Raw genomic sequence first — 57,671 nt, 5'->3', positions numbered from 1 at the left:
ACCCCGATCAGCACGGCGAGGCCGACGGTGAGGACGACGGTGCCGGTCATGGCCGGGTGTCGCGCAGGTGGCCGACGATGGTGTCCAGGTCGCAGCTCGCGCCCCGGTTGTACGGCAGCTTGCTCAGCAGCATGCCCATCGCGCAGGTGTTGGTCACCGCCGCGAAGGTCAGCCCGGCGCCGATGAACCCGGCGACCCACTTCAGACCCGGCGCCAGCACCGAGCCCAGGACGCTGAGCAGCACGATCGAGCCGGCGACGAGCCGGACCTGACGCTCCAGGTCCCAGCGCTGCCTGCCCTGCTTGATCGGAGCGTTCGTCGCCTGCCAGGCGAGCATGCCGCCGTCGAGGACCTTCAGGTTCGGCAGGCCGAGCTCGGCGAGCGCCTGGTGGGCCTGCCCGGCGCGGGCGCCGGAGCGGCAGATCAGCACGACTTCCTCGTCGAGGTGGTCGCGCAGCTCCGCCCGGTGTTCTTTAAGCAGGTCCAGCGGGACGTTGTAGGCGCCGGGGATGTGGGCGGTCTCGAACTCGGCCGGGGTGCGTACGTCGAGCAGGCGGGGAGACCGCCCGGAGTCGATCAGCTCGCGCAGCGCGGCGGCGTCCAGGGTGGCCGGGCGGGTGGTCTCGGAAGCGCTCATCTCTCCTCGTTCTGGGGCAAATCGCCATGGGTTGGCGGCAGGGTGGGGCACCGGCCGGCGCCAGGACGCGCCGGCCGGATTCGGGTCCGGCTCAGGCGTTGCCGGCCATGGCCACGCCGGCCGTGGCGGCCCGGTCGAACCTGTCGTCGATCACGACGACCTCGCGGCCGGCGTTCGCCAGCAGCGACGCCGCGGCGGTGGCGCGGTAGCCGGAGCCGCAGTGCACCCAGACGACGCCGGCCGGTACGTCGGTGAGCCGCCGGGGCAGGTCGGGCAGCGGGATGTGCACCGCGCCGTCGACGTGGCCGGCGCGCCACCCGTTGGTCATCCGCACGTCGAGGACCACGTCCGGCGCGGGCAGGCCGGCGGGCGTGTTGCCCGCGTGGGCCGCGGCCAACGCCGAGAAGTCGGCCATCCGCAGCTCCCGGAGCTGGTCGGGCGTGGCCGCCCACTGCTCGGCCGTGCCGGTGGCCTGGGCGGCGGGCCGGTCGATGCCGATCCGGACCAACTCGCGCTGGGCGTCGGCGACCTGCTCCGGCGTCTCCGCGAGCAGCGTGATCGGTACTCCCCAGTCGATCAGCCAGCCGAGCCAGGTCGACATCGGCCCGTCCAGCCCGAGGCTGACCGTGCCTGCCAGGTGCGAGGCGGCGTACGCCTTGCGGTGCCGCAGGTCCACCACCCACTGGCCGGCGGCGATCCGCTCGCGCAACTGCGCGGGGTCGGCCCGGGTCACCGGGGTGAGGTCCACCGGGACCGGCCCGGCCAGGTTGGCCACCCCCATGTGGGCGTAGTACGCCGGGTAGGCGTCGAGCCCGGCCAGGGTCTCGGTCACGAACTGGTCCGCGGCGAGTCGCAGCACCGGGTTCGCCTGCTTCTCCCGGCCGATGGTCGAGTCGGGGGCGTCGGCCTGGGCGGCCGAGCAGAAGCTGCCGAAGCCGTGCGTGGGCCACACCTGGGCGCCGTCGGGCAGCAGGTCGGCCAGCCGCTTCGCCGAGGCGTGCTGGTGCTGGGCCAGCTCGTGGGCGTGCTCCGGGCCGAGCAGGTCGGTGCGCCCGGTCGTGCCGAACAGCAGGGAACCACCGGTGAAGACCCCCGCCGGCTGCCAACCGTCGTCGGTGGCCTCGTCGAGGACGTACGACAGGTGGTGGAAGGTGTGACCCGGGGTGGCCACCACCCGGAGGCGCAGGGCGTCCGAGATGGGCACCACGTCGCCGTCGGAGACCGGCATCCGGTCGAAGCCGACCTCGTCGGCCGCGGCCACCAGATAGCGGGCGCCGGTCAACCGGGCCAGTTCGAGCCCGCCGGAGACGTAGTCGTTGTGGATGTGCGTCTCGATCACGTGGGTGATCCGCACCCCCTTCGCCCCGGCCAGGTAAAGGACCCGGTCGATGTCCCGTTGCGGGTCGACCACGATCGCGACCCGTCCATGGGAGGCCAGGTAGCTGCGGTCGCCGAGCGAGGACGTCGCCACGACGGACACCTCGACTGCCATTTGCCGTTCTCCTTCCCCATCCTCCCATATACCCCGGGGGGTATCTGGAAGGCAGACTTCGGCCCGGGTTACGGGCGCGATTACCCGCCCACGCCGCGCTCAGGCGGCGTGGGCGTCGAATTCTTGGTCAGGCCAGGGCGAGGAAGAGCTTCTCCAGCTCCTCCTCGGTCATCTCCGGCTGCTCGCCCCGGTCGCCGGCGGTGCCGCAGTGCCGCATCCCGGAGGCGATGATCTTGAAGCCGGCCCGGTCGATCGCCTTGGACACGGCGGCGAGCTGGGTCAACGCGGCCCGGCAGTCCTCGCCGTTCTCCATCATCTCGATGACGGCGTTGAGCTGGCCCCGGGCCCGCTTGAGCCGGGTCAGCGCCTCGCTGGTCATCTCAGGCTGAAGCTTCATTGCGTTACCTCCCGTACCCCAGCATACCCCCGGGGGTACCCGTCCGCCACTGATCGGGGTCTCGGCCAGATCCGCACCGGCTCGCCCTCGGGCCGGCCCGACCGCGAGCCGCTGACACGCAGGGTCAACGAGAGATCGACACAGCGCTTATCCTGTGGCCCCGACGATCCACCGGAAGGGACCCGATGCCGTCGCGGCAGGACCAGCTCCACTCGTACCAGTTCACCGTCCAGCGGGCGGTCGCCGCGCTGGTGATGCGGGAGACCGACCCGGCGCAGTCGCCGTTCCGGCGGTTGGCCGGCGCCGGCCTGGCCAGCGTGCTGGTCGCCGTGATCGCGCTCGGCGGCGTCGCCCTGTACGGCCTCTTCGCCGGCGGCGGCAGTTCCTGGCGCGACCCGACCGCGGTGATCGTGGAGAAGGAGTCCGGCGCACGGTTCGTCTATCGCGAGGAGAAGCTCCACCCGGTGCTCAACTACGCCTCCGCGCTGCTGATCATCGGCGCGGAGCGGCCGAAGACCGTGCTGGTCACCCGCCGCACCATCGACGGGGTGCCGCGCGGCCTGCCGCTCGGCATCGCCGACGCCCCGGACTCGCTGCCCGCCCCGGGGCGGCTCGTCACCGGAGCGTGGACCGTCTGCTCGGTCAGCGCGACCCAGGCGGGGCGTACCGGGGCGCGGTCGGCGCTGCTGGTCGGGCGGGACGCCACCGGCGGCCGGCCCCTCGGCGAGCAGGGGCTGCTGCTGCGCCACCCGGACGGCACCCTGCACCTGCTCTGGCACGACCGGCGCTACCTGCTCCGCGACACCGACCGGGTGCTGGCCGCGCTGGCCGCGACCCGGGAACGGGCCGTGCCGGTGGCCCCGGCGCTGCTGCACGCCGTGCCGGCCGGCGCCGACCTGGCCCCGCCCCCGGTACCCGGCCTCGGTGCGCCCTCCGACCGGGTCGCCGGCGCCACCGTCGGCGACGTCTACCTGGTCCGCAACTCGGGCGGCGGCCGGCAGTACGCGGTGGCCGAGCGGGACGGGCTGGCCGGGGTCACCGAACTCCAGGCCGCCCTGCTGCTCGCCCGCACCGGTCAGGGCGACCCGAAGCCGATCACTCTCGGCCGCTTCGCCGCCCTGCCCAAGCTCCGCGACCGGGTGCCCGCCGGGCCCACCGCCCCGCCGGCCGTGCCGCCCCGGCTGGCCACCGTCGACGGCGGGGCGCTCTGCGCCCGGGTCGGCGACGACACCGGCGTACGCGACGTCCGGGTGGGCGCCACCCCGCCGGACCTCTCCGCCGCCCCGGGTACGCCGACCGGGCGTGGCGGCCTCGTCGACCAGCTGGTGGTCGAACCGGGGCGGGGTGCCGTGGTCGAGTCCGTCGCCGCGCCCGGTGCCACCGGCGGCGCGGTCAACGTGGTCACCGACCTCGGCCGGCGGTACGCGCTCACCGGCGCGGACGTGCTCGGCATGCTCGGCTACGCGGGCGTCCGCCCGGTCCGGCTGCCCGCCAGCCTGGTCAGCCTGGTCCCAGCCGGCAGCCCGCTCGACCCGGCCGCCGCCCGCACGGTCGCCGCCCCGGCCTGACGATCAGCCCGACCGGCCGCCGCCAAGATCCACACCGGCTCGGTGAACTTGCGGCATCAGGGCAGGCCGGAAGCCGCAAGCTCGCCGAAGTCGCGTCGCTCTCGCGAGTCGCGCATGCCGTGGCGAGGTCGGCCGCCGTGGGTCAGGCGGCCGGTTTGCGTAGGACGGCGACCGCGAAGTCGGCGTCCTCCTGCCACCGGCGCAGGTCCCAAGTGGCGAAGCGGTGCTCCAGCCGGAGCCCGGCCGCCACCGCGTCGTCGTCGAAGTCGGCGAGCGGGTAGCCGCGGTCCGTGCCGAAGCCGACCACCACGAGTCCGTCCGGGTGGACGTGCGCCGCGATCCGGCTCAGCACCGCGCGCTCGGTGCCGGGCGCGACGAACGTCATCACGTTGCCGGCACACAGGGCGGCGTCGAACGGCTCCGGCTCGCCCTGCGCGGCCAGGTCCAGCTCGGCGAGGTCGCCGACCAGCCAGCGCGGCCCAGGGTAGTCGGCCTGGGCCGCCTCGATCAGGGCCGGGTCGGCGTCCACCCCGACGACGCGGTGGCCGCGGGCGGCGAGTGCGGCGCCGACCCGGCCGGTGCCGCTGCCGGCGTCCAGGATGCGGGCGTGCGGCGGGACCAGTGCGTCCAGCAGCCGCGCCTCACCGGCCAGGTCCGCCCCTTCGGCCGCGAGCCGGCGGAACCGGTCGATGTACCACTGCGAGTGTCCGGGCTGGGTGTCGGTCACCCAGCGGGTCGGCTTGCCCATGCCGCCACGGTAACTGATCTCGTGAGCGGCCTCGGCAGGGCACAGGTTCACCGAGAGCGTGGCCACTATCGCCCGGCTGACCAGCGCTTTCCGGGAACAGGCCGAGAATCGGATGATCCGGGCGGGAAGGGTGGTGCCGCCAGGCGCGGGGGTGAAATCCGGGCGCCTGGCGGCGGGGCGGTCAGCCCTTCTCGGCGCCGCTGGTGAGCCCCTCGGTGAGCAGCCGCTCGCTGGCGAAGAAGAGCACCACGATGGGCAGGGTGAGGATCACCGACCCGGCCATCAGCACGGTCTTGGGGACCTCGACCCCGTCGGAGAGCAGCGACAGGCCGAGCGACACGGTCCACCGGTTCGGCCGGTCGATGAGGAACAGCAGCGCGAACAGGAACTCGTTCCAGGCGATCATGAAGTCGTACAGGGCGACCGCCATGACCGACGGCGCGGCCAGGGGGAGGCTGACCCGGCGGATGACGCCGAGCCGACCGGCGCCGTCGATCGCGGCGGACTCCTCCAGGCTGACCGGGATCGTCTCGAAGTAGTTCTTCAGCATGTAGACCGAGACCGGCAGCGTCTGGGACAGGTAGACCAGCACCAGCCCGACCAGCGACCCGCGCAGCCCGGCCCGGGTGAAGACCACGAACAGCGGGATCGCGATGACGATCGACGGGAACAGGTACACCGCGAGGAACAGCGCGTGGACCTGCCGCCGGCCGAAGAACCGCAGCCGGGACACCGCGTACGCGCCGGGGATGGCGACCAGCAGGGTGAGCGCCGTGGCGGCCAGCGCGACGAGTCCGCTGTTGCGGATGAAGGTGAGGAAGCCCTGCCCGCCGTCCTCGGTGGCCTTGAGCACCTCGACGTACGTGGCGACGGTCAGCTCGCCGGCCGGCACCAGCAGCGAGCCCGGGTCGAGCAGCAGCCGCTCGATGGGGCGTACCGAGAGCACCAGCATGTACCAGAACGGCAGCAGGGTGACCAGCAGAAAGCCGGCGATCACCAGCCGGCGCAGCCAGCGCAGGCTGACCGTCTCGATCCGGTCCCGGTCCATCACGCCTCCCCTCGCCGGGCGAAGAAGCGCAGGTAGATCGCGACGAAGACGATCAGCACCACGGCCAGCACGACCGCCTGCGCCGCCGCGGCGCCGATGTCGGTACGCGCGGTGAGGAACTGGTAGACCCGGACGCTGACCACCTCGGTGCCGGCCGAGCCGCCGGTGAGCAGGTAGACGTCGTCGAACTTGTTGAACGTCATGATGAACCGCAGCACCCCCAGCAGCGCGATCACCGGCATCAGCTGCGGCAGCAGGATGTGCCGGAACCGTTGGGTCGGGGTGGCCCCGTCGACCCGGGCCGCCTCCTCCAGCTCACCGGGTACGGCCTGCAGCCGGGCCAGCAGGAACAGGAAGGCGAACGGGAAGTACCGCCACGCCTCGAACGCGATGACCGTCCAGAGCGCGGTGGAGTCCTGGGAGAGGAACGGGATCGGCGTGTCCCAGCCGAGGAACCGCCGTCCCCAGTCGTTGACGATGCCGAGCTGCGGGTCGAGCATCACCTGCCAGACGAAGGTCATCGCGACCACCGGCGCCACGTACGGCAGCAGCATGGACGCCCGGACCACGGTGCGGCCCCGGAAGGGGCGGCGGACCACCAGCGCCGCGACGAGCCCGACCAGGATCGACCCGGCGGTGCCGCCGACGCTGTAGACCAGCGTGGTCCAGAGCGTCCCGGCGAAGCCGGGGGTGTGCAGCACCCGGTCGAAGTTGTCCAGCGTCAGCTCGCCGAACAGGCCGGTCTTGCGCAGGGTGGCCAGGCGTACCCGCTGGAAGGCCAGGACGATCGTCCAGACGATGGGGATGCCGATCACCGCCACCACGACGAGCAGCGTCGGGGTGACCAGCGCGAGCCCGGCCCGGGACTCGCGGTGGCGCAGGGTGAGCGGGCGTCGGCCGGGGCGGGGCCGCTCCCGGGTGGGGGAGCGGCCGGCCTGCGGTGCGGTGGCGGTCAATTGACGCCCGCCTTGATCGCCTCGACGTCCTTCTTCGCCCGCCTGGCGGCACCGACCGGGTCGGACTTCCCGGCGATCACGTCGGCGAGGGCCTTCGGCACGGGCAGCTCACCGAGGATCGCCCCGACCAGCTTGCCCTGGCCCTGGGTGAGCCCCCAGCGCTCGAAGGTGTCCGGGCTGCGGCGCAGGGTGGCCAGCACGTCCTCGCCGTACACCTGCGCCAGTGGCCGCTTGGTGTCCACCCCGGCCTGGCTGGTGTTCCAGGCGGTGAGGAACTTCTCCTTGTCGTCGCCGGTGCCCTTGCGGACGGGGAAACGGCCCTCGGGGGACATCCCGAACCAGCGCGGGTAGCCGTCGGAGAGCATGAACTCCACGAAGGACTTCGCGGGGTTGGCCGCGCCGTCGAGCACGGCCCACGAGCTGATCTCGCCGTACTGGGCCGGCTCCGTGCCGTTCGGGCCCTTGATCGCGGTGACGAAGCCGCTGTTCTTCGCCAGGAACGCCCGGTCCCGCTGGCACTGCGGGCAGGTCGGCTTGGCGTCGTTGCGCAGCCCTGCCAGCTCGTCGAGGATGAACGGCGACCAGATCAGCATGGCCGCCTTGCCGGCGAAGTAGGTGGCCCGGGTGGTGTCCACGTCCTGCGCGCCCTTGACCGAGTGGTCGCGCATCAGCTCGCCGTAGAAGCGGAACGCCTCGACGCATTCCGGGGAGTCCAACTGCACCGCGCCCGAGTCGTCGGTGAGCTGGCAGTTGTTGGCCAGGGCCAGGTGCTCGAAGGTCTGCTGGGTGAACACGTCACCGGGGGCGGTGGCCGCGGTGATGCCGGCGACGCCGCCGGTGTCCAGCTTCGCCGCCGCGGCGGCGATCTTCTCGTACGTGTCGGGGGCAGGCAGGCCGGCGGCGGCGAACAGGTCCTTGCGGTAGATCAGCAGTTGCCCCCACCCGTCGCTGGGGACGGCGAGCTGTGTGCCGTCCTCGGCGGTCAGCTCCAGTGCCCGCGGGGAGAAGGTGTCCCGACCCAGCTTGTCGACGATCGCCGTGTTGGCGTCCGGCTGCAGCAGCTCGTTGCCGGCGAGGGTCCGGACGCCGGCCAGCGGGAGCGACCCGACCACGTCGGGCAGGTCGCCGGCGGCGGCGCTGGAGGCGATGAGGGAGGGGAACTGGTCCTCGTTGACGGTGACCAGGTCCACCTTGACCCCGGTCTTCGCGGTGTAGTCGGCGATGATCGCCTTGGTCGCGTTGACCCGGTCGGCCACGTCCTCCAGGCTCCACACAGTGAGCCGGGAACTGTCGTCTTTCTGCTGGTCGTCGCTGCAGGCCAGCAGCCCGGTCCCGGCAAGTGCCAGGATCAGACTGGTGGCGAGCAGCCGCCTCGAGGGTGATGACATCGTGGCACTCCTCTCAAAAGAGCACGGCGTGCCTTCAATACCCATCGATTGATCAATCGAACCACATATGCCGATTTTTTCGGTTAGAATCGTGGTCGGCACTTCCCTCGGAGCGACGCCATGGCCAATTGGGTTGTCTCTCTGGCCGGGCCCCGACGCGTCAGCCTGGAGCCCTGCCCCCCGGACCCGCTCGGCCCCGGCCAGGTCCGCGTCCGCACCCGCTACTCCGGCATCTCCGCCGGCACCGAGCTGACCCTCTACCGGGGCAGCAACCCCCGGCTCAGCAAGGACTGGGACGACGCCACCCGCATGTTCGTGCCCCGGCAGGCCGCGCCCGCGTACCCGGTGGTCGGCTTCGGCTACGAGGAGGTCGGCGAGGTGGTCGAGGTGGCCCCGGACGTCGCCGACCGCCGGCCCGGCCAGCTCGTCTGGGGCATCTGGGGGCACCGGGCCGAGGCCGTGCTGGCCGCCGCCACGGTCACCCCGCTCGCCCCCGGCCTCGACCCGCTCGCCGCCGTCTTCGCCCGCCCGGGCGCCATCGCGCTGACCGCCGTGCTCGCCGGCGACCTGCACCTCGGCGACTGGGTCGGCGTCTTCGGGCAGGGAGTGATCGGGCTGCTCGGCACCCGGCTCGCCGTCCTGTCCGGGGCCCGGGTCGTCGCGGTCGACCGGGTGCCGGTCCGGCTGGCGCACGCCACCGCGTTCGGCGCCCGCCGGGCGGTCGACGTCGCCATCGACTCGGCCGCCGCCGTGCTGCACGCGGCCACCGACGGCCGCGGCGCGGACGTCTGCCTCGAGCTGTCCGGGTCGTACCCGGCGCTGCACGAGGCCATCCGCGCCACCACCCACGCCGGCCGTGTCGTGGCCGCCGGCTTCTACCAGGGGTACGCCCACGGGCTGGGGCTCGGCGAGGAGTTCCACCACAACCGGATCCAGCTGGTGGCGGCCCAGGTCTCCGGGCCCACCCCGGCGCCCGGCACGGCCGGCCGGTGGACCGGGCCCAGGATCGCCGACACCTTCATGGACCTGGTGGCCGAGGGCAGCGTCGACCCGCTGCCGCTGGTGAGCCACGTCGTCGACGCGGGCGCGGTGGCCGACGCGCTGGCGTTGCTCGACCGCGGTGACGATGCCGTCCTCCAAGTCGTGCTGAGGTTCTGATGGCCATTCCACTCGCCTGCCAGGAGCAGCTGCTCCCCGGCGCCAGCCTGTCCGACAAGTACGCCCTCGCCGTCTCGCTCGGCTACCAGGGCATCGAGCTGCGCGGCCGCGGCGAGCTGGCGTTCGCCCGGCGGCTGCCCGAGCTGCGCCGGGCCCGCGCCGACGGCGTGGTGCTGCCCACCGTCTGCGTCGAGATGGACCACTTCATCGGTGACTTCGACCCGGAGCGGGCCGGGGACGCGGTGCGCAACCTCCGCTCCCAGCTCTCGGTGATCGCCGAGATCGGCGGGATCGGCGCGATGACCCCCGCGGCCTGGGGGATGTTCTCCCGCCGGCTGCCGCCGTTCGAGCCGCCCCGCTCGCCCGACGGCGATCGGCAGGTGCTCGTCGACGCCCTGGGCGAGCTGGGCGAGCACGCCCGCGCCGAGGGGGTCACCCTCTTCCTGGAACCCCTCAACCGGTACGAGGACCACATGGTCAACCGCCTCGACGAGGCGGTCGCCCTGTGCCGGGCGGTCGGCCTGCCCTCGGTGCGCGTGGTCGCCGACACGTTCCACATGAACATCGAGGAGGACGACGTGCCCGCGGCGCTGCGCGCGGCCGCGCCATACCTGGGGCACGTGCAGGTCAGCGACTCCAACCGGTACCAGCCCGGCGCCGGCCACCTGGACTGGCCGGCGCTGCTGCGTACCCTCGACGACCTCGGCTACGCCGGCTGGCTGGCCGTCGAGTGCCGGCTGCGCGGCGAGCCCGTCGCCGCCCTGCGCCAGGCGGCCGCCGTGCTCGCCCAGGCCCGCCCCCGGCAGGCAGCCGCATGAGCGAGCGGAGTGAGCGAATCATCGGGCGCAGTGCGGGGGAGTCTCATGGGGCTGCCGAGCGGAGCGAGGTGGCCGCATGAGCGAGCGGAGTGAGCGAATCATCGGGCACAGTGCGGGGGAGTCTCATGGGGCTGCCGAGCGGAACGAGGTGGCCGCATGAGCGAGCGCAGTGAGCGAATCATCGGGCACAGTGCCGGGGAGCCTCATGGGGCTGCCGAGCGGAGCGAGGTGGCCGCATGAGTGCCGGCACACCTGCCGAGTTGCGTGCGGGGGATCCGTCGGCTCGGGTGGCCGGTGCGGAACGCGCCGCCGCGCTGCGCCGGCTGGCGATCACCACCCTCGACGCCAACTGGGAACACGACCACACGGTGCCGTCGCGCACCCTCTACCCGCACCAGTGGAGCTGGGACTCGGCGTTCATCGCGGTCGGGTTGGCCCACTTCCGCCCGGACCGGGCCTGGCGGGAGCTGCGCACCCTGTTCGCCGCGCAGTGGGCCGACGGGCGGGTGCCGCACATCGTGTTCAACCCCGCGCTGCGGGCCGGCTCGTACTTCCCCGGACCGGAGTTCTGGGACTCGACCCGCGTCGACGGCGCCCCCGCCGCGGCCACCTCCGGGATCGTCCAACCGCCGGTGCACGCCCCGGCCGCCTGGCTGGTGCACCGCCGTGCCCCCTCCGAGGCGTCGGTGCGGGCGCTGCGTGAGCTCTACCCGCGGCTGGTCGCCCAGCAGCGCTACCTGACCGGGCGGCGCGACGTCGGTGGCGCCGGGCTGGCCGCAGTGGTCCACCCGTGGGAGTCCGGGCTGGACAACAGTCCCGCCTGGGACGCCCCGCTGGCCGTGGTGCCCGCCGAGGCCGACATCATGCGGGCGTACCGCCGGCACGACACCGCGCACGCCGACGCGGCGCACCGCCCCACGGACCTCGACTATGCGCGCTACGTGGCGCTCGTCGACGCCTACCGGGCGGGCCGCTACCGGGACGACGGGCTGCTCGGCCGGCACCCGTTCCTGGTGGAGTGCCCGCTGGTCAACGCGGCGCTCGGGCTGGCCGAGCACGCGCTGGCCCGGATCGCCACCGTGGTCGGTGCCGACCCGGGGCCGCACCGGGAACGGGCGGCCCGGATCACCGAGGCCCTGGTCGACCGGCTGTACGACCCGGCCACCGGCACCTTCCATCCGCGCGACGTACGCGCCGACCGGCTCATCCCGGCCCGCACGGTGCTCGGGCTGATGCCACTCGTCCTGCCCGACCTGCCGGCCCGCCAGGTGCAGGCGGTGCTCGCCGAGGCGGGCTCGCCCCGGTTCGGCCTCGCCGCCCGGATGGATCGCCCGCTGCCCACCTACGACCGCACCGCGCCGGACTTCGAGCCGCTGCGCTACTGGCGTGGCCCGAGCTGGCTGAACACCAGCTGGCTGCTGTGGCGCGGGCTGCTCACCCACCACCGCCCCGACCTGGCCGCCGGGCTGCGCGAGTCGATGCTGGCGCTGGTCGCCCGCAGCGGCTGCCACGAGTACTTCCACCCGGACACCGGGGCGGGGCTGGGCTCGCCGGCGTTCAGCTGGACCGCCGCCCTGCTGCTGGACGCCCTCGCCGAGGGGTGAGCCGCCCCGCTGGTATCCGGCGGCTCATGGCGGACGGACGGGTCCGGGCCATGCGGCCCCGGGGACGCCGACCGGGTGCTGGCCGGCGTGAACGACGGCGTACCCGCCGAGCGGAACCCGCCGCCTCATCCGGCCGGCACGGCCTCCGGCGATCGTGACGCCGGCCCGGCCGGGTCCTCCGTCGCCTCGCGCGGTGGCGGCGGCGCGGCCTTCTCGTCCTGGGGCGGCTCCGCCGTCAGCAGTTCGGCCGGCACCGGCTCGACCTCCACGCGGCAGTCGTGGAAGGTCGGCGCGCCGCCCAGGTCGGCGTCGCGGACCGCGGTGACCGCGTTGACGGTGGCCCGTCCCGGGCTCAGCCGCGCCCAGTACGCCTTGTAGGTGAACGCCAGCCCGGGCCGCGTCGCGTCGTCCACGGCGACCGCCGCCAGGAACGCCCCGCGGTCGTTGTGCACCCGCACCGCGTCCCCGTCGGCGAGGCCGCGCGCCGCCGCGTCGTCGGGGTGCAGGTGCACCCGGGGCGGCCCGGTCCGCCGGGCGTGCCAGGGCAGCGAGGCGAAGGTGGAGTTCATCAGGTACCGGCCGGCCGGGGCGATGAGCACCAGCGGGAACCGGCCGGCCAGCGCCGGGTCGGCGGCCTCGATCGGCGGGGTGTAGCCGACGACCGGATCCACCCCGTGCCGGGCCAGCGCCGGGTCGTGCAGCCGGGCCCGCCCGTCCGGGGTGGGGAAGCCGCCGTCGGCGTACGGGGCGGATCCGACCGCCACCCCGCTGGTCCGGGCGTACGTCCGCGCGCGCAGCTCCTCGAAGCTGACCGGCGTGCCGTGCAGGAGCTGCCGGGCCAGGTCCTCGTCGCTGTCCCGCAGCCGGGGATGGTCGATCCCGAGCGCGGCAGCGATCCGGCGGAAGATCTCGGTGTTCGGCAGCGCCTCGCCGGGCGCCCGGGTCGCCGGCAGGTTGAGCGTCGTGTAGTGGTGCCCGTAGGAGGAGTGCAGGTCGAGGTGCTCGGGCTGCATGGTGGCCGGCAGCACCACGTCGGCGAAGTCGCAGGTGTCCGTCCAGCGTTGCTCCAGCACGACGGTGCACAGGTCGGCGCGGCGCAGGCCGGCGAGCAGCCGGTTCTGGTCGGGGGCGGTGGCGGCCGGGTTGGCGTTGAACACCACCAGGGACGTCACCGGCGGGTCGGCCTCGCCGGTGAGCACGGTGGCGAGCCGGCTCATGTTCACCGACCGGGCCCGCGGGGCGGGCATGTCCGGCGGCCGGATCACCGGTCCCTCGTCGATCGGGTGGTGTCCGCTGGTCGAGACGAGCGCGCCCCCGCCCGGATACCGGAAGTCGCCGGTGACCAGCGGCAGCGCGCAGATCGCCCGGATCGCCTGGCCCGCGCCGTGGTGCCGTTGCAGGCCCAGCCCGACCCGGACGGCGGTCGGCCGGGTGGTGGCGATCCGCTCGCCGAGGCGGCGTACCACCTCGACCGGCAGGCCGCACTCGGCGGCCGCCCGCTCCACCGGCCACTCGCCGAGCCGGGCCGCCAGCTCCGGCCAGCCGACGGTGTGCGCCGCCAGCCACTGCTGATCCGCCGCGCCGGCGTCGAGGACGTGCCGCATCAGCCCCAACGCCAGGGCCGCGTCGGTGCCGGGCAGCGGCGCGACGTGCTCGTCGCTGCGTGCCGCGGTGTCGGTGCGCAGCGGGTCGACGGTCACCAGGTGTGCGCCGCGCTCCCGGGCCTGCTGCACGAACGGCCACAGGTGCAGGTTGGTGGCGAGCGGGTTGGCGCCCCAGAGCACGATCAGCCGGGCGTCCACGATGGATTCCGGCTCGAAGCCGACCGAGCCGCCGTAGATCGAGCCTTGCGCGGCCCGCGCGGCGCCGGTGCAGATGGTGGTGTCCAGCCGCGACGCGCCCAGGTACGCGAAGAGCCGGGGACCCATCGTCCAGCCCTGCACATGTCCCATGGTGCCGGCGAAGTAGTAGGGCAGGACCGATTCCGGGCCGTCCCGGTCGATGCTGGCGCGCAGCCCGGCGGCCACCCGCTCGACCGCCTCGTCCCAGCTCGCCGGGCGGTAGGCGACCCGCCCGACGCCCTTCGGCCCGGTCCGGACGTACGGGGTGGTCAGCCGGTCGGGCCCGTTGACCGCGTCGAGGTAGCGGTTGACCTTGCCGCAGAGGGCGCCCCGGGTGAACGGGTGGTCGCGGTCGCCGCGCAGCGCGACGGCCCGGCCGTCCTCGACGGTGAGCTGCCAGACGCAGGTGTCCGGGCAGTCCAGCGGGCAGGCGCCGGGGTGGGTGGTGCGGGCCATGCGGGCAGCCTACTCAGCGGGTCCGATAACCTCGTGCGGCAGCCGAGCCGGGAGAGTGCCGTGCGTGAGATCGACAAGGTGGCCTGGATCCGGATCGAGGACGGCCGCGTGCTCTGCGCCCGGTCCCGGGGGAAGGACGTCTGGTACCTGCCGGGCGGGAAGCGGGAGCCGGGCGAGACCGACCTGGCGACCCTGGCCCGGGAGATCGCCGAGGAGTTGGGTGTCGCGATCGTGCCGGAGTCGGCCGTGCCGGCCGGCACGTTCACCGCGCAGGCGCACGGGCGCGCCGCCGGGACGCTGGTGCGGATGACCTGTTACGCCGCCGACTACCGGGGCACGCTGCGGCCGGCGAGCGAGATCGAGGAGCTGGCCTGGCTCGGCTACGCCGACCGGCACCGGGTCTCCCCGGCCAACCAGCTCGTCTTCGAGCACCTGCGGTCGACCGGCGCGCTGCGCTGACCCCTGGGCCGGGCGGTCATCGGCGCGGCCGTCCGCCGTTTGCCCCGCCGGGTCGCGGGTACCCACCGGCGGCTCCAGGTCGTCGCCGGTCGTCAGCCGGTTGAACTGGGGTCGTCGGCAACCCGGCAGCGGGCCGGCGACGACAGGAGGGCGGCGTGCGGTTTCCCCGATTCGTCGAGGCGGTGTCCAGCCGCGCCGAGCTGCCCACCGAGCAGGCGGCCACGATCTCCCGGGCGGTGCTGCAGACCCTCGCCGAGCGGGTGACCGGCAACGAGTCGGCGGAGTTGGCCGCGCAGTTGCCGGACGAGCTGGGCAGTTATCTCTCCGCGCCGGTCGGGCCCGCCGGGGGCGGGGGAGCGGTCGCCTTCGTGCAGCGGGTGGCCGAGCGGGCCGAGGTGGACCCCGCGGTCGCCGAGGTGGGCACCCGGGCGGTGCTCATCACGTTGCGCGAGGCGGTGACGGTCGGCGAGTTCCAGGATCTGCTGGCGCAGCTGCCGAGGGGTTTCGACGTCATGGTGGACCCGATCCCGCGTCCGCCGTACGATATGTGAGGACGCTCCCCAGTAGACCGGGTTGAGCTCCGGCAATTGCACCGCTTGACCGAAGATTCCACGGTTCGGAAGTACTTTCACCGGAAAATAACTTGCGAGTAGCTCTCTACGCTGAAAATCGTCTTCGCGCTAGAGGGATGATCGGACGAATTCTGCCGTCCGAGGTTCCAGCCCCCCGTCCCCCCTTCGGCTCGACCTTCATCGATCCGCTTCCCATCGAGAGATTGAGTTTTATTCTGCATCCATTGTGAAGTCCTGGGGGGGATCATGATCACAAGCGTGGAATCCTGCGCGCCTGCCATCTGTGGGGAAACGTCAACCCCCTGACATGGCAAATTCTATGATCATCAATCGCTTCGGCGACGTCGCGGCGCGGCACGGTGATCGTCCGGCCCTGCTCGGCGAGACCCACGAGGTCAGCTACGCCGAGCTGGCCGGCGCGGCCGGGGGCCACGCCGCCGCGCTCGCCGCCGCCGGCGTCCGACCCGGCGACCGGGTCGCCCTGCTCACCGCGCACGGGGCGCCGACCGTCGCCGCGCTCCTCGGCGCCCTCGCAGCCGGGTGCGCGTACGTGCCGCTGGACCCGGGGTTCCCGGTCGAGCGGCTGCGCCACATGCTCGCCGCCGCCGGGGTCGACGCGATCGCCTGCGCCGCCGAGCACCGGGAGCTGGCCAGCGGGCTCGCCGACGGCCGGACCGTGGTGCCGCTGGACGACGTGCCGCCCGCCCCGCTGCGACCGGTCCCGGTCGACCCGGACGCGCTCGCCTACGTGCTGTTCACCTCGGGCTCCACCGGGGTGCCCAAGGCGGTCGGGCAGACCCACCGCAACCTGGCGCACGTCGTCGACAACCAGATCGCCGCGCTGGCCATCGGCCCGACCGACCGGCTCAGCCTGCTCGCCTCGTTCAGCTTCGACGCCGCCATCCCGGACCTGTACCCGGCACTGCTCACCGGCGCCGCCGTGGTCCCGGTCGACCTGCGCCGGCAGGGCCTCGCGTACGCCGTCGAGCAGCTCGACCGGCACCGGGCGACCGTGCTGCACTGCACGCCCACGGTCTACCGATTCCTGCTCGACACCCTCGGCGACCAGCGGCTCGACGCGGTCCGGGTGGTCCTGCTCGGCGGCGAGCAGGCCACGTACGCCGACGCGGCCCGCGGCCGGGACCGGTTCGCGCCCGACTGCGAGCTGGTCAACGGCTACGGCGCCACCGAGATGACCTTCGTCGCCCGGTACGCGCTGCCGCTGTCCGAGGTGGACCCCGTCGCCACCGGTCCACTGCCGATCGGCGGCGCGTTCCCCGGCTACCAGGTGGATCTCGCCCCCGACACCGGCGAGATCGTGGTGCGCAGCCGGCACCTCGCCCCCGGTTACCTCAACCAGGACAGTGACCGCTTCACCGTGGACGCCGACGGGGTGCGCGGGTACCGGACCGGTGACCTCGGCCGGCGGCTACCCGGCGGCGAGCTGGTCTGCCTCGGCCGGCTCGACCGGCAGGTCAAGGTACGCGGGCACCGGGTCGAGCTGACCGAGATCGAGGCGGTGCTCGCCGCCCAGCCCGGCGTGGCCGGCGTACGGGCGATCGCCCGCGACGGCGAGCTGCTGGCGTACGCCCGTCCGGCCGACGGGACCCGGCCGGACGCGACGGCGCTGCGAGCCGCCCTCGCCGCGGCGCTGCCCCCGTACGCGCTGCCCCGCACGGTGGTGGTGCTCGACGAGTTCCCGCTGACCGTGACCGGCAAGGTGGACGAGCGGGCCCTGCCCGACCCGGCCCGCGAGGTGCCCGCCGACGCCGCCCCCACCACCGACACCGAGCAGGTCGTGCACGACATCTGGTGCGCGGTGCTCGGCCGGGACGCGGTCGCCCGGACCGACAGCTTCTTCGACGTGGGCGGGCAGTCCCTGCTCCTCGGCCAGGTGCAGCAGCGGCTGGCCGAGCACTTCGGGGTGCGGCTGCCGCTGCTGCGCCTGTTCGACCACCCCACGGTGGCCGCCCAGGCGGCGCTGCTCGACGCCCCGCCCGAGGCGGTGCGCGCGCCGGTGCTGCCCGTGCCGGCCGCGCCGGCCGCCGCGGCCCGCGAGTACACCGGCGACGAGATCGCCGTGGTCGGGCTCGCCGGCCGGTTCCCCGGCGCCCCCGACGTGGCCACCTTCTGGTGGAACCTGTGCACCGGCGTCGACTCCGTCCACGACCACACCGACGAGGAGTTGGCCGCGCTCGGCATCGGGCCGGGGCTGCGCAACGACCCGCGCCACGTGCGGGCGGTCGGCCGGCTCGACGGGGTGGCCGACTTCGACGCCGACTTCTTCTCGTTCGGCGCCGACGAGGCCGCCCGGACCGACCCGCAGCACCGCCTCTTCCTGGAGACCGCCTGGGAGGCGCTGGAGGACGCCGGGCACGATCCGGCGCGGTTCCCCGGCCTGATCGGCGTCTACTCGGCCGCCTCCGCCAACCGGTACTTCCTCTTCCACCTGCTCGACAACCCCGCGGTGGCCGGCGACGTGGACCCGGACGACTGGGAGGCCCGGCTGATCGGCCGGCAGTTCACCGACCACCTGCCCGGGCAGGTCGCGTACCGGCTCGGGCTGACCGGGCCCGCCCTCGCCGCGCAGAGCGCCTGCTCCAGCTCCCTGGTCGCGGTCTGCCTCGCCGCGCAGAGCCTCGCCGACTACCAGTGCGACATCGCCCTCGCCGGCGGCGTCACCGTCACCTGGCCCCGGCACCGGCACACCCCGGGCGGGCTGGCCTCGCCGGACGGCCGGTGCCGCGCCTTCGACGAGGGCGCCAACGGGTCCGGCTTCGGCTCCGGGGTGGGGATCGTCGCGCTGCGCCGGCTCGCCGACGCGCAGGCCGACGGCGACCGGATCTACGCCGTCCTGCCCGGCTGGGCGGTCACCAACGACGGCGCGCAGCGGGCCGGCTTCGCCGTCCCCGGCCCGGCCGGGCAGGCCGCCGCCGTCGCCAACGCGCTCGCCACCGCCGAGGTCGCCCCCGGCGAGGTCCGCTTCGTCGAGGGCCACGGCAGCGGCACGCCCCTCGGCGACGCCATCGAGGTCGCCGCGCTGCACGAGGTGTACGCCGGCGCCGCGCCCGCCGACTCCTGTGCGCTGGGCTCGGTGAAGACCAACATCGGCCACCTGGACGCCGCCGCCGGCATCGCCGGGCTGATCAAGGCGGTGCTCGCCGTGCGGCACGGCGTGATCCCGCCGAACCTGCACTTCACCCGCCCGCATCCGGAGATCGACCTGGCCGCCGGCCCGTTCTACGTGCCCACCAAGGCGCGGGACTGGCCGCAGGGCCCGCGCCGGGTGGCCGGGGTCAGCGCCTTCGGGCTCGGCGGCACCAACGCGCACGTGGTGGTGGAGCAGCCCCCGCCGGACGAGCCGCTCGACGCCCCGGGTGACGGCCCCTGGCTGCTGCCGGTGTCCGCGCGTACCCCGGCGGCGCTGCGGGCCGCGCTGACCCGGCTGCGGGCCCACCTGGCCGGCGCCGCCCCGGCGCTGCCCGAGGTCGCCGCCACCCTGGCGCTCGGCCGGCGGGCGTTCGCCCACCGGGCCGCCGTGGTCGCCGCCGACCTGCCGGGCGCGCTCGCCGCGCTGGACGTGCTGCTCGACACCGAGGCCCGGATCGCCGGCGACGGTGGCCCGCTGCGCGAGCTGGCGGCCGACTGGGTCGCCGGGCGGGACGTCGACTGGGACGCCCTGCATCCCGAGGGCACGGTCCGGCGTACCGGGCTGCCCACCTATCCGTTCCAGCGCCAGCGGTACTGGATCGACCCCGTGCAGAAAGGTCCGCGGTGAACTGGTTCGTCTCCGCCGGAAGCCGACCCCAGGCGCCGGTGCGGTTGTTCTGCCTGCCCTACGCCGGTGCCGGCGCCAGCGCGTTCCGGCGGTGGCAGGAGGGCATCGGCCCGGACGTCGAGGTGCTGCCGGTGCAACTGCCCGGCCGGGAGAACCGGATCAGCGAGGATCCGCGCTTCGACGTCGCCGACGTGGCCGCCGCCATCGCGTCCCGGGCCGACCGCCCGTACGCCATCTACGGCCACTCGATGGGCGGCCGGGTCGGCTTCGAGGTGGTCCGGGAGCTGCGCCGGTCCGGCGGGCCGCTGCCGCTGCGCCTGTACGTCGGTGGCGCCCGGGCCCCGCACGTCGACGCGCCCAGCCTCTTCGACGGGCTGTCCCGGGTGGACGACGAGGAGCTGCTGCGCCGCCTCGGCGAGGGCGGTGGCCTCCCCGCCGAACTGCTGGACCATCCCGAGCTGGTGGAGCTGCTGCTGCCGCTGCTGCGGGCCGACTTCGGCCGGGTGGACAGCTACCGGTACGTGCCCGGCGAGCCGCTGCCGGTGCCGATCGTCGCGTTCAGCGGCGCCCACGATCGGGCGGTCACCCGCGAGCACAGCACCGCCTGGGCGGAGCACACCGCCGCCGGGTTCACCCTCCGGGAGATCGACGGCGGGCACTTCTTCCTGCACGACCAGCTCCTCGACGTGCTGGCCGCGATCCGCGCCGACCTGGCCGGCGCGCTGACCGCCGAATCACCGGGCGGCGGCGCAGCCGGCGCCGCCCCGGGCGCGCACCGGGTGCCGCTGGGGGACACCGGCTGGTCGGTCTGGCGCGACGCCATCCTGCGTACCACCGGCTTCCCGGCCACCGGCCTCGACCTGTTCTCCGCCCCTCGGGCCGTCGCGGCGGCGGACGAGCTGCTCGCCACCGGGTCCGGCGAGGACCGCTACGACAAGGAGTTCGACGAGGCCGTCCGCGCCGCCGCCCACCGGCTCAGCGAACTGGCCGCCGACCCGCTGCTGCGCGAGGCGGTGACCTGGCAGAACCGGGGCGCGCTGGTGGCACTGGACGGGCTGGTCCGCGGTGGCGGCGACGCGTCCCGCAACGTGCGGCGCCGGGACCGGGAACGGGCGCTGCTCAAGTACTGGCAGCGCTACTGCGGCAAGAACGAGACGGTCGGCTTCTTCGGGCCCAGCTGCTGGGTCACCCTCGACCCGGCGCAGCCGGAGACCGTGCGGGTACGCCCCGGCGCGCAGCTCACCGGCCGCCGCTGGGTGTGGTTCGAGTCCTGGGCGCTGGCCGCGTACGCCGACCGGATCGGCGCGGACCTGTCGGTGCGCCGTTGGTGGCCCCCGATGCTGCTGCCGCACCTCGCCGTCCACGACCGGACCGTGCTGCGCCCCGGGCGCCCGCCGCTGCCGCTGTCCCCGGTGGAGGCCGCGCTGCTCGCCGCGGCCGACGGTCACCGGTCCGCCGCCGACCTGGTGGCCGACCCGGCCGTCGGGCTGCGCCGGCCCGAGGACGGGTACGCGCTGCTCGACCGCCTGGTGGAACGGGAGCTGATCACCTGGGACGCCGCCCTGCCGGTCAGCCCCGACGCGGAGCAGGTGCTCGCCGACCGGATCACGGCGATCGGCGAACCGGCCGCCCGCACGGCCGCCCAGGCCGGCTTCGACCGGCTGCGCGCGGCCCGGGACGCCGTCGCAGCCGCGGCCGGGGACCCGGACCGGCTGCGCGCCGCCCTCGACGCCCTCGACGCCACCTTCACCGAGCTGACCGGCGCCGCGGCCAACCGCCGGGCCGGGCAGATGTACGCCGGCCGGACGATCTGCTACGAGGACACCGCCCGCGACCTGGCCGTGGTGTTCGGCGCGCCGCTGCTGGCCGAGCTCGCCGCCCCGCTGGACGTGCTGCTGCGCGCCGCCCGCTGGATGGCCAACGCGCTGGCCGAGGCGTACGGGGAGGTGTTCCGGGGGCTCTACGAGGAGTTGCGCGCCGAGGCGGGCGACGGCCCGGTCGCCCTGGCCGACCTGTGGTTCCTGGCCCAGGGGATGTTCTGGGGTGGTGGGGAGCGGCCGGTGGACGACGTCGCCGCCGACTTCGCCGCCCGCTGGGCCGGGCTGTTCGGGCTGGACACGCTGCCCGCCGGCACCACCGACGTGCGGCTGCGGGTGGCCGACCTGGCCGACCGGGTCGACGAGGTCTTCCCCGGCATCCGGCCGGACTGGTCCAACGCCGTGATGCACAGCCCCGACCTGCAGATCTGCGCCACCGACGCGGAGGCGCTGCGCCGGGGCGAGTACACCGTCGTCCTCGGTGAGCTGCACGCCGCCTGGTCGTCGTTCGACTGCGCGGTCTTCACCCCGTCCCACCCGGACGTCGAGCGGCTGCGCGCGGCGCTGGCCGAGGACCTGGGCCAGCGGCGGATCCGGCTGCTCTTCCCGACCGACTGGCCACGCCGGACCAGCCGCACCTCGGAGTCGCTGACCGGCCCGACCGACCGGCACCTCGCCTTCCAGGCCGCCCCGGGCGGCGAGCCGGGCCGGGTGCTGCCCACCGTGGACCTCGCCGTCACCGACGTCGACGGGCAGCTCGTCGCCACCGCCTCCGACGGGCAGCGCTGGGCGCTCACCGAGATCTTCGCCGAGCTGCTCAGCGCGCACGCGGTGGACGGGTTCAAGCTGGTCGCCGCCGCCCCGTACACGCCCCGGATCACCCTCGACAACATGGTGGTGGCGCGGCAGACCTGGCGGACCACGGTGCAGGAGAGCGGCCTGGCCACCGCGACCGGCGAGCGGCAGCGGTTCCTCGCCGTCCGGGACTGGCGCCGCCGGCTCGGCCTGCCCGAGCAGGTGTACGTCAAGCTCGGCACCGAGACAAAGCCGTGCTTCGTGGACCTGGGCAGCCCCGCCTTCGCGAACATGTTCTGCGCCATGGTCCGGGCCGCCCGGGTCGACGGCGGCGACGGCGTGTCGCTGGTGGTCAGCGAGATGCTGCCCACGCCGGACCAGGCCTGGGTGCCCGACGCGGCCGGCCACCGCTACTTCAGCGAGCTGCGACTGCACATCGTGGACACGCCCGGGGAGGACGCGTGAGCCACCTGCTGCCGCTCGGGCAGACCGGCTGGTCGGTCTGGCGGGACGTGGTGCTGCGCACCGCCGGCTTCCCCGCGGACGGGCTCGACCGGTTCGCCGCCCCCGAGGCGGCCGCCGCCGCCGACGCGCTGCTCGCCGGCACGAGCAGCCCGGAGGTGTTCGACAAGACGCTGCGCGAGGCGTTCCACGGATCCTCCGCGGTGGCCTCCGAGCTGGCCGCCGACCCGCTGCTGCGCGAGGCGGTCACCTGGCAGAACCCGGACATGCTGGTCGCGCTCGACGGGCTGCTGCGGACCGACCCGGCGGTGCGCAACAAGCCCCGCCGCAAGCGGGAGATCGCCCTCCTGCGCTACTGGCAGCGGTACTGCGGCAAGGCGGAGACCATCGGGTTCTTCGGGCCGGTCTGCTGGGGGACCGTCGACCCCGCGGAGCCCACGGTCCGGTTGTCGCCCGGCCCGGCGCTGGTCGACCGCCGGACGGTGGTTTTCGAGGCGTGGGCGCTGATCGCGTACGCCGACCGGCTCGCCGACGATTTGGCGGTGCGCCGGTGGTGGGCCCCGGCGCTGCAACCCCACCTGAGCGTCGAGGGGCGCCAGCTGCGCTGGCCGCTGCACCCGCCGATCGCGCTGACCCCGACCGAGGCCCGGCTGCTCGCCGCCTGCGACGGCCGCACCCCCGCGGTCGAGCTGGCCGAGCGGATGCGCGCCGCCGGCGAGGTGCACGGCGCGGACGACGTCTACCTGCTGCTCGACCGGTGGGTCGACCGCGGCCGGCTCAGCTGGGGCGCGAACCTGCCGGTCAGCCCGGACGCGGAGCGGGTGCTCGCCGAGCGGATCGAGGTCATCGGCGACGACCGGGTGCGGGCCGAGGTGAGGGCGGGCTTCGACCGGCTCCGCGCGGCCCGGGACGAGGTGTCGGCCTCCGCCGGCGTCCCGGACCGGCTCGGTGCCGCCCTGACCGCGCTGAACACCGAGTTCACCGCCGTCACCGGCCGACCCGCCACCCGGCACAGCGGCCAGATGTACGCCGGCCGCACCGTCTGCTACGAGGAGACCGCCCGGGACCTGGAGTTCAGCATCGGCGCCGACGTCCTGGACACGCTGGCCGCCCCGCTCGCCGTGGTGCTCCAGACGGCCCGGTGGTTCACCGTGGAGGTCGCCGCCCGGTGCGCCGAGCTCTTCGTCGAGCTGCACGACGAGTTGGCCGCCGACGGCCCGGTGCGGCTGGCCGACCTCTGGCTGCTGGCCCAGGGCACGCTGATCGCCCCGGACGGCCCGATCGGGCGGGCCGGCGCGGCGTTCACCGAGCGGTGGACGCAGCTGTTCGGCCTGCGCGACCTGCCCGCCGACCAGGTGGAGCTGCGGCTGCGCGCCGACGACCTGGCCGAGCGGGTCCGGCAGCTGTTTCCCGCGACGCGGCCCGGCTGGCCGTCGGCCCGATTGCACAACCCGGACGTCCAGCTCAGCGCGGCCTCCCTCGAGGCGGTTGCTCGGGGCGACTTCCTGCTCGTCCTCGGCGAGCTGCACCCGGCCCACATCGCCTACGACAGCGCCGTCTTCAGCCTGTTCCACCCCGACCCGGCGGCGCTGCGGGCCGCCCTCGACGCCGACCTCGGCCCGGCCCGGCTGCGGGTGCTCTGGCCGGAGAGCTTCCCCCGGCGGACCACCCGCACCACGTACGCGCTGACCGGCCCCGGGGACCGCGAACTCGGCATCGACACGGCGCACGGCGCCGACGTCGACCGGCTGGTGCCGGCCACTGCGGTCACCGTGGAGCGCGCCGGCGACCAGTTCACCGCGGTCTTCCCCGACGGCACCCGCTGGCCGCTCATGGAGGTCTTCGCCAGCCTGCTCGACTCGTTGCTGCTGGACGCCTTCAAGCTGCTCGACCCGGCGCCGCACACGCCCCGGATCACCATCGACCGGCTGGTGGTGGCCCGGCGTACCTGGCGCACCACGGCGGGCGCCTGCGGGCTGGCCGGGCACGCCGACGAGGGCGCCCGCTACCTCGCGGTACGCCGGTGGCGGGCGGCCACCGGCCTGCCCGAGCGGGTGTTCGTCAAGGTCGGCACCGAGATCAAGCCCTGCTACGTCGACCTGACCGGCCCGCTGTACGCGCAGTCGCTGTGCGCCATGGTGGACGCCGCTTACCGGATCAGCCCGGACGTGCCCGTGGTGGTCAGCGAGCTGCTGCCCGCCCCGGCCCAGTCCTGGGTGACCGACGCGCAGGGGCGCGGCCACGTCAGCGAACTGCGCCTGCAGATCACCGATCCAGCCACGGGAGACCACCGGTGACCGACATCCTGACCGCCAGCGCCGCGTACGGCGAGGCCCTGCCCTGGCCGGACGCGACCCTCGCCGACCTGATCACCGCGCAGGCGGCCCGCACCCCCGACGCGGTGGCCGTCCGCCAGTGGGACGAGCGGCTCACCTACGCCGAACTCGTCGGCCGGGCCGCCGGGCTGGCCGCCGCGCTGCGCGAGCGGGGCGTCGGCCGGGGCGACCGGGTCGGCGTCTGCGGCACCCGCACCCCCGACCTGGTGGTCACCGTGCTCGGGGTGCTCCTGGCCGGCGGCTGCTACGTGCCCCTGGAGCCGGGCGGCCCGCGCGAGCGGCTGCGCGAGATCGCCCGCGACGCCGGCGTCCGGGTGGTGGCCGGCGACGCCGCGGCCACCGAGTTCGGCGACGAGCCGGGCGTGGAGACGGTCGGGCTGCCCGGCCCCGCCCCGCTCGCGCCCTGCCCCGCGCGCCCGGGCGACCCGGCGTACGTGCTGTTCACCTCCGGGTCGACCGGCCGGCCCAAGGGGGTGCTCACCACCCACCGCAACGTGGTCGAGTTCGTCACCGGGGTCACCGCCCTGACCGGCGCCGACGCCGGCGTACGCAGCCTCGGCATCGCCTCGCTCGGCTTCGACGCGGCCACCATGGACCTGTTCGTGCCGCTGCTGCTCGGCGGCGCGGTGCAGCTGCTCGGCGCCGACGACCGGACCGATCCGGTCCGGCTGGCCCGGTTCCTCGCCGCGCACGAGGTGACCTGGGGATTCATCACCCCGACCGTGCTCGCCCTGCTCGACCCGGCGGACGTGCCGTCCTGGCGGGTGGTGCTCTGCGGCGGCGAGGCGGTCCCCGCCGAGCTGGTCGCCCGCTGGGCTCCCGGCCGGCGGTTCCTCAACGGCTACGGCCCCACCGAGACCACCGTGCTGGCGGTCAGCGGCGACCTCACCGCCGCCGACGCCGACCCGGTGCCGATCGGCCTTCCGCTGCCCAACCACCGGGCGTACGTGGTGGACGCCGAGCTGCGCCCCGTGCCGCCGGGGGAGACCGGCGAGCTGCTGATCGGCGGGCCCGGCCTGGCCGACGGCTATCTCAACCGGCCCGGACTCACCGCCGAGCGGTTCGTCCCCGACCCGTTCGGCGACCGGCCCGGCGAGCGGCTCTACCGCACCGGCGACCTGGTCCGCCAGGCGCCCGACGGCCGGATCGTCTACCTGGGCCGGGCCGACCGGCAGGTCAAGGTCCGCGGCCAGCGCATCGAGCTGGGCGAGGTCGAGGCGGTGCTGGCCGGGCACCCCGGCGTCGACCGGGTCGCCGTGGAGGCGGTGCCCGGACCGGCCGGCACCGAGCTGGTCGCGTTCCTCACCCCCGCCGACGCCCCCGACGACGACGCGCTGCGGGCGTACGCCGGACCCCGGCTGACCACCGCGATGCTGCCGGCCCGGACGGTGCGGCTGGCCGCACTGCCGGTCAGCCCGACCACCGGCAAGCTGGACCGGCCGGCGCTGCGCGCCCTGGCCCGGTCCGCGGACACCCCGGTGGCCGAGGTCGCCGGCGGCGACCCTGTCGAGGCCACCCTCCGGCGGCTCTGGGCCCGGCTGCTCGGCGCGGCCCCGGACCCGGACAGCGACTTCCTCGCCGCCGGCGGCAACTCGATCGCCGCGATGCGGCTGGTCGCCGCGCTCCGCGCCGAACTGGGCCGGCAGGTCGACACCCGGGACCTGTTCACCGGCCGCACCTTCGCCGCGCTGGTGGACCGGGTCCGGGCCGCCGCCCCCGCCGGCAGTGACGAGCTCACCACCGGCAACCCGCCCACGCTCTCCCCACCCCAGCGGCGGCTGTGGTTCATGGACCAGCTCGCCCCGTCCAGCGCGCCCTACAACATCGCCGTCGCGCACCGGCTGCGTGGGCCGCTGGACACCGCCGCCCTCGGCGCGGCGCTGCGCGACGTGGTGCAGCGCCACGACGTGCTGCGCTGGCGCATCCCGCAGACCGGCGGCGTGCCGTACGCGGTGTGCGAGGAACCGACCGACGTGGCCGTGCCGGTGGTGGACCTGACCGGTGCCGGCGACGCCGAGGCGGAGCTGGCCACCCTGCTGGCCGCCGGGGCCGGGCACGCGTTCGACCTGGCCACCGGGCCACCCTGGCAGCTGACCGTCTACCGGGTCGGCGCCGACGAGCACGTCCTCGCCATGACCATGCACCACGCGGTCTTCGACGGCTGGTCCGAGGCGCTGCTCTACGACGACCTCGCCACCGCGTACGCCCGCGCGATCGCCGGCGCGCCGCCGGCCCTGCCCGCGCTGCCCGCCACCTACGCCGACTACGCGGTCTGGCGGGCCGACCGGGACCGCCGCCGGGGCGCCACCGACCTGGCCTGGTGGACCGAGCACCTGGCCGGCGCGCCGACCCTGCTCGACCTGCCCCGCGACCGGCCCCGCCCGGCGGTGCAGACGTACGCCGGCGCGGAGGCGGCGGTGGTGCTCGCCGCGGACGCCGACCGGGCGGTCCGCGAGCTGGCCGCCCGGCGCGGCACCACGGTCGCCGCGGTGCTGCTGGCCGGCTTCGGCGAGCTGCTGCGCCGGCTCACCGGGGCCGACGACCACGTGCTCGGCGCGATCGTCGCCGACCGGCGGCTGGCCGCGTTCGACGACGTCATCGGCTTCTTCATCGACACCGTGCCGGTCCGGGTGCGCAGCGGCGGCGCCAGCTTCGCCGAGCTGGTGGACCGCTGCGCCGCCGAACTGCACGAGGTCACCACGCACCCGGGCGCCCCGCTGGAGCGGATCGTCGAGGCGCTCGGCGTCGGCCGGGACACCTCCCGCGCCCCGCTGGTGCAGGTGCTGTTCAACGTGCTCAACTTCGTGCCGCCCCGCCTCGCCCTCGCCGGCCTGACCGTCGAGCCGGTGCCGGTGCCGAAGCCCGGCTCGCCCTTCGACATCACCGTCTACGTGGTCGAACGGGCCGGCCGGGCCGGGGTCGAGGTGGTGCACAACCCGGACCTGTTCGAGGCGGACCGGATCGAGGGACTCCTGGCCGACCTGGCCGCCCTGGTCGGCGCCCTGGCCGCCGACCCGGACGCGCCGGCCGACCGGGTCGCCGCCGAGCTGCCGCGGCCGGCGGTCCGGGTGCCGGCCCTCGGCGCGATGACCGTCGCCGCCGCCGAACCGGCGCGGGCCACGCTGCCCGTCGGGCCCGACGAGCTCACCGAAACCGAGGAGCTGATCGCCGGCATCTGGCGGGAGGTGCTCGGCAAGGACCGGGTCGGGGTCGGTGAGAACTTCTTCGACATCGGCGGCCACTCGATGGCCCTCGCCGCGGTGCACGCCCGGCTCACCGCGGCCACCGGCCGCTCCATCACCATGCTCGACCTGTTCCGCCACCCGACCGTACGGGCCCTCGCCGCCAGCCTCGACGGCACCGCCGACCGGCCGGAACTGGCCCGCGCCGCGCTGCGCGCCGCCGCCCGCCGCGGCCGGGCCCGCCGTACCCCGCCCCGACGACCACACCAGTGACGCCGCAACCCTCCCCGCCGGCCACCCCGGCACCCGCGTGACCAAAGGACGACCCCGATGAACAACGACATCGCCACCGAGCACCCCACCGACGACGGCATCGAACCGATCGCCATCGTCGGGCTCGCCGCCCGCCTGCCCGGCGCCGCCGACCTCGCGGAGTTCTGGCGCAACCTGGTCGACGGCGTGGAGTCGGTCACCGAGCTGACCCGTGAGGAGCAGCTCGCCCGGGGCGCCTCCGCCGAGGAGGTCGACGACCCGGGCTGGGTGAACCGGGCCCCGCTGGTCGACGGCTACGACGAGTTCGACGCCGGCCTGTTCGGGATGACCGCCCGCGAGGCCGAGATCACCGACCCGCAGCACCGGCTGTTCCTGGAGAGCTGCTACACCGCGCTGCAGGACGCCGGCTACGACCCGGCCCGCTACGACGGCGCGGTCGGCGTGTACGCGGGCACCGGCGGCAACACCTACCTGCACAAGTTCGTGCTGCGTAACAAGCGGGTCGGCGGCAGCCCGCACGGCGCGGTCTCCCTCGCCACCGGCAACTCCCCGAACTACGTGGCCACCAACGTGTCGTACCGGCTGGACCTGCGCGGGCCGAGCCTGACCGTGCACACCGCCTGCTCCACCTCGCTGGTCGCGTTCCACCTGGCCTGCGAGGCGCTGCGCAACGGCGAGTGCGACATGGCGCTCGCCGGCGGCGTCAACATCGAGCTGCCGCACGTCGGCTACCTGGGCATGGACGGCTTCACCTCCCCGGACGGCCGGTGCCGCCCGTTCGACGCCGGCGCCAACGGCACGGTGTGGGGCAGCGGCGTCGGGGTGACCCTGCTCAAGCGCCTCTCCGACGCCATCGCCGACGGCGACACGATCCGCGCGGTGGTGCTCGGCAACGCGATCAACAACGACGGCGCCGGCAAGGTGGGCTTCACCGCCCCCAGCATCGACGGCCAGATGGAGGCGGTGGCCCAGGCGGTCGGCCTGGCCGGCATCGACCCGCGCACCATCGGCTACGTGGAGGCGCACGGCACCGGCACGGCGCTGGGCGACCCGATCGAGATCTCCGCCCTGTCCGCGGTTTACGCAAAGGACACCGATGACCGGGGCTGGTGCGGCATCGGCTCGGTGAAGTCCAACATCGGCCACCTCAGCCAGCCCTCCGGCATCGTCAGCGTGATCAAGACGGTGCTCGCCATGGAGCACGGCCTGATCCCGCCGACCATCAACTACGAGACCCCGAACCCGGCGATCGACTTCGCCGACACCCCGTTCTACGTGGCGAACACGCTGACCAAGTGGGACACCGACGGGGCGCCGCGCCGGGCCGGGGTGAGCTCCTTCGGCATCGGCGGCACCAACGCGCACGTGGTGCTGGAGGAGGCGCCGGCCGCGTACCGGGCCGAGCGGCGGGTCCGCCCGGCGCACCTGCTCCAGGTGTCGGCGAAGACCCCGACCGCGCTGGACACCGCGGTGCGCCGGCTCGCCGACCACCTCGAGAACGGCGGCGGCACCGAGCCGCTCGGCGGCGCCGGCGGCGGCGCCGGGCTGCTCGCCGACGTCGCCCACACCCTGCGGGTCGGCCGCCAGGAGTACGCGCACCGCGCCGCCGTCGTCGCCGGCGACCCCCAGACGGCGGCCGCTGCCCTGCGCGATGCCCGCAAGGGGCACCGCGGCGTCACCGACGGCCCCGCCCCGCGGGTGGCCTTCCTCTTCTCCGGGCAGGGCTCCCAGTACGCCGGCATGGGCGCCCAGCTCTACGCCGAGGACCCGGCGTTCGCGGCCACCGTGGACGAGTGCGCCGAGCTGCTCCGCCCCGAGCTGGGCCTGGACATCCGCGACCTGATCCTCGACCGGGACCCGGCGGCGGGGGAGAAGCTCACCGAGACCCGCTACACCCAGCCGGCCCTGTTCACCGTCGAGTACGCCCTCGCCACCGCCTGGCAGCGGGCCGGGGTGACCCCGGCCGCGATGATCGGCCACTCGATCGGCGAGTACGTCGCCGCCACCATGGCCGGCGTGCTCAGCCTGCCGGACGCGCTGCGGGTGGTGGCCGCCCGGGGCCGGCTGATGCACTCGCTGCCGGCCGGTTCGATGCTGGCCGTGGCGCTGGACGAGTCGGCGGTCGCCGACCGGCTGCCCGAGGCGCTCGCCATCGCCACCGTCAACGGTCCGGGCACCTGCGTGGTGGCCGGCGAGACGGCGGCCGTCGAGGAGTTCGCCGCCACCCTCAAGGGCAAGAGCAAGGTGCTGCGCACCTCGCACGCGTTCCACTCCCCGATGATGGAACCGATCCTTGACGAGTTCACCGCGCTGATGGCCACCGTGCCGCTGCGGCCGCCGGCCGTGCCGTTCCTGTCCAACGTGACCGGCACCTGGATCACCGAGGCGCAGGCCACCGACCCGGCGTACTGGGCGGCGCACCTGCGCCAGCCGGTCCGCTTCGGCGCCTGCGTGGCCACCCTGCTCGCCGAGGGCACCTGGGCGCTGCTCGAGTGCGGCCCCGGCAAGCAGTTGGCCAACCTGGCCCGGATGCAGGTCGCCAAGGCCGGCGAGGCGCAGCGGAAGCTCACCCCGCTGGGCAGCCTGCCCGGCCCGGGCGAGTCCACCGGCGACCTGGCCACCCTGCTCGGCAGCGCCGGCGCGCTCTGGTGCGCGGGCGTACCGGTGCGGCTGGCCGTCGACCCGGACGCGCGGCGGGTGCCGCTGCCCACGTACCCGTTCGAGCGCCGCCGCTACTGGGTCGACCCGGACCCGGCGGAGCAGGTGGCGGCGGCGCCGGTGGAGACCGGCCCCCGGCCGCTGCCGGAGTGGTTCGCGGTGCCGGTGTGGCGGCAGGCCGCCCCGGCCCGGGCCACCAGCCCGCTGGGCCGGTGCCTGGTGCTGGCCGACGGCCCGCGCGGCGAGGCGCTGGTCGCCGCGCTGCGCGCCGCCGGCGACGACCCGGTCGAGGTACGCGCCGGCGACGCCTTCGCCGCCACGGCCACCGGTTTCCGGCTGCGCCCCGGCGTCCGCGAGGACCACGACGCCCTGGTCGCCGCGCTCGGCGCGGACCTGCCGCAGCGCGTCGTGCACGCGTTCGCCCTGGACGGGGAGCCGGCCGGGACGGACCTCGAGGCCGCCTGGGCCGCCCAGGACCGGGGTTTCTTCAGCGCGCTGCACCTGGTGCAGGCGCTCGCCGGCGCCGGGCTGACCGGTGACGAGCCGGGCCGCACCCTCGACCTGGTCACCGCCGGCACCGCCGACGTGCGCGGCGACGACCTGGTCCGGCCGGAGCACGCCACCCTGGCCGGCCTGGCCCGGGTGCTGCCGGTGGAACTGCCCGGCCTCACCGTCCGCCTGGTCGACGCGGACGCCGCCGCGCGGGGTGCCAGCGCTCTGGTCGCCGAGCTGCGCAGCCCGGTCGACCCGGAGCACCCGGAGGTGGCGCTGCGCCGCGACCGGCGCTGGGTGACCGGGTACGAGCAGGTCACCGTGGACGCCGAGGGCGAGCCGGGCACGCTGCGCGAGGAGGGCCGCTACCTGATCACCGGCGGTCTCGGCGGCATCGGCATCACCCTGGCCGAGGACTTCGCCCGCCGGGTACGCGCCAAGCTGGTGCTGCTGGCCCGCTCCGGCCTGCCCGAGCGGGAGGACTGGGACGAGCACCTGGCCGTGCACGGTGGCGCCGACCGGGCCGGCCGGGCCATCGCGGCGATCCGCCGGATGGAGGCGGCCGGGGCCGAGGTACTGGTGCTCGCGGCCGACGTCACCGACCCCACCGACCTGCGCCGGGTACGCGAGGCCGCCGAGAGCCGCTTCGGCGGGCTGGACGGCATCGTGCACGCGGCCGGCCTGCCCGGCGGCGGCATGGCAGAGATCAAGGAGCGGGCCGAGGCGGAGCGGGTGCTCGCGCCGAAGCTGGCCGGCACCCTCGCCCTCGCCCAGGTCTTCGGCGACCTGCCGCTGGACTTCGTGGCGCTGTGCTCCTCGATCACCGCGGTGATCGGCGGTTTCGGCCAGGTCGACTACTGCGCGGCGAACAACTTCCTGGACGCGTTCGCGCGGGCCGGCGTCGGCTTCCGTGCGCCGGTGGTGGCGCAGAACTGGGGCGGCTGGGCCGAGGTCGGCATGGCCGTGGAGACCAACGCGCCGGCCGCGTTCCGGGCCGCCGGCCGGGACACCGTCACCAGCCCGGTCGACCACCCGGTGCTGACCACGAAGGTGGCCGGCCCGGACGGCACCGTGCTGCACGGCCTGGTCTCCGCCAGCACCCACTGGCTGCTCGACGAGCACCGGATCGGCGGGGTGCCGGTGGTGCCGGGCACCGCCCACCTGGAGTCGGTGCGCGCCGCGGTGACCGCCGCGCTGCCCGCCCCCGGCCCGCAGGCCGCGGTGGAGCTGCGCGACGTGGTCTTCCTGGAGCCGTTCTCGGTGCCGGACGGCACGGTCGCCCAATACCGGGTGGAGCTGACCCCCACCGAGGAGGGGGTGGACTTCACCGTCGCCAGCCTGGCCGCCGGCCAGCTGCGTACCCACGTCCGGGGCGCGGCCGGCTGGACCGCGGAACCCGCCCCGCCGGCGGGTACGCCCACCGTCGCCGGCCGGCGGGTCGACGACGACGCGTCGTTCGGCCGGGGGCGGACCAGCATGCTCACCTTCGGGCCACGCTGGGCCGCGCTCGCCGAGCACCACCTGGCCGACCGGGAGGAGCTGGCCCGGATCGAGGCCCCCGCCGCGGCGCTGGCCGACCTGCCCTCGTGGGGGCTGCACCCGTCCCTGCTGGACGTGGCCACCGCGTTCGGCCGGGGCCAGGGCTCCGGCACCTACCTGCCGCTGTCCTACGGCCGGATCGTGGTGCGCGGGGCGCTGCCGGCGTCCTTCCTCAGCCACCTGCGGCACCGGGACAGCGCCACCGACGAGGTGGTGGCCGCCGACCTGTCCCTGCTGGACACCGACGGCCGGGAACTCGTCGCGATCAGCGACTTCGTGCTGCGGCGGGTGGACCAGGGCGCGGTCACCGGAGGCCTCACCGAGACCCCGGCCGCCGCGGCCGACGCCGCCGCGGCTCCGGTGACCGAGGACATCCGGCCGGTGGACGGGGCGGAGGCGTTCCGTCGCAGCCTCACCGCCGGACTCGGCGCGCAGGTGGTGATCGCCACCCGCACCGTCGCGGACATCCGCCGGCGGGCCGCCCGGGTGACCACCGACAGCCTGGAAACGGAGACCGACCCGGCGGTCTCCGCGCCGACCGCCACCGGCGGCGGCTCGGCCGCGCCCTCGACCGACCTGGAGAAGGTGATCGCCCAGGTCTGGCGGGACGGCCTCGGCGTGACCGAGGTCGGCGTGGACGACGACTTCTTCTCCCTCGGCGGCAACTCGCTGGTCGCGGTGCAGCTCATCGCCGCGATGCGCAAGGCCACCGGGGTACGGCTGCCGATGCGCAGCCTCTTCGAGACCCCCACGGTGGCCGGGCTGGCCGCCCGGATCGAGGAACTGCGCGCCAGCCAGCCCGCCGACGAGCCGGCCGCGCCGGCGACCATCCCGGCCATCCCGCGACTGCCCCGCGCCTGACCACGACGAACAGGAGACACCGCACCATGAGCGACACGATCACCACACTCCCGGTGGTCATCGAGAACGACGGCCGCGCCCTGACCGACCTGATCGACGCCCGGCGCGCCGAGCTGCGCGCCGCCCTCGTCGAACACGGCGGGCTGCTCTTCCGCGGCTTCGACGTCGGCGGGGTGGACGGCTTCGACGGGGTGGTCCGCGCCCTTTCCGGCGAGCCGCTGACCTACACGGAGCGCTCGTCGCCCCGGCACTCCATCAAGGGCCGGGTCTACACCTCGACCGACTACCCACCGGACGAGGAGATCTTCCTGCACAACGAGAACTCGTACCAGGCGCGCTGGCCGCTGACCCTGTTCTTCTACTGCATCACCGCGCCGCAGACGCAGGGCGCCACCCCGCTCGCCGACGTGCGCCGGGTCTACCAGGAGATCGACCCGGCGGTGCGTGAGGAGTTCATCCGGCGGCGCTGGATGCTGGTGCGTAACTTCCACGGCGACTTCGGCACCCGCTGGCAGGAGGTGTTCAACACCGAGAACCGGGCCGAGGTCGAGGCGTACGCGGTGGCGAACGGGATCACCGTGGAGTGGGTCGGCAAGGACGGCCTGCGCACCCGGGCGGTCCGGAACGTGGTGCACCACCGGCCCGGCTCGGACACCCCGCGCTGGTTCAACCACGCCACGTTCTTCCACCTCAGCACCCTCCCGAAGGACTACCAGGAGGGCCTGCTGGCCATGTTCGGCGCCGACGGCCTGCCGTCGAACACCTACTACGGCGACGGCGGCGAGATCCCCGCCGACGTCATGGACCACCTGCGCGCCGCCTACCGGGCGGCCACCGTCCGCTTCGACTACCAGCGCGACGACGTGCTGGTGGTGGACAACATGACCGCCGCCCACGGCCGGGAGCCGTTCACCGGCCCCCGCAAGATCGCCGTCGCGATGGCCGAGCCGCACACCCCCGACACCCCTGGAGCGAACTGACATGGCCGAACCCCGATTCCTGGTCGTGCGCAACGACGAGGAGCAGTACTCGATCTGGTCGGCCGACCGGGACCTCCCCGCGGGCTGGCACGACGCCGGCTTCGCCGGCACCCGCGAGGAGTGCCTGGCCCACGTGGACACCGTCTGGACCGACATGCGCCCCCGCTCGGTACGCGAGGCCCACCAGTGAGCGCGAGGAGTGCAGCGGAGCGGAGCCCCGCAGTCGCGAACGGGAGACCACAGCGATGACTCAGGAATGGACCTTCCCGGCCTCCTTCGCCCAGGAACGGGTGTGGGTGGCCAACCAGCTCGACGCCCACTCGCCGGTCTACAACGTCTCCGTCCCGTGGCGCTTCCCGGCCGGGATCGATGCGGACACCGCAGCCCACGTCGTCAACCAGGTGGTGGCCCGACACGAGGCGCTCCGCACTCACCTGCGCGTCGACGACGGCGCCTTGGTGCAGGTGGTGCGGGCCCACGAGCCCGTCCCGATCCCCACCGACGACCTGCGGCACCTGCCGGAGGCGGAACGCCTGGCGGCGTTCGAGGCGATCCGCACGGAGCTGGCGCGTAACCCGATCCCGCTGGACGGTCCGCCGCTGTGGCGGGCCCGGCTGATCCGCCTCGACGACACCTGGGCGCTGGCGTTCGTGGTGCACCACGCGGTCTTCGACAGCCACTCGGCGGTGCTGTTCCACCAGGAACTCGGCGCGTTCAGCGCGGCCGCGCAGGCCGGCGCCGAGCCCGCCGTGCCCGAGCTGCCCATCCAGTACGCCGACTTCGCCGTCTGGCAGCGCGACCAGCTCACCGGCGCGGAGTTGGACCGCCAGCTCGCCTTCTGGACCGGCCACCTGGCCGGCGCGCCGGCGGTGACCGGCCTGCCGCTGGACCGGCCCCGCCCGGCCCAGCTCGGCTTCGCCGGTGACGAGGTGCGGTTCGACCTGCCCGAGGGGCTGCTCGACCGGGTCGGCGCCCTCGCGACCGGCGCGGCGGCCACGCCGTACATGGTGCTGCTGGCGGGCTTCGCGGCGCTGCTGTCCCGGATCTCCGGCGACACCGACGTGGTGGTCGGGGTCTCCACCGCCGGCCGGGACAGCGCCGAGCTGGCCCCGCTGATCGGCATGTTCGTCAACCCGGTGGCGCTGCGCTGCGACGTCTCCGGCGACCCGACCTTCGCCGAGCTGCTCGGCCGGGTGCGGGACGGCCTGGTCGACGCGATGGAGCACGGGCAGACCCCGTTCCAGAAGATCGTCGAGGCGGTCGACCCGCAGCGCGACCCGTCGGTGCAGCCGATCTTCCAGACCGCGCTGAACTTCATCCCCGACTCCGGCCTGGACCCGGTGGAGCTGGGCACCACCAAGGACGACCTGGCGTTCGACATCACCACCGGCGAGAGCCGGCTGGTCTACCGCACGGCGCTGTTCGACCGCGGCACCGCCGAGGCGGTCGTCGACCGGTACGTCCGGCTGCTCGCCGCCGCCATCGCCGACCCGCAGCGGCGGGTCGCCGCGCTGCCGCTGCTCGCCGATGCCGAGCGGGACCTGGTGCTGGGCGCCTGGAACGACACCGCGCACGAGGTGCCGCCGGCCACCGTGGTCGACGAGGTGCAGCGGCAGGCCGCCGCCACGCCGGACGCCACCGCGCTGGTCTGCGACGGGGTGCCGCTGACCTACGCCGAGCTGAACACCGCCGCGAACCGGCTGGCCCGGCTGCTGGTGGCCCGGGGCGCCGGCCCGGAGGCCCGGGTCGCGCTCGCCGTGCCCCGCTCCTGCGAGCTGCTGGTGGCCATCCTCGCGGTGCTCAAGTCCGGTGCGGCGTACGTCCCGGTGGACACCGCCTACCCGGCCGGGCGGATCGCGTACCTGCTGGACGACGCCGAGCCGGCCCTCGTGGTGGCTACCCCGGAGACCGCGGGCCTGGTGCCGGCCGGCGCGCTGGTGCTGGACGGGGAGGTGGGTTCGGACCAGGCCGACGACGACCTCACCGACGCCGACCGGCTCGCCCCGCTGCGCCCCGAGCACCCGGCGTACGTGCTCTACACCTCCGGCTCCACCGGCCGTCCCAAGGGGGTGGTGGTGGAGCACCGGGCGGTGACCGCCTACCTGGCCTGGGCCCGGCACACCTACCCGGGCCTGGCCGGCACGGCGCTGCTGCCCTCGCCGGTCTCCTTCGACCTCACCGTCACCGGCCTGCTCGGCACGCTCACCGCCGGCGGGACGGTCCGGCTCGCCGCGATCGACGAGCCGGCGGCCCGGGTCGGCGGCCGGCCCACCTTCCTCAAGGTCACCCCGAGCCACCTGGCGCTGCTCGACGGCGAGCTGTCGCCCACCGTCGATCTGGTGATCGGCGGCGAGGCGCTCACCGGCGAGCAGCTCGCCGGGTGGCGGGCCGCGCACCCGGACGTCGCGGTGATCAACGAGTACGGCCCGACCGAGGCCACCGTCGGCTGCGTCGCCGCCCGGATCGCCCCGGGTGAGCCGGTCCCGGCCGGGCCGGTGCCGATCGGCACGCCCACCTGGAACACCCGGGCGCTGCTGCTCGACGCGGCCCTGCAGCCGGTCCCGCCGGGCGTGGTCGGCGAGCTGTACGTCGCCGGCACCCAGCTCGCCCGCGGCTACCTGCGCCGGCCCGGCCTCACCGCCGAGCGCTTCCGGCCCTGCCCGTACGGCCCGCCCGGGGAGCGGATGTACGCCACCGGCGACCTGGCCCGCTGGCGTCCCGACGGCACGCTGGAGTACCTGGGCCGCCGCGACGACCAGGTCAAGGTGCGCGGCATGCGGATCGAGCTGGGCGAGGTGGAGGCGGCCCTGCTGGCCCACCCGGACGTCCGGGCGGCCGCCGCGGCGGTGCGTACGGACTCGGGCGAGCCGAGGCTGGTCGGCTACCTGGTCGGCCCGGCCCACGAGGACTCGGTCCGGGCCGAACTGGCCCGGGAGCTGCCCGCCCACCTGATCCCGGCGGCCCTGGTCCGGCTCGACACGCTGCCCCTGACCCCGAACGGCAAGCTGGACCGGGCCGCGCTGCCCGCCCCGGCCACCGCCGCCCCGGCCGAGGACAGCTACGTCGCCCCGCGCACCGAGGCCGAGTCCCTGGTCGCCGAGGTGTACGCCGAGATCCTCCAGGTGGAGAAGGTCGGCGCCCTGGACGACTTCTTCGCCCTCGGCGGCAACTCGCTGCGCGGCATGCGGGCGATGGCCCGGATCCGGGCCGAGGTGGACGTCGAACTGCCCATGCGGGCGCTGTTCAGCAGCCCCGTGGTGGCGGACCTGGCCGCCCAGATCGAGGAGCGGATCGCCGCCGAACTCGACGGGCTCTCCGACACCGAGGTCGCCGCGCTGCTCGCGGCGGAAGAGGAAAGCAGCTGATGACCGACCTGAAGGATCCGACCCGGGAGGCGGCCCGGCAGGCGCTGATCGCCAAACGGCTGCGCGCCCGGCAGGCCGCCCCCGCGGCCCGGATCACGCCCCGGCCCGCCGACGCCGAGGTGCCGCTGTCGTACGCCCAGGAACGGGTCTGGTTCATGGACCAGCTCGCTCCGGGCGAGGCGGCCTACCACATCGCGGTGCCGCTGCGGGTGCGCGGCCCGCTCGACGTGGCCGCGCTGCGCGCCGCCCTGGCCGCGCTGACCGCCCGGCACGAGTCGCTGCGGACCCGTTTCCCGGCCGACGCCGACGGGCGCCCCACCGTGGTGGTGGCGGAGACCGTCGAGGTGCCGCTGACCATCGTGGACGCCCCGGACGAGGCGGCCGCGCAGGCCCTGGTCGAGGCGGCCGCCGCCGAGCCGTTCGACCTGGCGCACGGTCCGCTGTTGCGGGCCCTGCTGGTCCGGCTGGCGGACGACGACCACGTGCTCTTCCTCGGCAAGCACCACATCGTCGGGGACGGCTGGTCGGTGGACGTGCTGCTGCGGGACCTGATCACCCGGTACCGGGGCGGCGAGCTGCCCACCCTGCCCGTCCAGTACGGCGACTTCGCGGTCTGGGAGGCGGGGGAGCTGGACGGCCCGCAGGCCCGGGCGCACGTCGACTACTGGAAGCAGCGGCTCGCCGGGATCACCCCGCTGGAGCTGCCGCTGGACCGGCCCCGTCCGGCCACCCAGACCTACCGGGGCGACTTCGTCGAGTTCCAGCTCGACCCGGCGGCCACCGAACGGCTCAACGACCTCACCCGGGACAGCGGCGGCACCCTGTTCATGACGCTGCTCGCCGCGTACCAGGTGCTGCTGGCCCGGCACGCCGGCCAGGACGACTTCGCCGTCGGCGCGTCGGTGGCCGGCCGCTCCGCGCCGGAGCTGGAGAACCTGGTCGGCATGTTCATCAACATGCTGCCGCTGCGCGCCGAGCTGGCCGGCGACCCCACCTTCCGCGAGCTGCTGGAGCGCACCCGGCGCAGCGTGCTGGACGGCTTCGAGCACGCCGAGGTGCCGTTCGCCAAGGTGGTCCACGAGCTGGGGCTGCCCCGGGACGTCAGCCGGTCCCCGGTGTTCCAGGCCATGTTCGTGCTGCAGAACTACGAGATGGGCCGGTTCACCGGCGTCTCCGGGTCCGACGAGGTCAGCTTCGAGTGGACGCCGATGGAGCTGCGGGCCACCCGGTTCGACTTCGAGCTGCACGCGGTGGAGACCGTCGACGGGCTCTGGGGCAAGCTGGTCTTCAACACCGACCTGTTCACCCGGGACACCGTCGAGCGGATGGCCCGGCGCTGGAGCACCCTGTTGGCCGCGATCGTCGCCGCGCCGGACACCCCGGTCTCCCGGCTCGAGCTGCTGCCCGCCCAGGAGCGGGCGCTGCTGGCGGCGTGGAACGACACCACCGCCGACTTCCCGCGTACGCAGACCCTGCACGGCCCCGTCGAGGAGCGCGTCGCCGCCACCCCGGACGCGGTCGCCGTCACCATCGACGGGCGCAGCCTGACGTACGCCGAGCTGAACGCCGCCGCCAACCGGATCGCGCACCGGCTGCGCGCCGCCGGCGTCGGCCCGGAGACCCTGGTCGGCGTCTGCGCGGAACGCTCCGTCGAACTGGTCGCCGGCCTGCTCGGCGTGCTCAAGGCCGGCGGCGCGTACCTGCCGCTGGACCCGGAGTACCCGGCGGACCGGCTGGCCTTCATGGTCACCGACGCGGACGCGCCCGTGGTGCTGATCCAGGCGCACCTGCGCGACGTGCTGCCGGACACCGCCGCCACCGTCCTCGCCCTGGACGACCCGGCCGCCTGGGCCGACCAGCCCACCACCGACCCGGAGCCGTCCGCCGGCCCCGAGCACCTGGCCTACGTCATCTACACCTCCGGCTCCACCGGCCGGCCCAAGGGAGTGCCGAACACCCACCGGGGCATCGTCAACCGGCTCGACTGGATGCAGAAGACCTACCGCCTCGGCGCCGACGACGCGGTGCTGCAGAAGACCCCGGCCAGCTTCGACGTGTCGGTGTGGGAGTTCTTCTGGCCGCTGCGCGAGGGCGCCCGCCTGGTGCTGGCCAGGCCGGGCGGCCACAAGGACGCCGGCTACCTGCGCGATCTGCTGGTCGCCGAGCGGATCACCACCGCGCACTTCGTGCCGTCGATGCTCACCGTCTTCCTCGCCGAGGAGGGCATCGAGGCGGCCACCGCGCTGCGCCGGGTGATCTGCTCCGGCGAGGAACTGCCGCTGGCCTCCGCCGTCGACTTCACCGCCCGGCTGCCGTGGTGCGGGCTGCACAACCTGTACGGCCCCACCGAGGCGGCCATCGACGTCACCGCCTGGCCCTGCGACCCGGCGCGGCTGGCCGGACTCACCGGCGTCCCGATCGGCGCGCCGATCGCCAACCTGCGCCTGCACGTGCTCGACCCGGCGGGCCACGAGTGCCCCGTGGGCGTCGCCGGTGAACTCCACATCGGCGGCGTCGGGCTGGCCCGCGGCTACCACCGCCGGCCGGCGCTGACCGCCGAGAAGTTCATCCCCGACCCGTTCTCCGGCGAGCCCGGCGCCCGCCTCTACCGCACCGGCGACCTGGCCCGCTGGGTGACCGACACGGCGGGGCAGACCGGCGTCATCGAGTTCCTCGGCCGGATCGACCACCAGGTCAAGCTGCGCGGCCTGCGGATCGAGCTGGGCGAGATCGAGAGCGCGCTGCGCGAGCAGCCCGGCGTGACCGAGGCGGCGGTGATCGTCCGCGAGGACAGCCCCGGCGACAAGCGGCTCACCGCCTACCTGGTCGGGCCCGCGGAGCACACCGCGCTGAAGACCGCGCTCAAGGACACCCTGCCGGAGTACATGGTGCCGGCCGCGTTCGTCACCCTGGACGCGTTGCCGCTGACCCCCAACGGGAAGCTCGACCGCAAGGCGCTGCCCGCGCCCGTGGTCACCCGCGAGGCGTCGGTGGCGCTGGTCGAGCCGCGCGACGACACCGAACGGACGCTCGCCGCCATCTGGTCCGAGGTGCTGGGCGTCGACACGCTCGGCATCGACGACGACTTCTTCGACCTGGGCGGGCACTCCATGCTCGCCACCCAGGTCGTCGCGAAGATCCGCAAGGCCGAGCTCGGCGGCCGGCCGGTCGGCGTGATGGACCTGTTCCAGCAGCGGACCATCCGTGACCTCGCCGCGTTCATCTCCGGCGACGGCGGCGAGGAGGGCCCCCGCCGGCTGCTCTACGAGCTGACCAAGCCGATCCCCGCCGGCAAGCGGGTGCTGTCCTACGTCTGCGTCCCCTATGGCGGCGGCAGTGCCATCGTCTACCAGCCGCTCGCCGACGCGCTGCCGGCCGGGCACGCCCTGTGGTCGCTGGCCATCCCCGGGCACGACGTCGGCCTCAGCGAGGACGCGCTGCCCTTCGACGAGCTGACCACCCGGGTCGCCGACGAGATCCTGGAGCGGGTCGAGGGACCGCTCGCGCTCTACGGCCACTGCGGTGTCGGCAGCGCCATCGTCGCCGAGGTGGCCCGCAAGGTCGAGGCGGCCGGGCGGGACCTCGAGGCCGTCTACATCGGCGCGATGTTCCCGTTCGCCCGACCCAAGGGCCTCTTCGCCACCATGCGCAACCGGCTGGAGCAGCTCCGCAGCAACAAGCACTACGCGAGCTGGCTCAAGTCGATGGGTGTGGACACCGACGAGCTGGACCCGGAGCAGGCCGACCGGATCATCAGCAACATGCGGGCCGACTCCCGCGCCTCCGAGGAGTACTTCACCCGCCTGCTCGACCAGCGGGCGACGAAGCTGTGCGCCCCGATCGTCTCGGTCGTCGGCTCCGAGGACCCGGTCACCGACTACTACCGCGAGCGGTACGCCGAGTGGCAGTTCCTCAGCGACACCCTCGGGCTGGTGGTCCTCGACCAGGCCGGCCACTTCTTCCTGAAGTACCGCGCCGAGGAGCTGGCCGAGATCGTCACCCGGGTCCACCCGGCGGTGGTCGCCGGGGACGTCGCGACGCTCACCCCCGACGCCCAGGGCGAGGACGCCGGCTGGGCGGTCCTCGACCACCAGCGGGTGGGCGCGGCGGAAGGGCCGGCCAAGGCCACCGTCAAGCCGAGCATGGGCCGCTTCCTGTCGGTCACCGTCGGGCAGCTCGTCTCCAGCACCGGCTCCGCGCTGACCGCGTTCGCCCTACCGATCTGGCTGTTCAACCGGACCGGGTCGGTGACCGACCTCGGCCTGCTCTGGGCGCTCGCCCTGATCTGCGGCGTGCTGATGCTCCCGGTGGCCGGCGCGATCGTCGACCGGGTCAGCCGACGCCGGATCATGATGCTGGCCAGCTCCATCGCCGGGTCGATCCAGCTGGTCCTGGCCGTGCTCCTGTGGACCGACAACCTGGTCCTCTGGCACATCTACCTCCTGGTGGCGCTCAGCTCCGTGGCCGGGTCGTTCCAACGGATCGCGTTCCAGTCGGCGGTGCCGCAGCTGGTGCCGAAGCGCTACCTCGGCCACGCGATGGGCATCACCCAGCTCTCCACCGGCGTCGCCACCCTGCTCATGCCGGTCTTCGCGGCCGGCCTGCTCGCCGCGATCGAGCTGAAGGGCATCCTGCTCGTCGACGTGGCCAGCTACGTGGTCGCGGTGGCCACCCTGGCCGTCGTCCGCTTCCCCGACCTGCTCGGCTGGCGGCCCCGGGAACGGCTCCTGGTGGCCATCGCCAACGGTCTGCGCTACTCCTGGCAGCACAAGGGCTTCCGGCTGATGCTCGGCTACTTCGCGCTGGGCAACATCTTCCTGGCCCCCGCCCTGGTGCTCACCACCCCGCTGGTGCTCTCCTTCGGCACCCCGACCCAGGTGGCCCAGGTGGCGTTGGCTGAGGCGGTCGGTGCGATCGCCGGCGGCGTGCTCATGTCGCTCTGGGGCGGCCCGCGCCGGCGGCGGATGATCGGTGTGCTCGTGGCCAACCTCGGCACCGCGATCGGCTGCATGCTGATCGGCCTGGACGCCTCGCTGGTGATGATCTGCGTCGGCATGTGCTGGCTGGCCATGGCGATGACCACCGCGCAGTCGATCTACGCGACCATCGTCCAGGTCAAGGTGCCGCAGCGGTTCCACGGCCGGGTGTTCAGCCTGAACCAGACCATCGCCTGGTCCACCCTGCCCATCGGGTTCGCGCTGCTCGCGCCGGGCGCCACCGCCCTGTTCGAGCCGATGCTCGCCCCGGGCGGGGCGCTCGCCGGGTCGGTGGGCGCGGTGATCGGCACCGGGCCCGGCCGGGGCATCGGCTTCGCGTACGTCTGCTTCGGGCTGGCCCTCGTGCTGGTCACCCTCGGCGGGTTCGCGATCCGGCTGCTGCGCCGGTTCGACCTCGAGGTGGATGACTCGCTCCCGGACGACCTGATCGGCGCCCAGGAGCGGGAACGCCGGCTCGCCGCCCGGGCCGCCGAACGGGAGCCGGTCGCGGCCTGACGCAAGGAAGGGCCCTTCTCCACGCCTCCAGTGGAAAAGGGCCCTTCCTTCTTACGCGCCTAGCGCGGGGGGCCTCCGGAGGCCCCCCGCGCTCACCACCGTGCCGGCGGATCCGCCAGCTCGTCCTCCGGCAGTTCCTGCGGCTGCGCCACCCACGCCGAGTAGACCGGCAGGCCGTGCCACGGCCCGCCCGCGCTGTCGGTGGCCACCGCCACCACCGCGTACGGGTGGCCGAACCGCAGCTCCGCCACCCGGGCGACGCCCTCCGGCGGCAGCGCCGTCCGCGTGGCGAACGCGGTCACCGCGGCGGACTCGAAGCCGTACCGCCCGTAGCGGGCCACCGCCGACTGGGCCGCCTCGTACCGCGGATCCGCCACCCCCATGAGCCTCCCGAGCGCCTGCGCGGCGACGGCGAAGCCGAACCCGGGCGGCGTCAGGTCGTGCCGGCTCTCCGCCGACCAGCACGGCAGCACGGCGCTCGCCCGCTCCTCCCGGCCGTCGGGCGCGAAGGTGCGCACCGGCTCCTCCCGGATCGTCCACAGCGGGGTGTCGCCCAGCGGCAGGTCGAACAGCGACCGCTGGCCCACTCCAATCCCGTCAGGGGTGGTGGCGGCACCGGCGGCGAGCTCCTGGGCGGCGGCGAGGACGTCCGGCACCGGCACGTCCGGGTCGGCGGCGACGGACACCACCAGCAGGCCGGCCTCCCCGCCGGCGATGGACACCGGCCGGGCGGGCGCGGCGTGCACGGCCACGTCACCGGCCCGGGCCGTGGTCGCGATCCCGCACCGGTGCCGGTACGCGGGGGCGCGCAGCACCCGCCCCAGCCGGCCCGCCCAGGCGCTGCCCGCGCCGAGCTGCTCGGCGGGCGCCACCTGGAACGGCTCCGCCCAGGACACCCTGGTGGCCAGGGCGTTGGCCAGGATCAGCAGGGTCTGCGGGGTGACGGTGAGCGGGAACCGCTCGATCAGGCCGTCGGTGTGCTCCCGCGCCCACGCGTCCAGCGTCGGCTGGTCCGGCAGCGGGCCGGTCTGCGTCCGCTCCGGCAGCGTCGCGCGCCAGCCGGTCAGCCCCTCGGCGGGCGTCCGCTCCCACAGGGCGGTGGCCGAGGCGACCAGCGGGTGCGGCGCCGACAGCAGCGCCTGGGCCACCGTGGCGGCGCTGTCCACGTCGGTGCCGAGCGCCCCCTCCACCGCGCCGCGCAGGTCGCCGGTGGCGGCGGGGCCGGTGAGCGCGAGGAGCAGCCAGGCGCCGAGCGGTGAGGCGACGTGGTGCGCGTCGCCGGCGGCGCGGTGCAGCCGCTCGGCGTAGTGGGCGAGAGGTCCGTGGATAGGGTTCACCGTTCCACTGTGCCGGTTGCCGGCGGATTCGTCATGACCACAGCTCGAACGGCTCGTCGATCTCCTCGCCGGCCAGGAACGCCGGCAGCAGCTCGGGCAGCCGTCCCGGATAGCAGCGCGGCCGGTCGGCGACCACCTCGGCGACCGGCCACCAGCGGAACCCGAAGTAGTCCTCCACCTCGTAGTCGAGCCGGTGCGCCTCGTCCACGTCCGGTCCCGGCCCCGGCAGCCGTACCGGGACGATCACCTCGTCCTGCAGGTGGCGCCGCTGCCGGTGGATGAAGCTGGCCCGCCGCCGCCAGGTCGGCGCGCCCACGTCGGTCGGCGGGACCACGATGCCGGTCTCCTCGCGCAGCTCCCGCACCGCCGCGTCGAGATACGTCTCCCCGTCGTCGAGCCCGCCGCCGGGCAGTTCCCACCAGACGCCGAGGCGGGGGTGCTCCGGGTCGCGGGTGTGGAACAGCAGCACCCGCTCGGCGGCGTCGAGCACCACCAGCCGCACCGCCCGACGCTCGAGCAGCGGAAGGTCGCGGGGCAGCTCGGGAGTCATCAGTGCACACCGCCTTGTTCATTGGGGCCGGCCGCGTTGCCGCCATCGTGCACGGTCGCGGCGGGCTCGGGCAGCTCCAGGTGCTCGGTGCTCGGTCCGCCCGGGGAGCTGACCGTCAAGCGTCAACGGTTCTGGTCATCCTCGGGCGTGCCGAACGTCCCGCGCCCGGTGAAGGTTACTACCCGGCCTTCTTCGCGCAGCGCGTCGAGCGCGGCCCGCACGGTGCCGCGCGCTACGTCGTACGTCTGCGCCAGCGCCACCTCGCTTGCGAGCGAGGCAGTGACTAGTCAGCGACGTGGATGACGATCTTGCCGCGGCGTTTGGCCGTCTCGAGCGCCTCGTAACCTGAGCGCGTCTCAGTGAGGGGCAGAACACGGTCCAGCACCGGCCTCAACCGGCCGCTATCGACGAGCTCGGCGATGGAACGCAACGCGTTCTGGTTGGGCTCGACGATGAAGTACACCCCACGAACGCCATGCCGGGCTGCTTCCTGCTGGTCGGGTGGGGTGACGAGGGTGACCAGGACACCGCCCGGTTTCAGGACCGACCAGGACCGCGACTGCGTGGCTCCTCCGACAAGATCAACGACCACGTCCACGTCGCGAACATGATCCTCGAAGCGGTCGTGCGCATAGTCGACAACCTGCTCGGCACCCAGACCCTTGACGAATTCCAGGTCGGCCGCCGCCGCCGTGGCGCTCACACGAGCATCGAGACCGGCCGCGAGCTGCACCACGAAGATCCCCACGCCGCCGGCGCCGCCCTGCACCAGCACGTGCTGGCCGGCCTGCAGGTCGGCGTGGTCCACCAGTGCCTGCCAGGCACTCAACGCCGCCAGTGGGAGCGCTGCGGCGTGGTCGTGGTCAACGGTGGCGGGTTTGGCCGCCAGGACGGCCGCGGGCAGGGCGACGTACTCGGCCGCCGCGCCATCGCGGGTGAAAGGGATCAAGCCGTAGACGGCCTCCCCCTCGGCGGGGCTCTCCACCCCCGTCCCGGACGCCGCGACGACTCCGGAGAACTCATGCGACGGGATGACCGGAGTGCGCTCAGGTCCTGACCCGTCCGAGCTGTACGTCCAAGTCTGCGGCCAGGTGAGCTCGGTGGGTGTCATGGAAGCAGCCTTCACGGCCACCAACACCTCACCAGGCCCCGGCTCGGGCCGCGGCGCCTCCTCGTACACGAGCTGCTCCGGCCCGCCTCTGGTGTGAGCTCTCACGGCGTGCATCGTGCTCATCCGAGTGCTGCTCCCTCCCGACCGCATTTCGATCAGCCCGCCGGCCGCCCTGGGGATAAACCGCAGGCTAACTCCCGCATTATCTGGCGATTCGGCAGCGCACCTGCCGGACTTCCGTAACCCTTGCCCCTTCGGCGCAGAAGCGCGCTGGATCAGGGGCGCTCCCGGGCAGCAGCACGCGGCAGACGTTTGGCGGCGACCGGCGAAGCCAAGACGTGAGGGCTGGCGCATCAGAACAGGAGCAGGATCCCGTCGAGCAGCCAAACCAGCGAGCATGGGCGGACGACGGCGGACCGGGATGCCATGTCCGGCATTTGGACCAGGCCGTGGACCAGCATTCGGGGGCTGACTCGTAATGCGCAGGTCGAATCAGCTGGCCTCCGGAGCCAGGCGGTAGCTGCTACAGACGTCGAGCAACAGAGCGGCCCTGATCTCGAACGCGTCGGTGCCGTCCAGCTTCAGCTGCCGTTCTTCGTCAGCGCGCCGAGGAGGATGCCGCCACCCATCACCACCGCGTACACGGCGAACCAGTCCATCATCCGTGCGCACCCAGCGGGGCCGGGTCGTCACCTTCGGTCGAGGCCGCCGCCCACCTGATCGAGCATCCTCGAAACCGAGTCCCCGCTGTGCACAACACGATAATTTCGCGATATGGGCATCACCGGGGGGATAGCGTGCTTCTTTCTGATCGTCGTCATCGGGGCGCTCATCGCGTTCTGGCTGGTGCGTTACGCGTTCGGCCCGAAGCAGCCGAAGCGGGCGGACGAGGTGTTGAAAGAGTTACGACCGCCACCACCGGACGATCCAACGCCGCCGCAGCACCCGCGCGGTGAGGCATAGGACGACACCGGACGTGATCCCACGACGTCCCGTACCCGCGTTCACACCACTGAACTAAGGACTACTACTTCGAGATCACCTGGACCGAACCGAACAACCCGATCACATCACGCCGCGCCATCAGAGCCTGAACGTGCTCCGACCGCTGCGAGATCTAAGTGATCTACTGTCCGTGTGGGCAGCTCGTACATGGATTACCGCGGATCTGGTTTTTGGGTCCGCGACTACCAGGCAGAAGTTTGGTTGTACCTCTTGGCGCACGAGGCCAAGACGATTCCCGAGGCTCCCGCATGGCTCGCTGACGCGCAGTCTGACTGGGAGACACAGGCCATGGCCGGCTTCATGGGTTGTGTCTCGTCATGCTTGGACGAGCATCTCGGAACGGAGCCCGACCGCGTTGCGCTTGCGAGTGACCTGTCGGAGCGGGTCCTGCGGCGACTGCACGCATGGTCTCCGGCCATCCCGAAGGATCTCGTGAACTCCTTCGGCACGGGCGGCGAGCAGGAGTCGTTCAACGCCGACCTGGCTACCGGCCCACTGCTGGCATGTGGTCGTGCCTTCATTGGCCTTCATTGGCCTGCTCCGTGGAGAGTTCCCACCCGAATACAACGGGTGGGCACATTGAGATGCGATTGGCAGACGGCCAGGGGCAAGCCCACGCTGCAGCCGTTCACCCTGCCAACAAGAGCCAGGGCAAAGCCAGGTGTAGGTTGCCTGGGGGGCAAGCGGTCGTCCTGGGGTGCCGCCGAGGGAAGCTCCAAGATCAGGCTGTACCCAGGCCGTCGGAGGTGGACCAAGAGCAACGAACGTTGACCACCGATGACCAAGGAACCGGCAGCTCAGAAGGTATCTTGTCCGTGTTGATCGACTATGCCCTTACCTTTTGATCAATACAACGCCAAATAAGCGGGGCAAGTGCTTTGAAGCGACGGATCAGTCTCGGGACGTGGGTGACACATCCGGCCAGACGATCATCAGTGCGTCAGGGTGAGGGATCGAAGTGGCTCGCGCGGGCGGGCGGTGCGTCAGCGCGCTGTTGATGCGGGGTGTTGAGCGCAGCCTGGACAACGGGCTTCCACTGGGCAGCGAAGGTTTCGGCGAATCGTTCATGGTCCGATCGTCGCTGTATATTGCCCACCTTCCGGGCACGGTGTTGGAGCAGATGATGGCCAAGCTCGTGCAGCAGTACGTCAAATCGCATGAAGTCTCGCAGCCGTGCCGCCTCGTGTGCCGGTTGTTCGTAGAGGAAGATCTCGTCTGGTGCCCTGGTCTTGCCGTAGACCACCAGTCCGGGGTCGAAGTCCTCGGTCTGCCGCAACTCGATGACGCGTAGCCCGTACCATGCGGAAGCCCCGATCGCCTCCAGCACCTCACGAACGTCACGTCCGCTTGCCGGATGCACGAATCCAGGTCGCGGTGCATGAACGTGGATCCGCACCCGGTCTGGCCCCAGAGCGCGACGGAGCGCCTGGCGGGATCGCGGATCTGTTCGCAGGCTTCGGCTCACATCGCCCATGTTCGGCGGCCCCACGACATGCAACAACCGATTTCACCGCGGAACTCACGTATCCTCCGGGAGTCAGGGGCCGCCGGACCGACGCCCGGGCTCGACCACCACCGCGAGCCTCACAGACGCGTTACGGATTGGTGTCAGTTGTTGGGTGACACGTCCGGCCGTTCAGAGGCTCGGCTCTCACGCTGCGTGAGCGACGTGAACTTGCCGCCTTTGACCATTTCGGTCAGGACGCTCCGCAGTAGCGGCGTGCACGTTGCCGTTAGGAGCTGGGAGGTGCCCACCCGCCGAACCCCAGGTCGTCAATGCGGTCGCTGCGGAGCATGTCGGTGTCGACGGACTCCAGCTCGTCGGCGACGTCTACCCACAGCTGCGTCACGGACTCCCACAGCGGGGTCGTGCCCTGGTGGTGCCGGGAGAACTCCACCAGGCACCCGCGTAGCGGACCCTCACGCAGGTCTATGAATACGCCACCTCCGCCACCGTCACCAGCGATGGGCAGCCATCGGGGGAGCCAGTACAACTGGGATTGGAGGGTGCCCGCTGGCTGGGTGTTCTGGTCGGCCACGAATCGTGCCATCTCGTCACGCAGCCCCGGCGGGTACGACTCCTGTTGGACCTCCAGGTGCATCCGCCAACGCTGCAGGGCGATGGACGTGGGGTATGGACTCGAGAAGTCAGGGATCAGACGTGCACTTGGTAGGCCGATACCGTGCCGGACTCCGTTGGACAGCCCCCACCAGATCCGAAGGTCGGCCGGGAGCGCCACACCAAGGGCGGTTGCCACAGTGTCGATCTCGGCTGCCGTTGCCGGCGGGTTCAGCTCCGTATGGAATCGGGGGGCAAACCGCGACAGCCAATCCTCGATCCGGCGCCATGCCCGCTCCACCTCGGTGTCGGTACCCATGCTGTGATCAAACCAGGCCGATCCGCCGAGCCATATGCCCCGTCACACCGGGCGACCTGACAACTGCCTTATGCCCGCCTCTACCGGAAGCAACGGGACCAAGCCGCTCGGCGCCCGTGCGGGGTAGGTCTCTGCAGGGGTCTGGGTGACAATCTCGCGCATGAGCGCCTCTGACGTCGTAGCGGTCGATCTCACCTCGGACGAGCGGTTCCTGCTGAGGCGAGGATTGGCCGAGTGGGGTGGACCCGCGCATTCCACGGATGATCTCGCCCGAGCTATGGGCTTCAAGGATCAGGTGGACCTTTACCACGGCGAGGGACGCAGGCTAGGAGAGGCACTGGACCGCGGGGAGCCGTTGATGAGGTCGCAGTGGCGAAAGCTGTTGCTCTCCACTGAGATCGTCTTCGCGAGCGACGTGGTGGGTTCTGGCTGTGACTGGTCGATCACCACTGGCCTTTCTGACGAGGAGACGATCAAGCTGCTGCGGGTGGTGCAGCGGAAGGTGGCCCGCGCACTACGCATGTCCTAGGCATCGGCGGCCAATCTGCGGGGCCTACTGGCTCTGATGTTGCGGACGGGCCGGTCGGTGGTGCGTCGGACGAGGCGAGTGCCGTCGTCGCAGGCGATGGCCAGCTCGGTGTCGGTGACGTGGATGGTGACCGACTTGCCGGCATGCACCCGGCCGAGCGCGACCTTCTGCCCGACGACCATGACCACTCCGCTGTTGGAGGCCCGCCGCTGCACCTGCTCCGGTCCGGCCGCCGGTTGCGGCGGTGGTCCGGCGGGTCGGGCGCCTCGCAGCCGGGCCACCTCGGCGGGGGTGAGCGGGTTGGGTCGGGTGCGCAGCAGATGCCGGGTGGTCAGCTCGAAGAAGCTCAGGGTCTTGTCGTCGATGCGGATGCCGACGCGTTGCCCGCCGAGGATCTCGGCGGCCAGCACGATGTGCTGGCCCGGGGAGACGTGAAACAGCAGGCCAGCCGCCAAGTGACAACGGCTGACCTGGTGGGCGACGGACGAGTCGACCTTTACGCCGGATTCTGATCTACAGTCCTGTGGGTCAGGGGGTAGCCATGTGGATGCTGCACACGGGGCACAGGACGCTGAGAGAGCCGACGAGGGAGCAGGTGTTGCTTGTCGTCCAGGAGGCGATTGCAGCGGGCTGCGGCGCGTTGTCCGTGGAACATGAACAAGGCCCGATACTCGTCGTGGTGGTGGGCGGTGCCCGGGCGATGGTCATGCGCCTAGCCGCGGCCGGCGATGCCGGTCATCACGCCATCGAGCTGGCGGCGTCTCTGGAGCCGTCGGAGAGATACACGCTGACCAACAGCCAGGTCGACCAATACGCCGACCGTGACACCGTGGACACCCGGCACCTCGTGCCCATCGTGACCCACTTCCTCGCCACGCTCGATCGCTGGCCCGGCATGCCATGGCAGAACGATGAGTCGGTCGATGAGGTCCCAACCGGGTGACGAATTGAGTGACGAGGGGTGCGGACACCGGTGGATACTGACGGACTTTGGTGGACCCCTTCCGCAGCTCGCGCAACGCATCCTGGCAGGCCCTTGAGCCACGATCGTTCTGTCACACCGAAGGGGGGCGACCGACGGTTGGCCGTACGTCTCGTGCCTGTCTTACATGCGCAGCAGACGAGGAGTTGAGTCCGGCCGACCTGAGTTGAGCACTCGGACCAAACCGCGTTTGACCATCTGCAGCTGACTGTCGGGAAGGCGAAGGGTGAAATAGACCTCCGTGGGCAGACGAAGTGTCGCTGCGGCCTGTTCAGCAAGCACCAGGCGCAGCTGGCTCATATCGCTCGGCGGCATCTTCGGCAGGGTTGGCTGCTCAGAGGCACGGATCTCACATTCCACGACTCCCCCGTAACAGCCTCGCTGGCTGTCCACGCCTGCCCCAATCCAGTACGTGTCCCACCCCAGCGCCCGATCCTGCTCGTCAGGCTCGCCGCACTCCTGGAAGCTCAGCCACCACGATTCCCGATCCGGATCCTCGCAAAGACCCAGAATGTAGACGCAATCCTGCGCCTCAGCCGCACCGCGCAACACGGCCGGTAGGTAGTCGCTCTCGGGGTAGCCCATCCCTCTCCTTGATCTCGGTCGTAGCACCGGTCAAGTGGTCGGACCCGGCCGCAGCCAACACCGACAGCATGCCCGACACGTGCCCGATCTAGCGGTCAACACCGGCATCAGCGGCACCCGGCGTCGTCTCAAAGTGATCCGCCACATCTGAGGCGACAAGGCGGTACCAGGAGGTGCGGGTGTGGCGTCACGCAGCTTTTGTCGGCTTGCCCGGTGCGCTCAGCGCCGCCTGGAACGCGGCCACTTCACGCGGGACAGGAGCGTCGACCGTCTGCCGGTCGCTGCGGCCTGGAGGCTCTCGCCGGCAGCCAGCCGTTCGGCCTCCGCGGCGGCCGCCGCCGCCTGCTGCCGGCGGCCCAGCGCGGTGTACAGCTTGGCCAGCAGCAATAGCGTGTCGGCCAGCAGCGTGCGCCACCCCTCCGGATTCTCCACGGCACGATCGCGGACGATCGCGGTCGCCTCTTCAGCCGCCGTGAGGGCCTCTTCCGGCCGCGCGGTGGCGTGCAGCGCCTCCGCCCTGACTACGAGCGCCTTGGCAAGGTACGGTGCGACTGCCGCAGGGTTCGGCTCTCCGAGGCGCCGAAACAGCGTCACCGCCTCCGCTGAATTGGCTGCGGCCGCATCCCGGTCGCCCAGGTGCATGAGCACCCCGCACATGCTGGTCAGCGCCGCCGCGAGCAGCATCGCCCCGTCATCGGCGTGCTCGGGGTCCAGCTCCCGCAGCAGGGCGATGGCCTCCTCGAAGTCGCGCCTCGCGGCGGCGTCCAGGCCGCGGGCGTTTCCCAGGCTGTTCAACGACGACGCGAGGGCCGCCCGATGCTCAGACGCGCCCTCCTCGACCAGGCCCCGGTAGGTCTCGACTGACTCCCCGAGGGCCTCGGTCGCCTTCTCCCGCAACCCGCACGATTTGAACGCGCGGCCAAGGTTTCCCAGCGAGGCCGCGAGGTCGGCGGTGAGTTCCTGGCTCTCGCCGGCGAAGAGCCTCCTGAACCTGACCGACTGCTCAAGGATGGGGATGGCCTCTGTCGGCCGGCCGGATTCCTCCAGCATGGCGCCAAGGTTGCTCAGGGCCGCCGCGAGGTGGTGGGACGTGCGGGGATCGGCGATCGCCAGGTGTCGCAGGACGCCCACCCCTCGCCGGGTCACCCGGACGGCGTCCTCCCGGTCACCGCGGTCCCACAGCGCGAGGCCCTGGGCGACGAGCTCGGCACCCTTCTCCACCAGCAACGGCCCCGCCGCCTCGACCAGAGCATCTCTGAGCCGAGCCAGTTCGGGTTCGAGCTGGTCGAGGTAGCCGGCGACCGACGCCAAGCTCTTCGCGTCCCCGCGGTGCAGCAGACCCAGCCAGAAGTCGGCCCCATAAACCACCCGACCGCAGGCGAAGCCCATGCTGATCATCTCGATCTTGCCGGCCGTCTCCGTCACCGACGCCCGGCCGCCGAACAGCGACTTCGCGTTGTCGCGGATCTGGTCCCGGATCTCTTCGAGCATCCCGTACCCGGCGTTCCACCGCGTCACCACGTCGGCGTCGGGACCGGGCGCTGGCGGGATCGCCACCATCAGGCTCGCGGCGACCCGGCGCTCGGGTTCGGCGATCGTCCACTCGCCCTTCAAGCCAATCATCGGCAGGTCGACATACGGCACATCGATCACCATATGGGAACGGGACGGGTGAGGGCGAGAGTGCGGCTGTTGCCACCGTGGTGAAGATAGCTGCTGCGGGCTTCCTGGATGAGCCGGGCCGAGCAACCGGAAACGAAGGGGAGCGCGAACGGCTGTGGCGCGGCGACTACCGCGACGGGCTGCCGCACAACATCGTCCGGCTCGGGCCGGCGCCGGGCCGCGACGGCAACCCGTACCCGCGCCCCGACGTTCCGCAGGCGCCTGACCGGCCGCAGAGTAACCAGGGTCGCTTCGCCAACGGCCGGCGCGCCTGATCGCCGGGATCAGCGTCCCCGGGGCGGCCGAGTCAGCTGCCTAAACGTCGCAGCCTGCCCAGACTCAGGACAGGAACGTGTCACACAGCTCGATCGGGCGCGGTTGCCCTGCCTGCAGCTTGCGGACCGGCACGAACCCCTGGCCGGTGTCGGAGCGTTTGACGATCTCGACGTCGATGCCCAGGACGGCGCCGTGGACCGCGACGTCCTGTTTGAAGCCGGCGTCCACCCAGGCTGGGATACGGCTTTCGATCACCCATGACCAGCCCAACGCCGCTAACGGCCGATGGTTTTGACCGGGATTCATCTTCATGACATCGAGTGATCGTTATCTACGGCGAACCTGCAGGACGATCTCCAATCCGACCCAAGCCGCACGACCGACAGCCTATTTCGGCGATTGCAGCGGCGCTGCTGCCTTCGACAGCAACGCGGACAGCAACCACGCCGGACGGCAGCACGCTGAGGAGCACTGGCATGAACGAAGCCCCGAGCGTGCAGCCTTTCCCGGACATGTGCGTACGTGGTGCACAGAGCTCAGACGGAAGGAGCGCAGGCGCGTGCGAGATGGACAGGGATCGGCCACTTCCAGGCAGCCGGAGTGGCGCGCCAGCGGCATGTTCCTCTTGTAAGCGAGATGTGGCCGCTTCGGTCCGGCTGTCCTGGTCGCAACCGGCGCTGCCTCAGTCGTCGCAGAAGGAGTCCTTGTACTTGGGCCAGAAGTGGACCTCGACGCTGTAGTAGCCGGGCCGGCCAGCGTCATCGCGATAGACGCTCAACCAGAGGCAACGATCCCGCAGCGTCTTTTTGGCGAACACCAGCCGCAGGTCTGAGACATCGAAGCCCCACCCCGAGTCGCGGGCGACCGCCTCGTAGTGGCCTCGGATCTCCTCGGCCGACAGCCCACTGCGATACTCGACGGCCACCTCACCCCAGAGCTTGCTCTCACTGCCGCCACCATCGGCGCACGGCTGTCGCACACTCGGCCCTTCAACCGGCGTCGCGCCTGTCGGCGCCCGCTGAAACACCGCCTCACCAGTCAGCTTTGCCGGCTCGTCCGGAGCGGTGATACAGCCGGTGATGAACGAGCGGGCCGTGTAGAGAGCCTCCGCCAAGAGCGGCCGCACCAGGTAAATCTCGACAGCGCAGACGACGAGCACGGCGGCCAGTCCGGCACCAATCTTCACCAAGCGTGCTCGCCACCGAGCCTGAGCCTCGCCGTTCACGACGCCCACCCTACGCAGCGACCACATTGAATCGGTGCCCCGCTATGAAGGCCTGGACCGAGGCAACCGGTTACCAGGTAGCTCGCAAGCACCGGCCAGCCACCGTTGTCAGGCGAAGTCAGCAGTAAGTCAGCAAACAGGCCGCCGCGCGAGGATGGCGGGTGGAAAGAGCGGCAACGGCACCGCGCGTCAGCCAACGGGATGATGCCTATTGACGCTGCCTGACCACCCCGACCAGGCTCCCCCCAGCGGGGGTTGGGTTGCGCCTTGCAGCAACGATTACCTCATGGAGGCACTCGCCGGGTTGCTTGGAGCGGTGGTCGGCGGCATCTTGGTGCTGATCGGCGACATTGTCCGTAGGCGAGCGGAGGAGCGGCGCCAACGGGTCCGTGACTTGGCCGACGCGGCGCTCAGTCTTGCGGTTCAGTACGGACGGCATGTGGGACAGCTGAAAGACCGCCAGCGCGGCGTCCCAACTGCCTCCGACCCGCTATCTGCCGATCGGTACGAGGCGTCGACCCGCTTCTTCATGACGCCCGGATCTGAGGAACTGCGCAAGCAAGCCCTCGGACTGATCCGCGAATACAGACGCCTGTCGAGCCAGGCGGTTGAGCTGACGCAAGAGGACTTCGGCCAGTACATGGGCAAGGAACGGGCCTTTGAGGCAGCTGTACAAGTGGTGGTGCGGCGAGGACACATCAAGCCGGTGGGCGGTGCCCGTCAACGCATGCGGGCGTTCCGTCGCGTTGTGAAAGCCCTAGCGCTAGGAGTGTCGACGAGAGCGCTGCCCGGGACGCTTGCCCGAGAGGGCGACAAGCAGCCACCAAGCCCTCGAACCGCGGCGGACACCGGAGAACAGCAACGGCGACTCGACATGGAATAGGATCGCGACGACCACGAGGCCGCGACAAACTCGTAATGCGCAGGTCAGCGGCCGACGCGGATCCGGTTGGCTGGATACAGCTCACGGGAGCGAGCCCTTCCGACCGGAGCAGAGAGATGGCCTGCCGGACGCTTGTCCGGCTCAGCCATGCCAAAGGGGGAGATGGAGCGGGCCATCCTCGCGGTGCACGTCCGAGGACTCGATGGCATGTGCGCCGGCTGCCGCTCCTGGTGGTCACGGCTGACTCCGTACCCGTGCTGGCAGGTGGACTGGGCAACCAGCCGGCAGGCCCAGACGATCACCGCCCGATTCCTCGGCGGTGTGCGGTGACCACCCACGGCCCGGTCATGCCGATCTAGAGCTGCGGAGGCTGCGACCTGCCCTGGCCCTACCCGACCGGTAAGCGGGAGCTACGGGCGGAGTACGACGATGCTCCGGTGTCGCTGGCCCTCTACCTCGGCTCCTACCTCGTCCAAGCCACCGAGGACATGCCCTGGACACCGGCCGGCGTGTTGCACCGCCGCTTCGTCGGCTGGACCAGGGAGGCCGCTCGGCTGACACCAGCAGGACAGCAGCGAAGTACAGCAACCGTGCCAGCCGAACCGAGCCGAGACGTGGGGCACCAGGCCGGTTGACCTCGCACTGCACCCCGTCCAGTCGGCTCGCCGGCAATCCACGTCGAAGGATCAGCGGCAGCCGGCCCACCCCTGCGAGGATGGCGATCATGTCTGAGCTCTTCGGTGAGGTGGCCAGCGACTACGACGAGGCCCGTCCGGGCTACCCACCCGACCTGGTCGAGACGATCCGCGCGTACCACGGCGGGACACCCGGCGCCCTGGTCGAGATCGGCGCCGGGACCGGCCTGGCCACCCGGGCGTTGCTCACCCTGGGCGCACCGATGATCTGCGTGGAGCCGGATCGCCGGATGGCCCAGGTGCTGGCGGCTCACTTCCCCGACGTCGACGTGGTGACCGCCCCGTTCGAGGAGTGGACCGCGCCGCCCGGCGGGGTGCCGGCGCTGGCCTGCGCGCTGGCCTGGCACTGGCTGGACGCGGCCACCCGTAACCGGCGGGCCCACGACGCCCTCACCCCCGGCGGCACCCTGGCCGTCTTCGCGCACCGCTACGACTACGTCGACCCCGACCACGCCGCCGGTCTGCGGGCAGCGTTCCAGTCGGCGGACCCGGAGCCGCACCACGACCGTCCGGAGGACTGGTTCCGCGCCGACATCGCGGACAGCGGGCTCTTCACCGACGTCCGGTCAGTGCGCTTCCAACGCGCGGTGCCGCTCGACACGGCGGCGTACCAGCGGTTGGTCAGCACCTTCTCACCCCAACTGCGGCGGCCTCCGGAGCTGCGCGAGCGGGTGCTCGCCGCGGTCGGCGCGGCCGTCGACGGGTTCGGCGGCACGGTGGTGCTGGACCTGCGTACCACCCTGGTCCTCGCCCGCCGCCCGGCCTGACCGCACCCTGCGCCGCTCGGCCCGCGCGGTTTCCCGGTGCCGGGGCTGGGTGGCTGGTGCGCCCGGGGGATAGGCTGCCCGCCGTGGCAGGTCTGTTGAGGAGTGTGGCGTCCCGGTTCGGCCGGATCACCGGTGGCCGGTCCGTGCCGGCCCCGACCGCTGGGCCGATCCCGGCCCAGGTCGCCCGGCGCCGCCAGGTCGCCGCGCTGCAGCGGCGCGAGCTGTCGTACGCCCCGGAGCTGGACGGGCAGGCCGACCCGGGGGAGATCGTCTGGACCTGGGTCCCGTACGAGGACGATCCCCGGCAGGGCAAGGACCGTCCGGTGCTGGTGGTCGGCCGGCAGAGCCGCACGCTGTTCGGGCTGATGCTGTCCAGCCAGAGCGACCGGGACGGCCAGCGGCACTGGCTGGCCCTGGGCCCGGGGGAGTGGGACCGGGACCAGCGCCCGAGCTGGGTCCGCCTCGACCGGGTGCTCACCATGCGCGAGGACAGCATCCGCCGCGAGGGCGCGGT

General features: G+C 73.2%; 43 protein-coding genes and 1 pseudogene (2 of these 44 only partly in view). 24 read left to right on the top strand and 20 right to left on the bottom strand.

Annotated features, from left to right (window positions below):
* The 4 genes from ACFYML_RS14050 to ACFYML_RS14035 all read right to left on the bottom strand — a co-directional run.
* Positions 1-50, bottom strand: the start of a protein-coding gene (locus tag ACFYML_RS14050) for a sulfite exporter TauE/SafE family protein (protein WP_387420962.1). It extends 862 nt beyond the left edge of the window; the window shows 50 of its 912 coding nt (coding positions 1-50); the start codon lies at positions 48-50; its stop codon lies beyond the left edge, outside the window.
* Positions 47-637, bottom strand: a complete 591-nt coding sequence (locus tag ACFYML_RS14045; RefSeq protein WP_387420961.1) for a rhodanese-like domain-containing protein — start codon at positions 635-637, stop codon at positions 47-49. Before ACFYML_RS14045 ends, ACFYML_RS14050 begins: the two co-directional genes overlap by 4 nt.
* Before the next feature lie 91 nt (positions 638-728).
* Positions 729-2,129, bottom strand: coding sequence for a rhodanese-like domain-containing protein (locus ACFYML_RS14040; RefSeq protein ID WP_387420960.1), 1,401 nt, complete (start codon positions 2,127-2,129; stop codon positions 729-731).
* Between the two features lie 127 nt (positions 2,130-2,256).
* Entirely contained in the window at positions 2,257-2,526 is a 270-nt protein-coding gene (locus ACFYML_RS14035) for a metal-sensitive transcriptional regulator (RefSeq protein ID WP_387420959.1), read from the bottom strand.
* A 185-nt stretch (positions 2,527-2,711) separates the two neighbouring features.
* Here ACFYML_RS14035 and eccB point away from each other — a divergent pair, with 185 nt between their 5' ends.
* The gene (gene eccB / locus ACFYML_RS14030) at positions 2,712-4,094 is read left to right on the top strand and encodes a type VII secretion protein EccB (protein ID WP_387420958.1); all 1,383 of its coding nucleotides are present in this window, start codon (positions 2,712-2,714) and stop codon (positions 4,092-4,094) included.
* Positions 4,095-4,236: 142 nt separating this feature from the next.
* On the opposite strand, the gene ACFYML_RS14025 is transcribed toward eccB, so the two are convergent.
* The 4 genes from ACFYML_RS14025 to ACFYML_RS14010 all read right to left on the bottom strand — a co-directional run bounded on the left by ACFYML_RS14025 (position 4,237) and on the right by ACFYML_RS14010 (position 8,234).
* Entirely contained in the window at positions 4,237-4,842 is a 606-nt protein-coding gene (locus ACFYML_RS14025; RefSeq protein ID WP_387420957.1) for a class I SAM-dependent methyltransferase, read from the bottom strand.
* A gap of 181 nt (positions 4,843-5,023) precedes the next feature.
* Positions 5,024-5,890 (bottom strand): carbohydrate ABC transporter permease, encoded by an 867-nt coding sequence (locus tag ACFYML_RS14020; RefSeq protein WP_387420956.1) that lies wholly within the window; start codon positions 5,888-5,890, stop codon positions 5,024-5,026.
* Complete coding sequence (locus tag ACFYML_RS14015) at positions 5,890-6,846, bottom strand: carbohydrate ABC transporter permease (RefSeq protein WP_387420955.1); 957 nt, start codon at positions 6,844-6,846, stop codon at positions 5,890-5,892. The genes ACFYML_RS14020 and ACFYML_RS14015 overlap by 1 nt, the downstream gene beginning before the upstream one ends.
* On the bottom strand, positions 6,843-8,234 hold the full coding sequence (locus tag ACFYML_RS14010; RefSeq protein ID WP_387420954.1) for an ABC transporter substrate-binding protein: 1,392 nt from the start codon (positions 8,232-8,234) through the stop codon (positions 6,843-6,845). Before ACFYML_RS14010 ends, ACFYML_RS14015 begins: the two co-directional genes overlap by 4 nt.
* 120 nt (positions 8,235-8,354) lie before the next feature.
* Here ACFYML_RS14010 and ACFYML_RS14005 point away from each other — a divergent pair, with 120 nt between their 5' ends.
* The 3 genes from ACFYML_RS14005 to ACFYML_RS13995 all read left to right on the top strand — a co-directional run bounded on the left by ACFYML_RS14005 (position 8,355) and on the right by ACFYML_RS13995 (position 11,814).
* Positions 8,355-9,392, top strand: coding sequence for a zinc-binding alcohol dehydrogenase (locus tag ACFYML_RS14005; protein ID WP_387420953.1), 1,038 nt, complete (start codon positions 8,355-8,357; stop codon positions 9,390-9,392).
* Positions 9,392-10,210, top strand: coding sequence for a sugar phosphate isomerase/epimerase family protein (locus ACFYML_RS14000; protein ID WP_387281342.1), 819 nt, complete (start codon positions 9,392-9,394; stop codon positions 10,208-10,210). Before ACFYML_RS14005 ends, ACFYML_RS14000 begins: the two co-directional genes overlap by 1 nt.
* Before the next feature lie 236 nt (positions 10,211-10,446).
* The gene (locus tag ACFYML_RS13995; protein WP_387420952.1) at positions 10,447-11,814 is read left to right on the top strand and encodes a hypothetical protein; all 1,368 of its coding nucleotides are present in this window, start codon (positions 10,447-10,449) and stop codon (positions 11,812-11,814) included.
* A 125-nt stretch (positions 11,815-11,939) separates the two neighbouring features.
* Here ACFYML_RS13995 and ACFYML_RS13990 read toward each other — a convergent pair whose 3' ends face one another.
* Positions 11,940-14,111: a molybdopterin-dependent oxidoreductase gene (locus tag ACFYML_RS13990; protein WP_387420951.1), complete on the bottom strand. Its 2,172-nt coding sequence runs from the start codon at positions 14,109-14,111 to the stop codon at positions 11,940-11,942.
* 60 nt (positions 14,112-14,171) lie between these two features.
* On the opposite strand from ACFYML_RS13990, the gene ACFYML_RS13985 reads away from it, so the two are divergent.
* The 11 genes from ACFYML_RS13985 to ACFYML_RS13935 all read left to right on the top strand — a co-directional run bounded on the left by ACFYML_RS13985 (position 14,172) and on the right by ACFYML_RS13935 (position 43,172).
* Positions 14,172-14,570, top strand: coding sequence for an NUDIX domain-containing protein (locus tag ACFYML_RS13985; RefSeq protein WP_387420950.1), 399 nt, complete (start codon positions 14,172-14,174; stop codon positions 14,568-14,570).
* Between the two features lie 155 nt (positions 14,571-14,725).
* Entirely contained in the window at positions 14,726-15,121 is a 396-nt protein-coding gene (locus ACFYML_RS13980; protein ID WP_387420949.1) for a DUF2267 domain-containing protein, read from the top strand.
* 340 nt (positions 15,122-15,461) lie between these two features.
* The gene (locus ACFYML_RS13975) at positions 15,462-18,920 is read left to right on the top strand and encodes an AMP-binding protein (protein ID WP_387420948.1); all 3,459 of its coding nucleotides are present in this window, start codon (positions 15,462-15,464) and stop codon (positions 18,918-18,920) included.
* Positions 18,917-21,997, top strand: a complete 3,081-nt coding sequence (locus tag ACFYML_RS13970) for a thioesterase domain-containing protein (RefSeq protein ID WP_387420947.1) — start codon at positions 18,917-18,919, stop codon at positions 21,995-21,997. The genes ACFYML_RS13975 and ACFYML_RS13970 overlap by 4 nt, the downstream gene beginning before the upstream one ends.
* Positions 21,994-24,291, top strand: a complete 2,298-nt coding sequence (locus tag ACFYML_RS13965) for a lantibiotic dehydratase (protein ID WP_387420946.1) — start codon at positions 21,994-21,996, stop codon at positions 24,289-24,291. The genes ACFYML_RS13970 and ACFYML_RS13965 overlap by 4 nt, the downstream gene beginning before the upstream one ends.
* Positions 24,288-27,785: an amino acid adenylation domain-containing protein gene (locus ACFYML_RS13960; protein WP_387420945.1), complete on the top strand. Its 3,498-nt coding sequence runs from the start codon at positions 24,288-24,290 to the stop codon at positions 27,783-27,785. The genes ACFYML_RS13965 and ACFYML_RS13960 overlap by 4 nt, the downstream gene beginning before the upstream one ends.
* 57 nt (positions 27,786-27,842) lie before the next feature.
* A complete protein-coding gene (locus tag ACFYML_RS13955; RefSeq protein WP_387420944.1) occupies positions 27,843-33,335 on the top strand; it encodes an SDR family NAD(P)-dependent oxidoreductase in 5,493 nt (1,830 codons plus the stop codon).
* 26 nt (positions 33,336-33,361) lie between these two features.
* Positions 33,362-34,315, top strand: coding sequence for a TauD/TfdA family dioxygenase (locus tag ACFYML_RS13950; protein WP_387420943.1), 954 nt, complete (start codon positions 33,362-33,364; stop codon positions 34,313-34,315).
* Between the two features lies 1 nt (position 34,316).
* Positions 34,317-34,505, top strand: a complete 189-nt coding sequence (locus ACFYML_RS13945; RefSeq protein WP_387281353.1) for an MbtH family protein — start codon at positions 34,317-34,319, stop codon at positions 34,503-34,505.
* A gap of 55 nt (positions 34,506-34,560) precedes the next feature.
* Complete coding sequence (locus ACFYML_RS13940) at positions 34,561-37,680, top strand: amino acid adenylation domain-containing protein (protein WP_387420942.1); 3,120 nt, start codon at positions 34,561-34,563, stop codon at positions 37,678-37,680.
* Positions 37,680-43,172 carry an amino acid adenylation domain-containing protein gene (locus ACFYML_RS13935; protein WP_387420941.1) on the top strand — a complete coding sequence of 1,831 codons (5,493 nt, stop codon included), beginning with the start codon at positions 37,680-37,682 and terminating at the stop codon, positions 43,170-43,172. Before ACFYML_RS13940 ends, ACFYML_RS13935 begins: the two co-directional genes overlap by 1 nt.
* A 92-nt stretch (positions 43,173-43,264) precedes the next feature.
* Here the strand turns inward: ACFYML_RS13935 and ACFYML_RS13930 are convergent, their stop codons facing one another.
* The 4 genes from ACFYML_RS13930 to ACFYML_RS13915 all read right to left on the bottom strand — a co-directional run bounded on the left by ACFYML_RS13930 (position 43,265) and on the right by ACFYML_RS13915 (position 46,293).
* The gene (locus ACFYML_RS13930) at positions 43,265-44,509 is read right to left on the bottom strand and encodes a hypothetical protein (RefSeq protein WP_387420940.1); all 1,245 of its coding nucleotides are present in this window, start codon (positions 44,507-44,509) and stop codon (positions 43,265-43,267) included.
* 31 nt (positions 44,510-44,540) lie between these two features.
* Positions 44,541-45,059 carry an NUDIX hydrolase gene (locus ACFYML_RS13925; RefSeq protein WP_387420939.1) on the bottom strand — a complete coding sequence of 173 codons (519 nt, stop codon included), beginning with the start codon at positions 45,057-45,059 and terminating at the stop codon, positions 44,541-44,543.
* 122 nt (positions 45,060-45,181) lie between these two features.
* The gene (locus tag ACFYML_RS13920; RefSeq protein ID WP_387420937.1) at positions 45,182-45,319 is read right to left on the bottom strand and encodes a GntR family transcriptional regulator; all 138 of its coding nucleotides are present in this window, start codon (positions 45,317-45,319) and stop codon (positions 45,182-45,184) included.
* Positions 45,320-45,342: 23 nt separating this feature from the next.
* A complete protein-coding gene (locus ACFYML_RS13915) occupies positions 45,343-46,293 on the bottom strand; it encodes an NADP-dependent oxidoreductase (RefSeq protein ID WP_387420935.1) in 951 nt (316 codons plus the stop codon).
* A 651-nt stretch (positions 46,294-46,944) separates the two neighbouring features.
* Between ACFYML_RS13915 and ACFYML_RS13910 the strand changes: the two genes are divergently transcribed.
* Positions 46,945-47,133, top strand: a complete 189-nt coding sequence (locus ACFYML_RS13910; protein ID WP_387420934.1) for a hypothetical protein — start codon at positions 46,945-46,947, stop codon at positions 47,131-47,133.
* 982 nt (positions 47,134-48,115) lie between these two features.
* On the opposite strand, the gene ACFYML_RS13905 is transcribed toward ACFYML_RS13910, so the two are convergent.
* Together ACFYML_RS13905 and ACFYML_RS13900 are read right to left on the bottom strand one after the other, a co-directional pair.
* Positions 48,116-48,502, bottom strand: coding sequence for a hypothetical protein (locus ACFYML_RS13905; protein WP_387420933.1), 387 nt, complete (start codon positions 48,500-48,502; stop codon positions 48,116-48,118).
* A 406-nt stretch (positions 48,503-48,908) separates the two neighbouring features.
* Positions 48,909-49,553: an SMI1/KNR4 family protein gene (locus tag ACFYML_RS13900; RefSeq protein WP_387420932.1), complete on the bottom strand. Its 645-nt coding sequence runs from the start codon at positions 49,551-49,553 to the stop codon at positions 48,909-48,911.
* A 160-nt stretch (positions 49,554-49,713) separates the two neighbouring features.
* Here ACFYML_RS13900 and ACFYML_RS13895 point away from each other — a divergent pair, with 160 nt between their 5' ends.
* A complete protein-coding gene (locus ACFYML_RS13895) occupies positions 49,714-50,082 on the top strand; it encodes a hypothetical protein (protein ID WP_387420931.1) in 369 nt (122 codons plus the stop codon).
* Here the strand turns inward: ACFYML_RS13895 and ACFYML_RS13890 are convergent.
* Positions 50,079-50,537 (bottom strand): hypothetical protein, encoded by a 459-nt coding sequence (locus tag ACFYML_RS13890; RefSeq protein ID WP_387420930.1) that lies wholly within the window; start codon positions 50,535-50,537, stop codon positions 50,079-50,081. The two genes, ACFYML_RS13895 and ACFYML_RS13890, sit on opposite strands and share 4 nt — an antisense overlap.
* An 86-nt stretch (positions 50,538-50,623) precedes the next feature.
* Between ACFYML_RS13890 and ACFYML_RS13885 the strand changes: the two genes are divergently transcribed.
* Complete coding sequence (locus ACFYML_RS13885) at positions 50,624-51,025, top strand: hypothetical protein (RefSeq protein ID WP_387420929.1); 402 nt, start codon at positions 50,624-50,626, stop codon at positions 51,023-51,025.
* Positions 51,026-51,187: 162 nt separating this feature from the next.
* Here the strand turns inward: ACFYML_RS13885 and ACFYML_RS13880 are convergent, their stop codons facing one another.
* A complete protein-coding gene (locus ACFYML_RS13880) occupies positions 51,188-51,649 on the bottom strand; it encodes an Imm10 family immunity protein (RefSeq protein ID WP_387420928.1) in 462 nt (153 codons plus the stop codon).
* A 219-nt stretch (positions 51,650-51,868) separates the two neighbouring features.
* Positions 51,869-53,305 carry a tetratricopeptide repeat protein gene (locus tag ACFYML_RS13875; protein WP_387420927.1) on the bottom strand — a complete coding sequence of 479 codons (1,437 nt, stop codon included), beginning with the start codon at positions 53,303-53,305 and terminating at the stop codon, positions 51,869-51,871.
* Positions 53,306-53,349: 44 nt separating this feature from the next.
* Between ACFYML_RS13875 and ACFYML_RS13870 the strand changes: the two genes are divergently transcribed.
* Positions 53,350-53,586 (top strand): hypothetical protein, encoded by a 237-nt coding sequence (locus ACFYML_RS13870; protein WP_387420926.1) that lies wholly within the window; start codon positions 53,350-53,352, stop codon positions 53,584-53,586.
* A gap of 118 nt (positions 53,587-53,704) precedes the next feature.
* Here the strand turns inward: ACFYML_RS13870 and ACFYML_RS13865 are convergent.
* Positions 53,705-53,821, bottom strand: a pseudogene (locus ACFYML_RS13865) (IS5/IS1182 family transposase); the annotation flags it as partial.
* Positions 53,822-54,269: 448 nt separating this feature from the next.
* Complete coding sequence (locus ACFYML_RS13860; RefSeq protein ID WP_387420925.1) at positions 54,270-54,812, bottom strand: hypothetical protein; 543 nt, start codon at positions 54,810-54,812, stop codon at positions 54,270-54,272.
* 286 nt (positions 54,813-55,098) lie between these two features.
* Between ACFYML_RS13860 and ACFYML_RS13855 the strand changes: the two genes are divergently transcribed.
* From ACFYML_RS13855 to ACFYML_RS13835, 5 genes are all read left to right on the top strand, one after another.
* A complete protein-coding gene (locus ACFYML_RS13855; protein WP_387420924.1) occupies positions 55,099-55,695 on the top strand; it encodes a hypothetical protein in 597 nt (198 codons plus the stop codon).
* A gap of 147 nt (positions 55,696-55,842) precedes the next feature.
* Entirely contained in the window at positions 55,843-56,025 is a 183-nt protein-coding gene (locus tag ACFYML_RS13850; protein ID WP_387420923.1) for a hypothetical protein, read from the top strand.
* Between the two features lie 47 nt (positions 56,026-56,072).
* Positions 56,073-56,330 carry a hypothetical protein gene (locus ACFYML_RS13845; RefSeq protein WP_387421059.1) on the top strand — a complete coding sequence of 86 codons (258 nt, stop codon included), beginning with the start codon at positions 56,073-56,075 and terminating at the stop codon, positions 56,328-56,330.
* Between the two features lie 89 nt (positions 56,331-56,419).
* Positions 56,420-57,157, top strand: a complete 738-nt coding sequence (locus ACFYML_RS13840; RefSeq protein ID WP_387420922.1) for a class I SAM-dependent methyltransferase — start codon at positions 56,420-56,422, stop codon at positions 57,155-57,157.
* Between the two features lie 83 nt (positions 57,158-57,240).
* Positions 57,241-57,671, top strand: partial view of a type II toxin-antitoxin system PemK/MazF family toxin gene (locus ACFYML_RS13835; protein ID WP_073836525.1) — the 5' portion only. Its footprint extends 64 nt past the window's final position; 431 of the gene's 495 nt are visible here — the first part of the coding sequence; it begins with the start codon at positions 57,241-57,243; its stop codon lies off the right edge, out of view.

It is taken from the genome of Micromonospora sp. NPDC007230, assembly GCF_042869115.1.
GTDB lineage: Bacteria > Actinomycetota > Actinomycetes > Mycobacteriales > Micromonosporaceae > Micromonospora.
Note: the sequence above shows the minus strand (reverse complement) of the source record. Positions and strands in the feature narration are given on the sequence as shown.

What these genes read in the sequence shown, in the direction of transcription:
- ACFYML_RS14045 (WP_387420961.1), bottom strand. Translation starts at nt 637, where the DNA reads ATGAGCGCTTCCGAGACCACCCGCCCGGCCACCCTGGACGCCGCCGCG.
- ACFYML_RS14040 (WP_387420960.1), bottom strand. Translation starts at nt 2,129, where the DNA reads ATGGCAGTCGAGGTGTCCGTCGTGGCGACGTCCTCGCTCGGCGACCGC.
- ACFYML_RS14035 (WP_387420959.1), bottom strand. Translation starts at nt 2,526, where the DNA reads ATGAAGCTTCAGCCTGAGATGACCAGCGAGGCGCTGACCCGGCTCAAG.
- eccB (WP_387420958.1), top strand. Translation starts at nt 2,712, where the DNA reads ATGCCGTCGCGGCAGGACCAGCTCCACTCGTACCAGTTCACCGTCCAG.
- ACFYML_RS14025 (WP_387420957.1), bottom strand. Translation starts at nt 4,842, where the DNA reads ATGGGCAAGCCGACCCGCTGGGTGACCGACACCCAGCCCGGACACTCG.
- ACFYML_RS14020 (WP_387420956.1), bottom strand. Translation starts at nt 5,890, where the DNA reads ATGGACCGGGACCGGATCGAGACGGTCAGCCTGCGCTGGCTGCGCCGG.
- ACFYML_RS14010 (WP_387420954.1), bottom strand. Translation starts at nt 8,234, where the DNA reads ATGTCATCACCCTCGAGGCGGCTGCTCGCCACCAGTCTGATCCTGGCA.
- ACFYML_RS14005 (WP_387420953.1), top strand. Translation starts at nt 8,355, where the DNA reads ATGGCCAATTGGGTTGTCTCTCTGGCCGGGCCCCGACGCGTCAGCCTG.
- ACFYML_RS14000 (WP_387281342.1), top strand. Translation starts at nt 9,392, where the DNA reads ATGGCCATTCCACTCGCCTGCCAGGAGCAGCTGCTCCCCGGCGCCAGC.
- ACFYML_RS13995 (WP_387420952.1), top strand. Translation starts at nt 10,447, where the DNA reads ATGAGTGCCGGCACACCTGCCGAGTTGCGTGCGGGGGATCCGTCGGCT.
- ACFYML_RS13990 (WP_387420951.1), bottom strand. Translation starts at nt 14,111, where the DNA reads ATGGCCCGCACCACCCACCCCGGCGCCTGCCCGCTGGACTGCCCGGAC.
- ACFYML_RS13975 (WP_387420948.1), top strand. Translation starts at nt 15,462, where the DNA reads ATGATCATCAATCGCTTCGGCGACGTCGCGGCGCGGCACGGTGATCGT.
- ACFYML_RS13955 (WP_387420944.1), top strand. Translation starts at nt 27,843, where the DNA reads ATGAACAACGACATCGCCACCGAGCACCCCACCGACGACGGCATCGAA.
- ACFYML_RS13950 (WP_387420943.1), top strand. Translation starts at nt 33,362, where the DNA reads ATGAGCGACACGATCACCACACTCCCGGTGGTCATCGAGAACGACGGC.
- ACFYML_RS13945 (WP_387281353.1), top strand. Translation starts at nt 34,317, where the DNA reads ATGGCCGAACCCCGATTCCTGGTCGTGCGCAACGACGAGGAGCAGTAC.
- ACFYML_RS13940 (WP_387420942.1), top strand. Translation starts at nt 34,561, where the DNA reads ATGACTCAGGAATGGACCTTCCCGGCCTCCTTCGCCCAGGAACGGGTG.
- ACFYML_RS13935 (WP_387420941.1), top strand. Translation starts at nt 37,680, where the DNA reads ATGACCGACCTGAAGGATCCGACCCGGGAGGCGGCCCGGCAGGCGCTG.
- ACFYML_RS13925 (WP_387420939.1), bottom strand. Translation starts at nt 45,059, where the DNA reads ATGACTCCCGAGCTGCCCCGCGACCTTCCGCTGCTCGAGCGTCGGGCG.
- ACFYML_RS13915 (WP_387420935.1), bottom strand. Translation starts at nt 46,293, where the DNA reads ATGAGCACGATGCACGCCGTGAGAGCTCACACCAGAGGCGGGCCGGAG.
- ACFYML_RS13910 (WP_387420934.1), top strand. Translation starts at nt 46,945, where the DNA reads ATGGGCATCACCGGGGGGATAGCGTGCTTCTTTCTGATCGTCGTCATC.
- ACFYML_RS13900 (WP_387420932.1), bottom strand. Translation starts at nt 49,553, where the DNA reads ATGGGTACCGACACCGAGGTGGAGCGGGCATGGCGCCGGATCGAGGAT.
- ACFYML_RS13895 (WP_387420931.1), top strand. Translation starts at nt 49,714, where the DNA reads ATGAGCGCCTCTGACGTCGTAGCGGTCGATCTCACCTCGGACGAGCGG.
- ACFYML_RS13885 (WP_387420929.1), top strand. Translation starts at nt 50,624, where the DNA reads ATGTGGATGCTGCACACGGGGCACAGGACGCTGAGAGAGCCGACGAGG.
- ACFYML_RS13880 (WP_387420928.1), bottom strand. Translation starts at nt 51,649, where the DNA reads ATGGGCTACCCCGAGAGCGACTACCTACCGGCCGTGTTGCGCGGTGCG.
- ACFYML_RS13875 (WP_387420927.1), bottom strand. Translation starts at nt 53,305, where the DNA reads ATGGTGATCGATGTGCCGTATGTCGACCTGCCGATGATTGGCTTGAAG.
- ACFYML_RS13855 (WP_387420924.1), top strand. Translation starts at nt 55,099, where the DNA reads ATGGAGGCACTCGCCGGGTTGCTTGGAGCGGTGGTCGGCGGCATCTTG.
- ACFYML_RS13850 (WP_387420923.1), top strand. Translation starts at nt 55,843, where the DNA reads ATGCCAAAGGGGGAGATGGAGCGGGCCATCCTCGCGGTGCACGTCCGA.
- ACFYML_RS13840 (WP_387420922.1), top strand. Translation starts at nt 56,420, where the DNA reads ATGTCTGAGCTCTTCGGTGAGGTGGCCAGCGACTACGACGAGGCCCGT.